We start from the raw sequence: 54429 nt of genomic DNA on the forward strand, positions 1-54429 counted from the left end.
TCGACGAGGGCACCGCGGCCGCCGAGGCGCTGACCCTCGTGCGCCGCGCCGACCGCAAGCGCACGGACCTGCCCGTGGTCGTCGACGACGGCCTGCTGCCGCAGACGCTCGCCGTGCTGCACACGCGCGCCGAGGCCGTGGGCCTGCCGCTCGTCGAGGCCGACCTGCGCCAGGGACTGCCCGAGGGCGAGTTCAGCGGCGTGATCATCGCCTACCAGCGCGCCGACGGGACCGTCATCGACCTCGCTCCGGTCATCGACGAGGTCAAGGCGGCGAACGCCCTGGCCGTCGTCGTCACCGACCCGCTCGCCCAGGTGCTGCTGACGTCGCCCGGCAGCCTCGGAGCGGACGTCGTCGTGGGCTCGACCCAGCGCTTCGGCGTCCCGATGTTCTACGGCGGCCCCCACGCCGGGTTCATGGCCGTGCGCGCGGGTCTCGAGCGGCACCTGCCGGGTCGCCTCGTCGGCGTCTCGGTCGACTCCGCCGGTCGACCCGCGTACCGCCTCGCGCTGCAGACCCGCGAGCAGCACATCCGCCGGGAGAAGGCGACGTCGAACATCTGCACCGCGCAGGTGCTGCTGGCGGTCGTCGCCGCGATGTACGCCGTCTACCACGGCGCCGAGGGCCTGCGCGCGATCGCGACCGAGGTCAATCAGCGCGCCACGCGGCTCGCCGCCGGCCTGCGGGCCGCCGGCATCGAGGTGGCCTCGGACCGCTTCTTCGACACCGTGACGGCGGTCGTGCCGGGCCGGGCCGCCGAGGTCGTCGCCGCCGCGCGCGAGTCCCAGATCCACCTGTGGCGCTTCGACGACGACCGCGTCGGCATCGCGGTGTCCGAGCCCACCACCGACGCCCACCTCGCCGCCGTGCTGGCGGCGTTCGGCGCGGGCGACCTGCCCGATGCGGGGGACGCCTCCCTCGAGCCGGCGTGGCTGCGCGAGGACGAGATCCTCACGCACCCGGTCTTCGTCGAGCACCGCAGCGAGACCCAGATGCTGCGCTACCTGCGCCGGCTGAGCGACCGCGACTACGCCCTCGACCGCGGCATGATCCCGCTCGGCAGCTGCACGATGAAGCTCAACTCCACCACCGAGATGGAGCCCATCAGCTGGCCCGGCTTCGCCGACCTGCACCCGTTCGTGCCGGCACAGGACGCCGCCGGCATGATCGAGCTCGTCGAGACGCTCGAGTCCTGGCTCGCGAAGGTCACCGGATACGCGGCCGTCTCCGTGCAACCCAACGCCGGCTCACAGGGCGAGTTCGCGGGCCTGCTGGCGATCCGCGAGTACCACCGCAGCCGCGGCGAAGAGGCGCGCGACGTCTGCCTCATCCCCAGCTCCGCCCACGGCACGAACGCGGCCTCGGCGGTCATGGCCGGCATGCGCGTCGTGATCGTCAAGGCCACCGACGGCGGCGAGGTCGACCTCGACGACCTGCGTGCCCAGTGCGAGGCCCACGCCGACGACCTCGCGGCGATCATGGTGACCTACCCGTCCACCCACGGCGTCTACGAGCACGGCATCAGCGAGCTGTGCGACATCGTGCACAAGCACGGCGGCCAGGTGTACGTCGACGGCGCCAACCTCAACGCGCTGCTCGGCCACGCCCGCCCCGGCGAGTTCGGCGGCGACGTCTCGCACCTCAACCTGCACAAGACGTTCTGCATCCCGCACGGCGGTGGCGGCCCGGGCGTCGGCCCGGTCGCGGTCGGCGAGCACCTGGTGCCGTTCCTGCCGAAGCACCCGTTCCACCCCGACGCCGAGCGCCGGCAGTCCGCTGGCACGATCAGCGCCGCCCCGTACGGCTCGGCCGGCATCCTGCCGATCCCGTTCGCGTACGTGGCCATGATGGGCGCCGACGGCCTCACGGACGCCACGTCCGTGGCCGTGCTCGCGGCCAACTACGTCGCGGCTCGCCTCGGCGACGCGTTCCCCGTGCTCTACGCGGGCGACCACGGCCTCGTGGCGCACGAGTGCATCCTCGACCTGCGCGAGATCACCAAGACCGCGGGCCTGTCGATCGACGACGTCGCCAAGCGCCTCATCGACTACGGCTTCCACGCCCCGACGATGAGCTTCCCGGTGGCCGGCACGCTCATGGTCGAGCCCACCGAGTCCGAGGACCTCGCCGAGCTCGACCGCTTCTGCGAGGCGATGCTGGCGATCCGCTCGGAGATCGACCGCGTCGCGGCGGGGGAGTACGACGAGAAGGACAACCCGCTCACCAGCGCGCCCCATGCCGCGCACGAGCTGGTCGACTGGACCCACCCGTACCCCGTGGCCGAGGGCGTGTTCCCCGCCGGCAGCACGCAGGACAAGTACTGGCCACCGGTGGGGCGCATCGACAACGCCTACGGCGACCGGAACCTGGTCTGCTCCTGCCCGCCGGTGGAGGCGTTCGCCTGATCGGTCCACCACCGCACGACCTGATCGACGACCGGACGGGGGTGCTTGGCCCACAGCACGTGGTGGGTCGAGCCTCCCTCCGGCACGGCGTCGCGGGTGTACTCCCAGCGCGTCAGTGCCGCGGGCTCGACCAGCGTGCGCTCGAAGCGCTCCGACGCGGCGGCGATCGAGAAGCCGTCGCCCTCGAGGTGCACGGCCAGCGTGGGCAGCGTGATGCGGCGCTGCACGGGGTACGGCGGGCGTCCGGTGCGCACGACGTGCGCCCACTCGATCATCAGCGTGCGCGCGCCCGGGCCGCCGAACCACGGCTTCGGCACGTGACCGCGCACGAGGCCCACCAGCGGCATGCTGAGCGCCATCGCGGCCAGCGGCAGGCCGATGCGCGGGTAGTGCCGATAGTGGGGGAGCGAGACGCCCACCAGCACGAGACCGTCGGCCGGACGCGGGCCGATCTGGATCGCGCCGCCGAGCTGGCCGCCGAGGCTGTGGCCGAACAGCACGACGGGTCGGCCCGGGTGCTCCTCGCGGGCGGCGTCGATCGCGGCCTGCGTGTCGGCGATCTCGTCGGCGTACGACCAGTCGTGCCGGCGCGAGGCCCGCGGCAGGTCGCGCTCGAAGCCGCGCCGCGGCAGTGCCCGGGCGGTCCACCCCCGCTCCTCGAACGCGGCCACGAGCGGGCCGTAGAACGACGAGGGGACCGCCATCGCGGGGGAGATCAGGATGACCGGGGTGCTCACCGGACCATCCTGCCAGCGTGAAAGACTCTCGACTGACATGCCTGACGCCCTGGTCTACCTGACCTCCGCCGCCGCCCTCGCCGCCGCCGTGTTCGCGGGGTGGCACACGGCGAGGTCGTACCGCTTCAGCAACCCGCTGTTCTACGCGATCGCGGTCGTCGAGGTGCTCCTCGTCGTCGTCCTCGTGTGGGGGATCGTGGCCGTCGCCGGCACCGACCGCGACCTCGAGAAGGGGCTGTACCTGTCGTACCTGGTCACCACCGTCCTCATCCCGCCGGCATCCGTGCTGTGGGGGATCGGCGACAAGACCCGGTGGGGCACCGGCGTGGTGGCCGTGGCGCTGTTCACGGTGTCGGTCATGCTGATCCGGACGCACCAGATCTGGCAGGGACATGGCTGAGCACCACACCGACACCCAGCACGGCTTCGGACGCGCCCTCGTGGCGGTCTACGCCGTCTTCACCGTCGCGGCCACGGCGCGCTCGGTCTACCAGCTCGTGACGAAGGCCGACGAGGCCCCGGTCGCCTATGCCCTGTCCGCGCTCGCCGGCGTCGTCTACGGCATCGCCACGTGGGCGCTGGCCACCGGCAACCGCCGTGTCGCGGGCGCCGCGATCGCCTTCGAGCTCGTGGGCGTCCTGGGCGTCGGACTGCTGAGCATCCTCGACGGCGCGCTGTTCCCCGACGAGACGGTGTGGTCGGGCTTCGGCGCCGGCTACGGCTACGTGCCGCTCGTGCTGCCGTTCGTCGGCCTGTGGTGGCTGCGCCGGACCCGGAGCACGTGAGAGCCCCGTGCGCTCATACCGCCCGGGGCTGATCCCATTCAAACCCGGCTCCGGCCGGGATCGCGGTAGCGACACGGGTCCATGAGCGAGCGCCAGCGAGCGAGCCATTCAACACGACGAGTCGCGCCACCGACCTACTCTGCTTCACCTCGGGCGGTGGCGCGATGAGCGACAGAGCGTACGAGTTCCGATCGGTGTGGGACGTCGCGGAGCCCCCGGACCGCCTGTGGCGCACGCTCGAGCAGTTCCTCGAGCAGGACGACCCGCTGCCGTGGTGGAACGCCGTCACGGTCACGGGGCACCACGGCGAGGAGATCGACCTCGTCGCCCGCAGCGCCTTCGGCTACCGGCTGCGCTTCACGGTGTACGACCTCGACCTGCAGCCGACCACGTCGATGCGCTTCCGCTCGCGCGGCGACCTGGAGGGCTCGGCCGCGCTGGACTTCGCGGCGGGGAGCCCGGGCCGGACCGACCTGACGATCGACTGGCACGTGGACGCCACGGCACCGTGGATGCGCCGCTCGGAGCGTCTTCTGCGCCCGCTGTTCGAGCTGGCGCACGACCTCGTCATGAGGTCGGGGGAGCGGCGGCTGAACCGGTGGTTGCGGCAGCGAGGCTGACCACGTCGCCGATCACCGTGATGGCCGGCGCCTTCGCGTGCGCGGCGGCGTCGGCGATCGTGCCGAGCGTGGCGATCGTCGTGCGCTGGTCGGGCGCGAAGCCGCGCTCGATCACGGCCGCGGGCGTGTGCGGGTCGTGACCGGCTGCGATGAGCTCCTCGGCGGTGCTGCGCAGGCGCTTGACGCCCATGAGCATCACGAGCGTGTGGTCGCCACGGCGCGGGAGCTCGCCCAGCTCCTCGTGGCCCGTGATGACCGAGAAGCCACGCGCGACGCCACGGTGGGTGACGGGGATGCCCGCGTTGGCCGCGACGGCGATGGCCGACGTGACGCCCGGGACGACCTCGACCTCGACGCCCGCCTCGCGGCAGGCCAGCAGTTCCTCGCCACCGCGACCGAACACGTAGGGGTCGCCGCCCTTGAGGCGGACCACCACCTTGCCCTGCTGCGCCCGCTCGACGAGCAGCGCGTTGATCTGCTCCTGGGGGATCGGGTGGTGATCGGGCTGCTTGCCGACGTCGATGACCTCGACGTCGGGCGCGAGCTCGGCAAGCACCGACTGGGGCGCCAGCCGGTCGAACACGACGACGTCGGCCTCGGCCAGCAGCCGGCGTCCGCGCGCCGTGAGGAGGCCTGGGTCGCCCGGACCGCCGCCGACGAGGGCGACGAGCCCGCGCGCATGGGTGCGGTGGCGCAGCGGCAGGTCGCCCGTCTGCAGCGCGGTGGCCACGGCGTCGCGCAGGGCGGAGGCCCGGCCGGCGTCGCCGCCACCGCTGACGGCGATCGTGACGTCGTCCACGCGCGCGACCGCCGGGGTCCACGCCGTGGCGCGCTCGGGGTCGCCGCCCTTCAGGCAGAAGATCTGTCCGGCCTCCGCGTCGTGCGCGACGAGATCGTCGACCGGCGGGACGTCGGTGGCCGTCTGCACGAGCCACGCCCCGTCGAGGTCACCCGTGCGGTAGGGGCGCTCGTGCCACGTGATCGAGCCGCGGCCGATGGCCGAGGCGAGGGAGTCCGAGACGGCGGGGGAGACGACGTGCACGTCGGCGCCCGCCTCGAGCAGGGCGAAGGCCCGGCGCGTGGCGACGTGACCACCGCCGACGACGACCACGCGGCGACCTTCGAGGCGCAGTCCGAGGGGGAAGGTGCTCACGTGTGCAGGCCGCACTCCGACTTGTCGAGCCCGGCCCAGCGGCCGGCCCGGGGATCCTCGCCCGGGGCGACGCGGCGCGTGCACGGCGCGCAGCCGATCGACGGGTAGCCGTCGTTCAGCAGCGGGTTGAGGATCACGTCGTGCTCGTTCGCGTAGTCGATGAGCTGGTCGAAGGTCCAGTCCGCTAGCGGGTTGATCTTCACCAGCCCGTTCTTCTCGTCCCACGTGACGAACGGCGTGTCGGCACGCAGCGGGCTGTCGTCGCGCCGCACGCCGGTGATCCAGGCCTCGTAGCCGCCGAGCGTCTCGGTGAGCGGCTCGACCTTGCGCAGCTGGCAGCACAGCGCGGGATCGCGCTCGTAGAGGCGCTCGCCGTACTGCGCGTCCTGCTCGGCCACGCTCTGGCGCGGCTTCACGTCGACGATCGTCAGCTGCATCGACGACTCGACCGCGTCACGCGTGCCCACGGTCTCGGCGAAGTGGTAGCCGGTCTCGAGGAAGAGCGTGTCCACCCAGGGGAGGTGGCGCGCCACGACGTGGGGCAGGACGGCGTCGGCCATCGAGCACGCGACGGCGGTCAGGTGACCGAACTCCTGGGCCACCCACGCGAGCAGCTCGTCGGTCTGTCCGTCGGAGAACCGGTTGGCCGCCGAGGCCGCCAGGGCCTTCAGCTCCTCGCGCGAACGGGGCTCTCGGACCGGCCGCGCCGCGAGATGAACGCGACGCTCGCGGTCGTGGGCCAGCTGGCGTTCTCGCCGTTGTGCCAAGCTCAAAGTGCTCACCCCCTTGACATTACGTTCGGGCGCGCGGAAACTTCCACGCCGTCCAGAATGCGAACATCGCGAAGTAGCGGCAGGGTGGAGTCGAACCGAACGAAGGGAGTCACCCCATGTGGGACACCATCTTGTGGATTGCTGCAGTGATCATCGGAATCTTCGGCATCATCCGCCTCGTCCAGCGCGACTTCGTGATGGGCGCCGTGCTCATCGTCATCGCCCTGCTGGTCGGGCCGGGCGGCGTCAGCCTCTTCACGTAAGAGACTGCGCCTAGGGTGGCGAACATGGTTCGCTACTTCGACATTCATCCCGTCGACCCGCAGCAGCGCACCGTCGATCAGACGGTCGCGCTGTTGCGGGGAGGCGGGTTGATTGCTTATCCCACCGATTCGGGCTACGCGCTCGGAGCCCAGGTCGGCAACGCCGACGCCATCGCCCGCATCCGCGACATCCGCGGCCTCGACGACAAGCACCACTTCACGCTGGTGTGCCGCGACTTCGCCCAGCTGGGGCAGTTCGTCCACGTGGACAACGCCGTCTTCCGCGCCGTGAAGGCCGCGACACCCGGCCCCTACACCTTCATCCTCCCCGGCACGCCCGAGGTCCCCAAGCGCCTCCTGCAGGCCAAGAAGAAGACCGTGGGCGTGCGCATCTCCACGCACCGGATCGTGCGGGCCCTCGTCGAGGAGCTCGGCGAGCCGATCCTGTCGTCCACGCTGATCCTGCCCGGCGAGACCGAGCCGATGACGCAGGCGTGGCAGATCGGCGAGGAGCTCGGCGACCGCGTGGACGCGATCGTGGACTCCGGCGAGGAGATCATCGCCGAGCCCACCACCGTGGTCGACCTCTCCGAGGGCTACGCCGAGGTCACCCGCGTCGGCGCAGGCGATCCCACGCCCTTCGAATAGCACCCGGAGGCGCGGCGTCCGCCGGTCCGGCCTCGGCCAGCCGTCGGGCGCGGGCGGCCCGACGCTCGTGCCACGCGGCGACCTCGACCTCGATGTCGCGCAGCGGCGTGACCACCGGGGGACCGCCCTGGAGCTGGCGGCGGGCCGCGACGATCCGGCGGTTGAACTCCGCCACGGCCTCGCGCACGACGCGCTCGGACCTGAGGCCGTCGAGCACGTCGGGCAGCACCGCGTCGTCCTTGCGGAGCTGGAGCGCCTCGGGCAGGACCCCCGTGATGTTCTCGCGCTCGATGAACTGGCGCAGCCACCAGTCGGGGTCGGCAGCGGTGTCGATGTGCGGCAGCGGCTTGCCGGCGAGCGGGAGGTCGTCGAACTCGCCACGGGCGATCGCGGCGCGGACCTGATGGTCGACCCACAGCGCCTGGTCCTCGGGCCGGCGGGCGCGGGGAGTCGCCTCCTCGGCCTCGTCGCCCGTGGAAGCGGCGTCCGGTTCCAGTCGGTACCGGGCGGCGCGGCGGCGGGCGTCGTCGCTCATCGGCTCAGCGGGGGTTCCTGATCCCCAGCACCTGGTGCGACGTGCACGCCATCACCAGCGCGATGATCCAGCCGACGACGGTCCAGCCGAGCAGCAGGTTGAGCCAGAAGATCGCGCCGGTGTTGGACTTCCCGCGCGTCGCGGCGATCGCCCACGGCAGCATGTAGCCGGCCGTGGCGATCGCGATGATCCAGCCGAAGACGGTCTGGAACGGCCGCCCGCGCTTGTCGGTGATGATGTCGTTCACGGTTCCAGCCTACGGCTGGACGGCGAGGCGCACCCGGACTCGATCGCCCTCCTCGCAGCCCTCGGCCACGCGGACGGCCTTCTTCACCGGCAGGATGAACGAGCCGAGCTCCTTGCTCGGGAACACCGAGGTGCTCCACGTGCTGGAGCCGATCGTGACCTCGACCCTCACCGAGCCGAACCCCGCCTTCTGCGGGGTGCGGTCGTCGATGTCGTCGGTGACGTCCTCGGGCAGCGTGAGGAAGTGCCAGGTCCCGTCCTCGCGCCAGCGCCACACCGTGGCCTCGAACTCGTACACGAGCCGAGCATGGCCGATGCCGGCTCAGAACGCGAACAGCGCGATCGGATCGGTGGTGGGCGCCTGCGCGTTCGGCTCGGTCTCCACCGTCACGCCCGCGGCCGATGCCGTGCTGGCGTCGCCCTCGAGCAGGAGGGTGTTGTCCGGGCCCTGCGGCATCGTGCCCGCGTTGACCATCTCGTCGCCCTGCTGCAGCCAGATCACGTAGGAGTGGCCCTCGGGGGCGTCGGGCATGTCGTGCGTGACGATGACCGCCTTGCGCTCGGCGGACGACCGCACCACGGTGGCGCGAGCGCCGTCGTCGAAGGTCTGCGTCACGCGCTCGGCCTGCGGGTCCTGCAGGACCCGATCGGCGGCCGTCAGCGTCTGCGAGGCCGTGTCGTCCTTCCACGGCTGGGTGGCCGCGAGGCCGATCCCGCCGGCGAGCACCACGGCGGACGCGGCGGCGACCAGCAGGGTGCGCGGGTCGAAGCGGCGGCGTCGGGGGGCAGCGACGGGCTGGGGCGGCAGCTGGCGGACCTCGCTGATCGAGGCCAGCACCGACGCACGCAGCGCCGGAGGCGGCTCCTCGGCGCTCAGGTCGGACATGATCGCCGCCGTCTCGCGCAGGCTGGCGACCTCTTCCTGGCAGGCCTCGCAGCCGGCCAGGTGTCGCTCGAAGCTCTCGCGCTCGGCATCCGTGACGGCGTCGAGAGCGTAGGCGCCGGAGAGGGCATGCACGTCACTCATCGGTCTGCTCCCATCGTGTCCCGGAGTCGGATGAGGCCGTCGCGGATGCGGGACTTGGCCGTGCCGACCGGCACGTCCAGCATCGAGGCGACCTCGGTGTGCGTACAACCGCGGAAGTAGGCCAGGTCGATGGCCTCCCTCTGCGTCTCGGTGAGGCCGGCCAGGGCCCGGCGGACGCGCTGGGCGTCCAACCGGGCCTCGACCGTCTCACTCGTCGAATCATGCTCCACCGTGACGTCCCGCAGGACGTGCTGGGTGTCGCGTGCCGTCGCGGCCTCGGCGCTGCGCACCCGGTCGACCGCACGGCGGTGGGCGATCGTCATGAGCCAGCTCAGGGCCGATCCCTTGGCGGGATCGAACCGCGCCGCCTGCCGCCACACCTCGAGGAAGACCTCTTGGGTGACCTCCTCGCTCTGCGCCCGATCGCGGACGATCCGCCGGACGAGGCCGTGGATGCGCGCCGACGTCTGGTCGTAGAGCGTGGCGAACGCGGCCTCGTCGCCGCGTCCGCAGCGCCTCAGCGTGTCGCCGAGGGCCTCGGGCGGCGAGTCCTCGCCGCCCGAGGGCACGGCATGCAGGTGGTTCACGACAGTGGCCTCAATCGTTCACGGGGTCAGGGCATCAGCACGGAGTCGATGACGTAGACCTTGGCGTTCGCGGTGTCGACGTTGCCGCAGACGACGGCGGCGTCGCCGACCGTGAACTCCTCGCCCGACCCTTCCACGGTGATCGTGTCACCTGCGAGCGTCTCGTGCTCGCCGGCGAGCTGGTCCGGCGTCATCTTGCCCTCGACGACGTGGTGCGTCAGCACCTTCGTCAGCTGATCCTTGTCGGCCAGCAGGGCGTTCAGGTCGTCGGCCGGGATCTTGGCGAAGGCGTCGTCGGTGGGCGCGAAGACGGTGAGGGCCTCGGCGCTGTTGAGGGTGTCCACGAGGTCGGCGGCCGTGACGGCCTTGACCAGCGTGGTCAGCAGCGGGTTGTTCGAGGCGGCCGTGGCGACCGGGTCGTCGGCCATGCCCTCGACGGAGCCCTCGCCCTCGGTCGGCACGCCGGCGCAGCCGGGACCGAACGGGCCGCTGGCCTCGTCCATCATGTCCTCGGAGGCCGAGGCGGAGGGGCTGGACTCGCTGTTGCTGCTCATCGAGTCGTCGTCGCCACTGTCGCTGCCACAGGCGGCCAGTCCGAAGCACATGACGACGGCGGCGGCTGCGGCGGCGGTACGGCGGGGGAGCAAGCGGTTCATGATCGTGCCTCTCGGGTCGGTGACGAAGTTGACAGTGATTCGGCGCGGTCGGCCGTGCGGATGGGTCGAATCATGTGACGCGCACCACAATCTGCTGCAGACCGCTGGAACCGTCGGGAAAAGGCGTCGCGCGCTCCTCGGTCTGGTACTCGCCGTCGGAGGCCTGGGCCCGCACCGTGAGTGTGTGACGGCCCGGCTCGGCGTCCCACAGCAGGTACCACTGGCGCCAGTAGTCGACGCCGCCGTCGGGACCGAACTCGGCCCGCTGCCAGTCGCCGTCGTCGACGCTCACCTCGACCGCCGCGACACCGCGGCCCTGCGCCCAGGCGACGCCCCCCACGACGATCCGGCCGGCCTGGACCTCCTTCAGCGCAGCGGGCGTGTCGATGCGCGAGGAGATCTTGATCGGGCCGTCGATGGCCCAGTCGCGCTTGGTCCAGTACGCCTCGCGCTCCTCGTAGGTGGTGAGGGTGAGCCTCGTCAGCCACTTGGTGGCGCCGACGTAGCCGTACAGGCCGGGCGTCACGAGGCGGGCGGGGAAGCCGTGGTCACGGGGGAGCGGCTCACCGTTCAGCGCGACGGCGACGATCATGTCGCGGCCGTCCTGCGCGGCGGCCAGGGGCGTGCTGATGGTGAAGCCGTCGACGGCGGTGCTCAGGATCTGGTCGGCGCCCGAGCGCACGCCCGCGCGCTCGAGCAGGTCCGAGACCCGGACGCCCAGCCAGCGGCCGGCACCCACGTACGGCCCGCCGACCTCGTTCGAGACGCAGGTCAGCGTGATGTCGCACTCGATCAGCGGGAGGGCGAGCAGCTCGTCGAAGGTCAGCTCGTAGGGCCGGTCGACCATCCCGTCGATCCGCAGCGTCCAGCTCTCGTGGTCCACGACGGGGGTCGTCAGGTTGATGTCCACGCGGTAGAAGTCGTCGCGATCGGTCTGGAACGGCGTGATCCCGCGGTAGGTCGCCTCCAGGCCGCGCGGCAGCGGCGGGAGCGGGCGCAGGGCACGGGGGAGCGCGATGTTCGTGACGTCGCGGGCCCGGGCCACGAGCCACTGGCCGGCGGTCCCTGCGACGAGCGCGGCGCCGACGATCACGCCCGAGCGCACGAGCAGTCGTCGCCGTCCGGGTCCGTCCACGGGCTCCTCGTCCTGAGGGGTCAGCCAGCGCAGGGCCGCGAGTGCCGCGACGCCCGTCGCCAGGGCGGGGAGCACGTCGATCGGCCGCGCGGCGGGCCGGGCGAGCGCCGCCCAGCCGGCCGCCGCGACGAGCAGCACCACGACCGCGGCGCCCACGGGGAGGGAGCGCCGCGCCAGGACGCCCCCGACCGCGGCCAGGAGCAGCGTCGCGACGAGCACCGTCCCCAGCAGGACCGGCTTGTCAGCCGTCCCCAGCCGCTCGATGGCGGCCTGCTTGAGCGCCGTGGGGGTCCGGTCGATCACGGCGCTGCCGACGGCCAGGACGGGCGAGGCGGCCGGTGCGACGATCGCGCCCACCAAGTGCCCGGCGGCGAGTCCGGCGAGGGCCGAGACGAGTCCGGCGAGGGCGCCGCGGGCGGCTTCGTGGCGATTCATGGGAGGGGTTCGTCGCCGACGGCCGAGCGGATGGGTCCGAACATGAGAGCCGTCTCACGTTGCGTTCACCTCGGGCTCACCTCGGCTCGCCACGATGGGGGACACCACGAACCGAACGAAGGAGCGCACGATGAAGACCAAGCCTCTCGCCCTCGCCCTGGTCGGCGGCGTCCTGCTGGCAGGCCTGCCCGCGGCGGCGCATGCGGACGACGATGACGACCGCGACCGCACCATCAACCGCACGGGTGACTACACGGTGAAGAAGGGGCGCGAGATCGACGGCAACATCACGATCCGCAAGGGGAACCTCGTCATCAACGGCGATGTCGACGGCAACGTCACCGTCCGCCACGGCAACATCGTGATCCGCGGCGACGTGGACGGCAACGTCCGCCAGCTGGGTCGCGGCTCGGTCACCGTCACGCGCTCCGGCTCGGTGGACGGCAACATCGTCGAGCGCGACCACGGCAACCTCACCGTCAGTGGTGACGTGGACGGCACGGTCACCGAGCTGCACCGCGGCCACGTCCGCGTCTACCGCGCCGCCGAGATCGACGGCAGCGTCCGCGAGCGCGGTGTCGGCCACCTGCTCGTCTGGCGCGGCGCCGATGTCGAGGGCTCGCTCAGCGAGGGCGGCCCGGGTCGCCTCGTCCGCCGCTGACCGCTCCCCGGGGACGGATCCTCACATCAGGATCCGTCACCCGGAGGCCGGCTTGAGGCGCGCCGCGGGCAGCCATCCGGTGTGCACGACGCCGTCGGGCGAGGCCCAGGTGCACAGCGCCTCCCAGCCCTTCACGACCGGCCGCCACTCGACCAGCACGCCCGGGTAGACCGCCGGGGCGTGCTGCACGGTGGAGAGGTTGACCCACACGTGCTGCGGCCGGATGCGCGGCGGGGGAGTCACGGCCGGGGGATCCAGCGCCGACAGGTGGTCGCCGTACCTCCGGTTGTGACCCATGGGACCACTGTAGAACGGGTGTTCGACGTTCGGCCGGTTCGGCCCGGATCAACGGTTGATGTGGCGGGCCCAGGCGAAGCAGAACAGCCCGAAGGCCACGAAGCCGGCGCCCACCAACCCCGTGAGGACGGGACCGAAGGGCTGGTCCAGCACGGTGCGCAGCGCCTCGTCGATGCCGCCGGACTTGTCGGGCTCGTGGGTGACCGCCGCATAGCCGAAGAGCGCGGCGACGCCGAGGACCGCGGCACCCTTGGCGACGTAGCCGACCTTGCCGAGCCACACGTAGGCCGAGCCCACGCGTCCGCTGGCGCCCCCGACCTCGATGTCCTTGAGGAAGCGCTCGGTGAGGCCCTTGTAGACCAGGTAGACGCCCACGGCGGCGATGCCGAGGGCCACCAGGCCGACCAGCACCTGGCCACCGGGCAGGTCCATGAGCTCAGCGCTGAACGACGTCGTCCCGTCCTGACCGGAGGAGCTCGAGCCGGTGACCACTTTGAACGCCGTCGCGGCGATCGCGCCGTAGAGGATGACCTTGCCCAGGCTGATCAGCCGCTTCCGGAGGCGCTTCGCGCCGTCGTCGCGGCGGTGGCCGACGGCGGCCTCGATGGCCTGCCAGACCGCGAGCATCACCATGCCGATGCCGACGGCCCACACGATGGGACCGCCGAACGGCTGCTGCGCGAGCTCGCGGACCGCGCCACCGCTGTCCGCCTCGCCGCCGCTGTCGCCGAACGCGAGCCGGATGGCCAGCCAGCCCATCACCAGGTGGACCACGCCGAACGCGACCAGGCCGATGCGGGCCACCTGGTCGAGAGCCGGATGGTCGTCGACCGCGCGTGCCGCGGACTTCGCCGAACGTGTCGCCATGAGGCCGAGCCTAGGGCGTTCGTGACCACCCGGCCCGGCGAGGACGGGGGAGGGAAGGCAGGCTCCCACTAGTCGCCGAGGATCCGCCGAACGAGCGTCGCGACGAGGGCGTCGACGTCAGCCTGCTCGTCGAGCGGGACGGTCAGCCGGTCGAGCACCAGGCCGTCGATCGCGTAGTGGAACAGGGCGATGTCCGCGGCGTCGCCGGGCAGTCCCATCGACGCGTTGAACTCGACGTCGGCGGCCAGTCCTCCCCGTCGCCACTCGGCGAGCGCCGCGGCGACGTGCGGCCGGCGCGTGGCCTCCAGGCGCAGCTCGAACAGGGCGATCGTGGAGTCCGGGTCGGACGTCAGCCGATGCACGATGTCGCGCAGGTAGTCGGTGAAGAGGTCGACACCGGGGGAGCGCCGCGCGAGCTCGGCATGCACGGCGGGGTCCGGGGTGAGCCGCTCGCCGATGCGCGCGAGGATCGCGTCGATGATCTCCTCACGCGAGGAGAAGTAGTTCGAGGCCGTGCCCTTCGGGACGCCGGCCTCGTCGTCGATCGCCCGGTGGGTGAGGCCTCGGGAGCCCTGCCGAGCGAGGACGCGCACGGCGGCGTCGGCGAGCCGGACGCGGCGCTCGGGATTGCGGACCATGGCAGCAGGGTATCGCAATCACGACATCTGTCGTGATACGTTCCCGATCACAACATCTGTAGTGAATGGAGAAGGTCATGCGCGAGCTCGTCTACTACGTCGCCGTCTCGATCGACGGTCTCATCGCGGAGCCCGACGGTGCGTTCGGCGCCTTTCCCGTCACGGGCGACCATGCCGCGGTCCTGACCAGCGACTTCGCGGACGCCGTGCCGACGCAGTTCCTGGACGGGCTCGGCATCGAGCCGCCACGGACGCGGTTCGACACGGTGATCCAGGGGAGCAGGAGCTACCGCATCGCTCTCGACGAGGGCGTCGAGCGGCCGTACGCCCACCTGCGCGAGTTCGTGGCGACCCGATCGGGCGACCCGGCTCCGGACGGCGTCACCTACACGGCCGACGCCGTGGCGACCGTGCGCGAGCTCAAGCAGGAGGACGGCCTGGGCATCTACCTGTGCGGCGGTGGCGAGCTGGCCGGATCGCTGCTGCCGGAGATCGACCGCCTGATCCTCAAGCGGTATCCGATCGTCCTGGGCGCCGGCATCGGGCTGTTCGGCTCGACCGAGGCGTCGATCCTGCCGTTCGAGCTCGTGAACACGCGGCGATTCGGCTCCGGGCTCGTCATCGAGGAGTACACGCGAGCACGGTGAGGCATCGGGGCTCAGGGGAGCCCCTCTCGGCGCGCCCGTCGTACGTAATTGACATAATGTGCATTATCGGACAATGGCGGAGGCGGGCCGAGAGGGGCGTCAGGCCGGGATCTCCAGGATCGTCTCGAGGCCGTCCTCCTCGTCCCACTGCTCGCCGACCTCGACGAAGCCGTACTGGTCGAGCAGCGCACGCGACGGCCGGTTGTCCGGGCTGACGGTGGCGCGCACGACGGCGACGCGTGGATCGCCTCGGGCGACGTCCAGCATGATCTCCAGCGCCGCCCGTGCGTGGCCGAGGCGTCGACGGTCCGGATCGATCCGGTACCCGAGCTCGACCATGCCGCGCTCGTCCGGCGCGCCGTGGAAGCCCGCCAGGCCGACGACGGCGCCGGTGCGCTGGTCGACCACCAGCCGCGTGACCCAGACGTGATCGGCGGGCGTCCGCGCGATCTGGTCGGCACGCAGCGCCCACAGCCAGCGGCAGTCCGGACCTCCGATGTACGTCGTGAGTTTGATGCCGGACAGCCGCTCGGCCGACTCGAGGTCACCGCATCCCAGCGCCCGCAGCACGTCGCGCGGCACCCGGACCAGACTCAGGTCGTGGGAGGCACCCTCGACCGACGTCCACGGTTGCTCGGTGCAGCCCACCGGCCGATGATGCCTCACGCGGTCGTCGCGGACCACAGGTGGCCGTCGGGATCGGCGAACGTGCCCGTGTAGCCCCACGGCTGCTGTCCCGCCTCGACGACGATCTCCGCGCCGGCGGCACGGGCACGCTCCAGCAGCGCGTCCACCTCGGCCGTCGACGACGCGGCCAGCGTGAGGACGCACTCGTGGTGTCCCGCCGGCGTCAGCGCTCGCCCGCCGATCGCCCAGCCGAAGCCGCCCGTCGGCACCAGCATCACGCTGAGGCCGTCCGACAGGCGGAGCTGCAGCGGCTCGGGCACCCCGTCCTCGGCGGGCTCGCCCGGGGCCTCGAGCCCCAGGACGTCGCGGTAGAAGTCACGTGACGTGCGGCGGTCCGCGATCGGCAGTCCGACGACGACGCTGTGGGCACTCATGCGTACTAGCGTGGGTGGATGAGCAGCCAATGGGAAGCCCTGGTCATCGACGCGAACGATCCTGAGCGCCTCGCCCGGTTCTGGAGCGCGCTGCTGGACCGTGAGATCACCGGCACGGACGACGACGGCGTCATCACGCTCGCGGCAGTCGACGGCGCCGGCTTCGCGATCGACATCGAGCCGACACGGCATCCCAAGACGCTCCCCAACCGGATGCACTTCGACCTCACCAGCGAGTCCGCCGACGCGCAGGAGGCCACCGTGGCACGGGCGCTCGAGCTCGGCGCGAGTCACCTCGACGTCGGTCAGGGGGCCGACGCCGAGCACGTCGTCCTGCAGGACCCGGAGGGCAACGAGTTCTGCGTCATCGAGCCCGGCAACAGGTTCCTGGCGGGCTGCGGCACGATCGGCGCGCTCTCGTGCGACGGCACGCGTGAGGTCGGCCTGTTCTGGCAGCAGGCGCTCGACTGGCCGCTCGTGTGGGACCAGGACGAGGAGACCGCGATCCAGTCGCCGCACGGGGGCACGAAGGTGACCTGGGGCGGTCCTCCCCTGATCGAGAAGCCCGCCAAGAACCGCTGGCACTTCGACCTGCGGCCGCGTGGCGACCAGGCCGAGGAGGTCGCCCGGCTCGAGGCGCTCGGCGCGACCCGCACGGACATCGGTCAGGGTCAGGTCAGCTGGGTCGTCATGCGCGACCCGGACGGGAACGAGTTCTGCGTGCTCTCGGGTCGCTGATCAGGCGGGCTTGACCCACCGGCTCCACTCCCCTTGCGGCGCGTACCCGGCGGACCGCCACAGCGCCGCTCCGGCCTCGTTGTCGTCGAGGACCATCGCGTCGAACCGCGTGGCGCCGAGGGACCGGAGCCGGTCCTCGGCGTGCCCGAGCAGTCGCCGGGCGAGCCCTCGCCCCCGCGCCTCGGGAGCCACGGCCAGCCGGTAGAGGTGCGCTCGCCAGCCGTCCCAGCCGGCGATCACCGATCCCACGATCCGCCCCTGCAGCACCGCGACCAGGATCGCGGCGGGGTCGCGCCCGACGAGGGCCTCGACCAAGGCCGCCGAGTCCTGCGGGCGGGCGGCGTTCTCGGCCGAGCCCTCCCAGAACTCCATCAGCGCGCCGACGTCGCCGGCACCTGCGTGGCGGACGGTGACGTCGCCGTCGATCACCCGCAGCGGGTGCTCGGCGAAGGTGGGCGGCTCGAACCCGTCCACGTGCGCGAGCACCGTGGCGTCGTCGAGCCAGTAGTCGTCGGGTCCCTCGTCGTGTCGCCCCCGCACACGCTCGAGCGCGACGTCACGATCGACCGGGAGGTACACGGTCTCGGCCGTCACGCCGAGGTCCGCGACCACGGCACGGTACCGATCCCGCAGCCCGCGCGTGGCGAAGGAGTAGTCGAGCACCACGTCCTCCCCCGCGTTGACCGTGGACGCGAGGCGACCGAGCAGCTCCGACTCGATCTGCGCCAGCAGCTCGCGCGGTGCCGGGAGCGAGGTGACGTCGTGCCGCCACGTCTCGACGTCGAAGCACAGCCGCGTCCAGCCCGACTCCTCCAGCCGCCTCGCGACGGTGGACTTCCCGGACCCCGACGGTCCGCACATGAGGATCACGGCCACGAGCGAGGCGTCCTGTCTGGAGGGGCATGACGAAGGGAAGGGCGATCGCCCTTCCCTCTTCAACGTATATCGCGGAGGGGGGCTTGCCACAAGCCCCCCGGGCGGGTCCAGAATCGTCCGCCATGGCAGCCATGTTCGCTCTCCGCCCGCACCTCGCCGACACGTCCCACCCCGCTCTGGTCCAGCAGGACGAGCGCCATCTCCGTCTGGTCGCGGCCCGCCTGGACGAGGCCCGGCGCGACGCCGCCGCGGACCTCGCCGAAGCACGGCGGCGTCCGGCGGGATCCGGCCAGCGCGCCCTGGACCGCGACCAGGACGTCCACCGGCTGGAGTCACGCCTGCGGCTCCTGCGGCGGTACGGCCTCGACCTGTGCCTGGGACGGATCGTCGGCGAGGACGGGACGATCACGTACATCGGCCGGCTGGGGCTGTCCGACGGACGCGGTGGCCGGCTGCTCGTGGACTGGCGCTCCCCCGCGGCCGCACCGTTCTTCGCCGGGACGGTCGCGCAATCCCTCGGCGTGAGCAGTCGACGGCGCTACCGCTGGGCGGACGGTCGGGTCGTCGACTTCTGGGACGAGGTCCTCTCCCCCACCGCACCGACGGACGGCCTCGCCCTGGACGACGACTCCGCCTTCCTGGCGGGACTGGCGGGCCGCAGGACCACCGCGATGCGCGACGTCCTCGGCACGATCGCAGCCGACCAGGACGCGATCATCCGGGCGGACAGTCGCGGAGCGCTCGTCGTCGACGGCGGACCCGGCACCGGGAAGACCGTGGTGGCGCTGCACCGTGCCGCCTACCTCCTTCACACCGACCCGAGGCTCGCGCCCGGTCACGGCAGCATCCTCTTCGTCGGCCCGCACCACCCGTACCTGGCCTACGTGGCCGACGTCCTGCCGAGCCTGGGCGAGGACGGCGTCCTCACGTGCACGCCGGACGACCTCGTGCCCGAGGCCGGCGAGGCACGTCGGGAGACCGACCCCAGGGTGGCCGCGCTCAAGGCGAGCCTGACCCTGGTGCACGCGGTCGACGCGGCGGTCGCGGTGTACGAGGAGCCGCCGACGATCGACAGCGAGGTCGAGACCCCGTGGGGCGACGTGGTGCTCACGGCACGCGACTGGGCCGAGGCGTTCGCGGCGCCCGGCCCCCACGTGCCGCACAACGAGGCACGGTCGCTGGTGTGGGAGGCGCTGGCCGAGATCGCCCGCGACCGTCTGGCCGACGACGTCGATCCGGACGACGTCAGAGCCGTGCTGCAGCAGACCGAGCACGTGGTCGACGCACTCGAGCGGTCGTGGGTGATCCTCGAGCCCACCGACGTCGTCGCGGACCTGTGGGCCGTTCCGGCGTACCTCCGTCGGTGCGCACCCTCGCTCACGCCCGACGAGGTCGGACTGCTGCGCCGTGAGGAGTCGGCGGGCTGGACGGACGCCGACCTGCCCCTGCTGGACGCGGCGCGGCATCGACTCGGTGACCCGTCGCACGAGCGCCGGGCACGCGAGCGCATCACCACCGTCACCGAGCAACGAGCCGGGATGGACCGCGTCGTCGACGACCTGCTCGCGGCCATGGAGCACGACGACGGTGAGGGACTGTGGACCTCCCTGCGCCAGGAGGGCCTGCGCGACGCGCTCGTCGACGAGGACGTGGTCCCGAGTCGCGAGGTCGACGTCCTGGCCGGACCGTTCGCCCACGTCGTGGTCGACGAGGCGCAGGAGCTCACCGATGCCCAGTGGGCCATGCTCGTCCGGCGATGCCCCTCGCGCAGTCTCACGGTCGTCGGCGACCGCGCCCAGGCTCGCCGCGGCTTCCCGGAGTCGTGGTCCGAGCGGCTCGCCCGCGTGGGCGTCGGGACGGTGCGCGAGGCCGCGCTCTCGGTCAACTACCGGACGCCACGTGAGGTGATGGCCGAGGCGCGGCCGCTGATCCGCGCGGCGATCCCGGGAGCGAACGTCCCGGACTCCGTCCGCGCCAGCGGGCGCCCCGTGCGGCGCGTCCCGGTCACGGAGGTCGACGCGGTCGTCGACCGCTGGCTGTCCGAGCACGAGGAAGGGACGGTCTGCGTCATCGGCGACCCGGGCCGCTCCGCGACGGATCGCGTCCGCTCCCTCCCACCCGTGCTCACGAAGGGTCTCGAGTTCGACCTCGTGGTGCTGGTCGATCCGGCGGGCTGGGGTGACGACGTGGCGGCGGCGGTCGATCGCTACGTGGCGATGACGCGCACCACCGACGAGCTCGTCATCGCCGAGTGAGGCCGCGTCAGTCCTCGGAGCGCAGGCGGAGCACGGCGGCCAGTCCGGCGAGCACCACCACGACCGCCCCGTAGACCAGCGCGGTCTGCGACAGTCCGATCCAGCCGACGGCGAAGCCGGCGATGACGGCCGGGATGCCGAACGCGACGTAGCTCGCGACGAACACGGCGGCGAAGAGCTCGCCCCGGCGCTCGGGCGGCGCGAGCGGGGTGATCGAGCGCATGATGCCCATGAAGGCCGCGCCGAATCCCGTGCCCGCGAACACGGTGGCCGCCAGGAACCACGGGAGGCTGTCCGCGGCGAGCGCGACCAGCGTCAGCGCGGTGCCGACGGCGAGGGTGGTGGTGCCGTAGAGGGTGATCCGGCGGCTGCTCCAGCGACGCGCGACGAAGCACATCACCGCGCCGGCGCCGTTGAGCGTGGTCACCACGAGACCCTGAGCCACGTGGCTCTCTCCCCCGAGCTCCTGCGCGATCAGCGGCGCGCCGAGCGACAAATAGAAGCCGCTCGTGGCCCAGCCGGCGATCACCGCGGGCACGGCGCGGTAGAAGGCGGCACGCGCCTGCGGCGGGACGCCGATCCGGGGCCGCAGCGACGCCAGCGCGCCCGGACGGCGCGTGGAGGTCTCCGGCGCCGCCCACACGACCACCGCCATGACGACGAGCAGCACCGCCAGCGAGCCGAACACGGCCGTCAGCGGCTCGGCCCCGGCGTGGTCGAGCGCCAGTCCGGAGACGAGCCCGCCCGCCGCCAGTCCGGCGAAGGGCGTGACGGAGTTCGCGATCGCGCCGCTGCCCGGACGGCTCGGAGGCTCGAGGTCCACGATCGCCGCGGACATCGACGGCATCAGCAGCCCGGCGCCGAACCCCTGCACGACCCGGGCGACGATCAGCACCGTCACGCTCTCGGCGTGCCAGAACGAGACCATGCTGCCCGCGAGCACGAGCAGACCGAGCGCGATGACCGGCCGGCGACCGAGATGGTCCGAGAGCGATCCCGCGACCAACAGCGTGGCCAGCATCGACAACGCGTAGACGGCGAAGATCAGCGTCATCGCGGCGGACGAGAACCCGATCCGCTCCTGCAGCACGGGATAGAACGGCGACGGGGCACTCGCGCCGATCATGAAGATCGTCAGGGCCACCAGGACGACGACGAAGCCGGTGGCACGACGGACGCCGGACCGGGTGGCCACGGCGGTCATCATGCGCTGAGTGTAGGTCACGTCACATCCGCCCCGGAGGGCCCACCACTCCCCTGCGCCGCCGCTCAGGAGCCGACGTAGGCGGCGAGGTGCTCCCCTGTGAGCGTCGACTTCGCGGCCACGAGGTCGGCCGGGGTGCCCTCGAAGACGATCCGGCCGCCGTCGTGACCCGCGCCGGGCCCGAGGTCGATGATCCAGTCGGCGTGTGCCATGACGGCCTGGTGGTGCTCGATCACGATGACCGACTTCCCCGAGTCGACCAGACGGTCGAGCAGGCCGAGCAGCTGCTCGACGTCGGCCAGGTGCAGGCCGGAGGTGGGCTCGTCGAGGACGTAGGTGCCGCCCTTCTCCCCCATGTGCGTGGCCAGCTTGATGCGCTGGCGCTCGCCTCCGGACAGGGTGGACAGCGGCTGGCCGAGCGTCAGGTAGCCCAGGCCGACGTCCTCCAGCCGCGCCAGGATCTTCGCGGCGGCCGCGACGTTGACACCCTCCTTGCCGAAGAACGCGTGCGCCTCGGCCACGGGCATCGCGAGCACCTCGCTGATGTCGCGCTCGCCGAGCTCGTACTCGAGCACCGCGTCGGCGAAGCGGCGTCCCTCGCAGACCTCGCAGGGCGACTCCATCGTGGCGAGGATGCCGAGATCGGTGAAGACGACGCCGACGCCGTTGCAGTTGGGGCAGGCGCCCTCGGAGTTGGCCGAGAACAGCGCGGGCTTGACCCCGTTCTCCTTCGCGAAGGCCTTGCGGATGGGGTCGAGCAGACCGGTGTAGGTGGCCGGGTTGCTGCGCCGCGAGCCGCGGATCGCACCTTGGTCGATCGCGACGACGTCGTCGTTCCTCGCGACGGACCCGTGGATCAGCGAGCTCTTGCCCGAGCCGGCGACGCCGGTGACGACGACGAGGACCCCGAGGGGGATGTCGACGTCGACGTCCTGCAGGTTGTGCGCGTCGGCTCCCCGGACCTCGAGCCGACCTGTGGGCGTGCGCACGGCGTCCTTGATGGAGGCGCGGTCGTCGAGGTGGCGGCCGGTGATCGTGTCGCTGGCGCGCAGGCCCTCGACCGTGCCCTCGAACATGATCTGCCCGCCGCCGCTTCCGGCGCGGGGACCGAGGTCGACGACGTGGTCGGCGATCGCGATGGCCTCGGGCTTGTGCTCGACGACGAGCACGGTGTTGCCCTTGTCGCGCAGCTGCAGCAGCAGACCGTTCATCCGGTCGATGTCGTGCGGGTGCAGGCCGACCGTGGGCTCGTCGAAGACGTACGTGACGTCGGTGAGCGAGGAGCCGAGGTGGCGGATCATCTTCGTGCGCTGCGCCTCGCCGCCCGAGAGCGTGCCCGCCGGCCGGTCGAGCGACAGGTAGCCCAGGCCGATGTCCACGAAGGACTCGAGCGTCTGCGCGAGCACGGCCAGCAGCGGGGCCACGGACGGCTCGTCGAGGTCGCGCACCCACGCGGCGAGGTCGGTGATCTGCATGGCGCAGGCGTCGGCGATGGAGATGCCCTTGATCTTCGAGGACCGTGCGCCCTCGTTGAGCCGCGTGCCGTCGCACTCGGGACAGGTCTGGAACGTGATGGCCCGGTCGACGAAGGCGCGGATGTGCGGCTGCATCGCCTCGCGGTCCTTGGACAGCATCGACTTCTGGATCTTCGGGACGATCCCCTCGTAGGTGATGTTGATCCCGTCGACCTTGATCTTGGTGGGCTCCTTGTAGAGCAGTGCGTCGAGCTGCTTCTTCGTGAAGTCCTTGATCGGCTTGTCGGCCGGGAAGAAGTCGCCGTTGCGGAAGATCCGGCCGTACCAGCCGTCCATCGAGTAGCCCGGGATCGTGAGGGCGCCGTCCTCGAGGGACTTCGTCTCGTCGTAGAGGGCGGTGAGGTCGAAGTCGGACACCGCTCCCCTGCCCTCGCACCGCGGGCACATGCCGCCGGTGACCGAGAACTCGCGGCGCTCCTTGACCGTGCGCCCGCCCGTCTCGAACGAGACCGCGCCGGCGCCGCTGATCGACGCCACGTTGAAGGAGAAGGCCTGGGGCGAGCCGACGTGCGGCTCGCCCAGCCGGCTGAACAGGATGCGCAGCATGGCGTTGGCGTCCGTGGCGGTGCCGACGGTCGAGCGCGGGTCGGCGCCCATCCGCTCCTGGTCGACGAGGATCGCGGTGGTGAGGCCGTCCAGGACGTCGACCTCGGGCCGCGCCATCGTGGGCATGAAGCCCTGCACGAAGGAGCTGTACGTCTCGTTGATGAGCCGCTGCGACTCGGCGGCGATCGTGCCGAACACGAGCGAGCTCTTGCCCGACCCCGAGACGCCGGTGAACACCGTGAGCCGCCGCTTGGGCAGCTCGACGCTGACGTCCTTGAGGTTGTTGACACGGGCTCCGTGCACGCGGATCAGGTCATGGCTGTCGGCCGGATGGCTCACGCGGAAGTTCCTCCCCAGATGGTTCTCGAACGATAGCGCCGGCACTAGCGTGGTCGGAACCACTGACACTTCGGCTCGGTGAGAAAAACTTCGCGGGGGCTGTCGATCCGCTCCCGTCCCGTTCGACGTCATGGTGAGGGCGCACGAGGCGCCCACCCGAGAGGACCTGATCATGAAGAAGTACATGCTCATCATGCGCACCACCGACGAGGCGCTGGCCGCCTCGAAGGAGGTCGACTTCGAGGAGATCATCAACCGGATGGGCGCCTACAACGAGGCGCTCATGGACGCCGGCGTGATGGCGGGCGGCGACGGCCTGACCGATCCGTCGGAGGGCTTCGTCGTCGACTTCTCGGCCGAGGAGCCGATCGTCACCGACGGGCCCTACGGCGAGACCCACGAGCTGTTCAACGGCTTCTGGGTGCTGCAGGTGGCCTCGCGCGAGGAGGCGGTCGAGTGGGCCAAGCGCTGCCCGCTGGGCCCGGGCTCGAAGCTCGAGGTGCGCCGGATCACCGACGAGTCCGACTTCGAGGACTACGCCAACAACGAGTACGTGCAGAAGGAGGCCGGCTGGCGCGAGCAGCTCGGCACCGTCTGATGGACGACCTGACCGCGACCCTCGATGCCGTCTGGCGCATCGAGGGTCCGCGGGTCGTGGCGACGCTCGCCCGCATGACGGGCGACCTGTCCGAGGCCGAGGACCTCGCCCAGGACGCGGTCGCCGAGGCGCTGCGGGTGTGGCCCGAGTCGGGCGTCCCCCGCAACGCGGGGGCGTGGCTGACCACGGTGGCGAAGCGCCGCGCGATCGACGGCTGGCGCCGGCGCGAGGCCCTCGACGAGCGGCATCGGACGATCGCCCACCGGCTCGAGCAGGAGGACGACCTGGCGTGGGAGCCGATCGAGGACGACCTGCTGCGACTGGTCTTCACCGCCTGTCACCCCGTGCTGGCGCGCGAGGCGCAGGTGGCCCTCACACTGCGCGTGGTCGCCGGTCTCTCCACGACCGAGATCGCCCGACTGCTGGTCACCTCGGTGCCCGCGGTCCAGCAGCGGATCGTCCGCGCGAAGCGCACCCTCGCCGAGGCGCACGTGCCGTTCGAGGTCCCCGACCACACCGAGTGGGCGACGCGGCTCGCCGCCGTCCTCACCGTCACCTACCTGCTCTTCACCGAGGGCTACGCCCCCAGCGGCGGCGACCGGTGGGTGCGCCGCGACCTCGCGCACGAGGCGCTGCGGCTCGGTCGCGTCCTGGCGCGCCTGCTCCCCCGCGAGCCCGAGGTGCACGGGCTGGTCGCGCTCATGGAGCTGCAGTCCTCGCGGTTCGCGGCACGCACCGACCGTCGCGGCGAGCCGGTCACCCTGGCCGACCAGGACCGGCGACTGTGGGACCGCGGCCAGATCGCGCGAGGACTCACGGCGCTGGAGCAGGTGGACGCCCTCGGTCGCGGTCGCGGCCCGTACGCCCTCCAGGCCTCCATCGCCGCCTGTCACGCCACCGCCCCGTCGTTCGATCGCACGGACTGGGAGCGGATCCTCGTCCTCTACGACGCGCTGTCCGCGCTCATCCCGGGTCCGGTCGTGCGGCTCAACCGCGCCGCGGCCCTGTCGATGACCGAGGACGGACTCGAGCCGGCACTGGAGGAGATCGACCGCATCGCCGCGGACGGCGGACTCGGCCGCAGCCACCTCGTGGCCAGCACGCGCGCCGACGTGCTCAGGCGGCTCGGGCGCACGGCCGAGGCGCGGGGCGAGTTCCTCGCGGCCGCCGAGCTCGCGGGGAACGAGCTGGAGCGGGCCTGGCTCGAGCAGCGCGCCGCCGAGCTCTCCCCCTCCTGAAGTCGGTCAGTCGCGATCCATGACGGTGCAGAGGCAGGCCTTGTTGCCCTCGGCGTCCTCCAGCACCACGAACGACGGCGACTCCGAGTCGTCGAAGATCCGGCCGCCGGCGGCGACCCCGGCCTCGATCCGGGCGGGCAGCTGGCCCACCGGGATCCAGACGTCGAGGTGGAAGCACATCGGCGGAACCTCGGTGCGCGACTCGGTCGGCTGGAACCACAGCAGCGGCACCTGCCCCGTGGGGTCGGTGACCTCGTCGTTCGCGTAGGCCCCCGGGTCGCCGGTCAGCACCGCGGCCCAGAAGGGGCCGATGGCGTCCTTGTCCACGGCGTTCAGGGCGATCTCCACCGTGGTCAGGCGGCTCGGGTCGGCCTCGAGCGACCGCTCGGCCGCGAGGTCGCTGATGGTGCGAGCGAGCTCGAGGTCGCGCTCGGTGATGCCGCCCGAGTCGTGGCTGAGCAGCTGGATGTCCACGTGCGTGTAGGTCAGCTTCACGTCGGGGTGGTGATTCGCGGCCTCTGCCGCCGCACCGATGTCGACGACGAACTCCAGGCCCGTGGCGAAGTCCCCCGTGCGGTACCGGGTGTGCAGGCTGTGGACGAGGGGGCGCCAGTCGTCCAGGCCCGCGGCGATGATCGTCGGGACGTCGAGCGTGCTCATGAGCCCAGCATCGACCGCGCCCGCGATCAGCGCCAGCCCAGCGCGGGCGCGACGTGGGTCAGCAGGCTCTCGAGGACGTGGGCGTTGTAGTCGACGCCCAGCTGGTTCGGCACCGTGAGCAGCAGGGTGTCCGCCGCCGCGATCGCCTCGTCCTCGGCGAGCTCCTGGGCCAGCACGTCGGGCTCGGCGGCGTAGGTGCGACCGAACCGCGCCGAGCCACCCTCGAGGAAGCCCACCTGGTCGGTGCTGCGCGACTCGTGGCCGAAGTAGGCGCGGTCGAGGTCGGAGACGATCGGGAAGATGCTGCGGCTCACCGACACGCGCGGCTCGCGCTCGTGGCCGGCCTCCTTCCACGCATCGCGGAAGCGCTGGATCTGCTCGGCCTGCAGCTGATGGAACGGCACACCGGTGTCCTCGGTCAGCAGCGTCGAGCTCATGAGGTTCATCCCCTGCTCCGCGGTCCACTCGGCGGTGGCGCGCGAGCCGGCACCCCACCAGATGCGGTCGCGCAGACCCTCGGAGTGGGGCTCGATGCGCAGCTTGCCCGGCGGGTTCGGGAACATCGGCCTCGGGTTCGGCTCGGCGAAGCCCTCGCCCTTGAGCACCTCCAGCAGCACCTGCGTGTGGCCACGGGCCATGTCGGCGTCGCTCATGCCCTCGGGCGGCTCGAACCCGAAGTAGCGGTAGCCGGAGATGACCTGCTCCGGTGATCCGCGGCTGATCCCCAGCTGCAGCCTGCCACCGGAGATGAGGTCGGCCGCCGCGGCGTTCTCGGCGAAGGAGAGGGGGTTCTCGTACCGCATGTCGATCACACCGGTGCCGATCTCGATGCGTGACGTGCGCGCGCCGACGGCGGCCAGCAGCGGGAACGGCGAGGCCAGCTGGCGGGCGAAGTGGTGCACGCGGAAGTAGGCGCCGTCGGCTCCCAGCTCCTCGGCCGCGACCGCGAGGTCGATGGACTGCAGCAGCGTGTCCGACGCGCTCCGCGTGGCCGACTGCGGCGAGTCGGACCAGTGCCCGAAGGACAGGAAGCCGATGTTCTTCATGTCTGCGTCAACGCCTCGCGCCGCGAATCATTCCGACACCACGAGCAGGTCGCCCACCTCGCAGTCGAGCGCGTCGCAGATCGCCGTGAGCGTCGTGAAGCGGATCGCCCGAGCGCGGTCGTTCTTCAGCACCGACAGGTTCACCACGGTGACGCCGACGATCTCGGCCAGCCGCGTGAGCGTCATCCCCCGCGCGGCGAGCAGCTCGTCGAGCCGGCAGTGCACCCGGTGCTCGTCGTCCTCCGGCGGCATCAGACCAGCCCCTCGGCGTCGCGCTGCATCCGCTCCCCCGCGTGGAACGCGGCGGCGATGCAGCCCACGACGATCGCGACGAACAGGTACTGCAGGGGCAAGGTCGTCGACAGCGCGAATCCCTCGCCGTCCTCGGCGAGACGGGCCAGCGCGGAGTTGCCGGCGAACGTCCTCCCCACGAGGTCGGCCACCCAGCCGACGAGGATCAGCATCGAGATCGACGTCAGCAGCCGCGTGTTGGTCCGGCTGAAGAACTCCCCGGTCATCAGGTGACGGCACAGCCAGGCGACGCAGACCATGATCGCCACGATCGCCAGCGCGGGCACGATGACGCCGGCGAGGGCCGCCAGCCAGCTCACGATCGGCAGGTCCGGGACCGTCACGGTGGCGCGGTCGATCTCGGCCGAGACCGTCCCGACGCCCTCGATCGTGATCGGCTGGGTGGTCGGGTCGAACTGCACCTCCACGGGAACGTCCTGGTTCGGGAGGATCTCCACGACCCGCCGCGCGGCGGTCACGACCGTGGCCACGCTCACGATGGCGGACAGGACGATGACGAGCCACTGGTCCGAGCGGGTGGCGGTGCCGAGAGGTGCCTTCATGGGAACTCCGTTCCATATCGTTTCTCGATGTTATCGAAACACGATATGTGATGCCGGTCAAGGTCCTCTCCCCCGGGTGCCGCGCCTGCCAGACTGACGCCATGGCCGTCACCCGTCTCGTCGCCACGACCGACGCGGACGCCCTGGCGGGGGTCCTGCGCCACAACCGCGAGGCCTGGGCCGGCCTCGAGCCGAGGCGGCCGGAGGTCTACTTCACCACCAAGGGCCAGCGCGCGATCATCCAGGACGCGCTGCGCCGCTACGAGGAGGGCGTCTCCTTCCCGCGAGTGATCCTCGGCCCCGACGACTCCGTGGTCGGCCGGATCAACCTCAACGAGATCGTCCGCGGCCCGTCGATGAAGGGCGTCCTCGGCTACTACGTCGACGAGGCGCACCAGGGCCGCGGGCTGGCCAGCACGGCCGTGGACGAGATCGTCCAGCTCGCCTTCGTGCGCCTCGGACTGCACCGGATCGAGGCCGGCACCCGCGTCGACAACGTCTCCAGCCAGCGCGTGCTGGAGAAGAACGGCTTCACGCGGTTCGGCGTCGCGCGCGACTACCTGCGGCTCGCCGGGACCTGGCACGACCACGTGCTCTACGAGCGGATCGCCGGCGACTGACCTAGCGTCGTGGCCATGAAGACGATCGCCCGCCTCCTGCTCGGCGCCGTGCTCGCGTTCGCGGGCGTCGGTCACCTGACGTTCGCCCGCGACGAGTTCGACGCGCAGGTGCCGAACAGCATCCCGCTCGACGAGGACCTCGTCGTGGTGGTGTCGGGCATCGTCGAGATCGCCCTCGGCGCGGCCCTCATGGCGATCCCGCGTCACCGCCGTGTGATCGGCCTCGTCGCCGCGGCCTTCTTCGTCGCGGTGTTTCCCGGGAACGTCTCGCAGTACGTCAACGGCGTCGACGCGTTCACGCTGAACAGCGACCGCGCTCGGCTGATCCGGCTGTTCTTCCAGCCCGTGCTCGTGATCTGGGCGCTGTGGTCGACCGATGCCCTGGAGCTGGTCAGAGAACGCCGGCGACGCGGAACTGCACGCTGATCCTGGGACCGACCGGGCGCGCGGTCTTGAGGATCGCGTGCTCCCACGTGCGCTGGCAGCTGCCGCCCATGACCGAGAGGTCGCCGTGCCCGAGGCTGAAGCCGGTCTGCGGGCCACCACCGGCCGGCCTCAGGCTCAGCCGCCGCTCGGCGCCCAGCGACAGGATCGCGACCATCGTGTCCTCGGTGCGGCTGCGGCCGATGCGGTCGCCGTGCCAGGCCACCGAGTCGTTGCCGTCGCGGTAGTAGCACAGGCCCGCGGTGACGAACGGCTCGCCGAGCTCGTCCGCGTAGTGCGCCGACAGCGCGTCGCGCGCCTCCTCCAGGGCGGGGTGCGGCAGCGGACGACGAGGGCCGTAGAAGCACAGCAGCCGCGGCACGTCGACGACGCGCTCGTACATCTCGCGGCGCTCCTCGCGCCACGGCACCTCGGTGCGCAGGGTCTCGAACAGCTCGTCCGAGCCGCTCACCCAGCCGGGCAGCGTGTCGACCCACGCCCCGTGCGACAGCTCGTGACGCTGCACGCGGTCGAGCGGGCCGACACGGACGCCTGCGTCACCGTCGAGGAGCGAGCCCTGGAACCACATGGCCCCACGTTACGCCGCTTTGCCGAACGTGCGTTCGAACCGGCCCCGGCGTGTCACGCGTGGACGGCGTCCCAGAAGGCGTCGAGGTGCTCCGGCGGCTCCGGCGAGCCCATCCCCTGGCGCGTCAGCAGGACGCCACCGACGCCCGACACGGGGTCGACCCACAGGCTGGTTCCCGTGCCGCCGTCCCAGCCGAAGCGGCCGGGGTGCGAGCCCGGGTGGCGCGCGTCGAGGTCGATGCCGACGCCCAGGCCCCAGGTGTGGTTCGGCTCCAGGAACTCGTGAGCCATCGCCGAGGCGGCCTCGCCCACCGCGTCGGTGGTGAGGGCGGCGAACGAGCTCGCCGAGATCACGGGACCGCGCGGACCGCGTCCACCGCGCAGCAGCATCTGCACGAATCGCGCCAGGTCGGCCGCCGTCGAGAGCAGGCCCGTGGCGCCCGAGCGGAAGACAGGCACGTTCATCAGGCGCGGGTCGCCCCACGGGGCGACCTCGACGAACTCGCCCCGCCGGTTCGGGAACCACGAGGACGGCACGCGGTCGACCTCGGTGAGCTCCACCGTGTAGCCGGTGTCGTGCATGTCGAGGGGGTCCAGCACCTTCTCGCGCAGCACGAGGTCGAGGCGGCGGCGCGTCGCCCGCTCGATCAGCACCGCCAGCACGTCGTAGGAGAACTGGTAGAGCCAGCCCTCCCCCGGCTGGTGCGCCATCGGCAGCGAGCCCGCGAGCTCGGCCCACCGGTCGGGTCGCAGCACGGGCGGCTGCCACGCCGAGGCCAGCTCGAGCCGCTGGTACTCGCCCAGCAGCGGATCGTCCGGTCCCGCCGTCATGTCCCAGCCCAGCCCCGAGCCCATCGCCAGGACGTCGCGCAGGGTGGTCGGTCGCGCGGCGGGCACGGTGTCGTCGAGCGGCCCACCGCGGGTGCGGAGCACGCGGCGGTCGGCGAACTCGGGCAGCCACCGTTCCATCGGGGCGTCGAGCTCGAGCAGGCCCTCGTCGACGAGTCGCAGCGCGAGGACCGCGACGATCGGCTTGGTGATCGAGGCGATCCGGAAGATGGTGTCGGGGCCCAGCGGCCGCGCGGAGCCGATCTCCACCTGTTGACGCGGGCCGCGGACGGTGGCCCAGACGGCGCCGGACACGGCCATCCTCGAGGCCACGTCGCGCATCGTCCGCGACACGTCGGGGGCCGACACCGCGGGCCTCAGGCGTCCACGACGCCGGTGCGCGGCGTGATGACGGGCTCGCTGGACCAGGGGAAGTTGATCCACTGGTCGGTGCGGCGCCACGCGTAGTCGGGCGTCAGCAGCGTGCGGGGCTTCTCGTAGATGACCGCCGAGCGCACCGCGCCGGCGTGCTCGGAGCACACCCGGACCACGAGCTCGAGCGTCTTGCCGCTGTCGGCGACGTCGTCCACGACGAGCACCGACAGGTCGTCGAGCTCGGCGAGGTCGAGGAACGGCGGCAGCAGGGTGGGCTCGTCGCGCGTCGTGCCGACGCCCGTGTAGAACTCGACGTTCATCGTGAAGAGGTGCTTGCAGTCCAGCGCGTACGCGACCGATCCGGCGGGGATCAGGCCGCCGCGGGCGATGCCGAGCACGATGTCGGGCTCGAAGCCCGAGTCGGCCACGGCCTGGGCGAGCTCGCGGACCGCCACGCCGTAGGTGTCCCAGGTGAGGATCTCGCGCTCGTGGTCCATGCGCCCATCGTGGCACGATGACGACCATGGAGGTCACCCGCTTCGGGCACGCCGCCGTCCTCGTCGAGGCCGCCGGGACCCGCATCCTGATCGATCCGGGCGCGTTCAGCGCGCCCGCCACCTTCGCCCTCACCGGCCTCGACGCGATCGTCGTGACCCACCAGCACGCCGACCACCTCGACCGCGACCGGATCGGCTCGCTCGTCGAGACCAACCCCGGCGCCCGGCTGCTGGCCGAGCCCGAGACGGCGGCCACCCTCGACGACTGGGAGCGCACCGGCCCGGACCTGACGTTCGAGGTCGGAGGGCTGACCGTGACCGGCGTCGGCTCGCGTCACGCCGAGATCCTCCCGGCGCTCCCCCGCGTCGGCAACGTCGGTGTCCTCGTCACCGCCGACGGCGAGCCCACCCTGTTCCACCCCGGCGACACCTACGAGTACCGGCCGGACGGCGTCGACATCCTCGCGCTCCCGCTCTCCGCCCCGTGGGCGAAGGTCAGCGAGACCGTGGAGTTCGTGCAGGCCGTCGCGCCGCGCACCGCGTTCCCGATCCACGACTGCACGATCTCCGAGGTCGCGTACGGGATCTACTGGACCCACGTGGAGGGCCACGGCGGCGTCGACGACCTCCAGCGACTCCCCCAGGACGGCGTCCTCGCCCTCTGATCGCGAGGCGGGCTCGACGGTGGCGACACTCACAGGGCGCAGACTGGCTTTATCTCACAACTGATATACGCTGGAGTTCATGACCCAGAGCGACTCCTACCTCGCCCGGATCGGCACCCTGATCCGCGACGCGCGTCAGCACTCCGGCCTCACCCAGGCCCAGCTGGCCACCGAGCTCAAGACCAGCCAGAGCGCCATCAACCGCATCGAGAAGGGCCAGCAGAACCTCACGCTGGACACCCTCGCGCGGATCGGATCGGCCCTCGACTCCGAGCTCGTGAGCGTGGCCCCCGCGGCCGGCCCGAGCCACCTGCGCGTCAAGGGCGGCACCACGCTCTCGGGCAGCATCGACGTCAAGTCCAGCAAGAACGCCGGGGTCGCGCTGCTGTGCGCCGCGCTGCTGAACACCGGCACCACCGTGCTGCGCAAGGTCGCCCGCATCGAGGAGGTCAACCGCCTGCTCGAGGTGCTGGAGTCGATCGGCGTCCGCACCACGTGGCTCAACGAGCAGAACGACCTCGAGCTCGTCGTCCCCGAGCGCCTCGACCTGGCGAAGATGGACGCCGAGGCCGCCCGCCGCACCCGCAGCATCATCATGTTCCTCGGCCCCCTCATGCACCGCGTCGACACCTTCGACCTGCCCTACGCCGGCGGCTGCGACCTCGGCACCCGCACCGTCGAGCCGCACATGACGGCCCTGCGTCCCTTCGGCCTCAAGGTCGTCGCCACCGACGGCAGCTATCACGCCTCCGCCGCCCGCGGCGTCGCGCCCGAGCGCCCCATCGTGCTGACCGAGCGCGGCGACACCGTCACCGAGAACGCCCTGCTGGCCGCCGCCCGCCACGACGGCGTCACTGTCATCCGCAACGCCAGCCCGAACTACATGGTCCAGGACCTGTGCTTCTTCCTGGAGCGCCTCGGCGTCCGGATCGAGGGCATCGGCACCACCACGCTGCGCGTCACCGGCAAGCAGGACATCCGCGGCGACGTCGACTACGCGCCCAGCGAGGACCCGATCGAGGCGATGAGCCTCATCACCGCCGCCATCGTCACCAGCTCGCAGATCACCGTGCGCCGCGTCCCGATCGAGTTCATGGAGATCGAGCTCGCGCTGCTCGAGGAGATGGGCTTCCGCTACGAGCGCTCCGAGGAGTACCTCGCCGAGAACGGCCACACGCGCCTGGTCGACATCACGACGCACCCGTCCACGCTGCGGGCGCCGATCGACAAGATCCACCCGATGCCGTTCCCCGGACTCAACATCGACAACCTGCCGTTCTTCGCCGTCATCGCGGCGCAGGCCGAGGGCCAGACGATGCTGCACGACTGGGTCTACGAGAACCGCGCGATCTACCTCACCGAGCTCAACAAGCTCGGCGCGCAGGTCAAGCTGCTCGACCCGCACCGCGTCCTGATCGAGGGACCCACGCACTGGAGCGGCGCCGAGCTGGTCTGCCCGCCCGCGCTGCGGCCCGCCGTGGTCATCCTCATCGCGATGCTCGCGGCGAAGGGCACGTCGGTGCTGCGCAGCGTCTACGTCATCAACCGCGGCTACGAGGACCTGGCCCTGCGCCTCAACGCGCTCGGCGCCGAGATCGAGACGTTCCGCGACATCTGACGCGTTCGACCGACCTGCGCCACCGCCCGTTCGCGGTGGCCTAGGTTGGTCGCGTGAGGACACCGCCGTACCTCGAGCCCGCCCCGCCGATCGCGTTCGCGCACCGGGGTGGCGCCACCGTCGAGGCCAACCTCGGGATCGAGAACTCGCTCGCCGCGTTCACCCATGCCTACGAGCTGGGCTACCGGTACATGGAGACCGACGTGCGCTGCAGCCGCGACGGCGTCGTGTACGCGTGCCACGACGCCAAGCTCGACCGGCTGCTGGGACGGGACGCCGCGATCGCCGACCTGGACTCCGCCGAGATCGACGAGGCCCTGCTCGGCGACCGCGAGCCGATCGTGCGGCTCCAGACGCTGGTCGAGGCCCTGCCCGAGGCGCGCTGGAACATCGACGTGAAGGCCGACGACTCGGTCGACGCCACGACCGACCTCGTGGAGCGGCTCGGCATCCTCGACCGGATCTGCCTGGCCTCCTTCTCGCACGCGCGGCTCGTCCGGATGCGCGCTCGACTCCCCCGGGTGGTCACCTCGGCCTCGTCCCGCGAGGTCGCCCAGATGGTGCTGACCGGTCGCGTCCCGGCGGCCCCGCTGATCTTCCAGGTGCCCGTCCGGCACGGCCGCGCCCGCGTCATGACGCCGCGCTTCCTGCGGCGGGCCCACCGCGCCGGCAAGCACGTGCACGTCTGGACCGTCGACGAGCCCGCCGAGATGCACCGTCTCGCCGAGCTCGGCGTCGACGGGATCATGACCGACCGCACCGACCTGCTCAAGCAGGTGCTGCAGGAGCGCGGCCAGTGGACGGAGGCCCGATGAGCGAGGAGGTCGTCGCCACCCGCCGCGACCGCGGCCGCGTGGTCGCGTGGGGGCTGTGGGACTGGGGCTCCGCGGCGTTCAACGCCGTCATCGTCACCTTCATCTTCTCGGTCTACCTCGTCGAGGGTGTCGGCGACGACGTCCCCGGGCCGTTCCGCGCCAGCACGTGGCTGGGCCTGTCGAGCGCGGCCGGAGCCGTGCTCATCGCGATCATCGCGCCGGCGCTCGGCCGCCGCACCGACGCGGGCGGTGCCCGCAAGAAGAGCCTGTTCTGGCTCACGATGGCGGTCGTCGTCATCACGGCGTCGCTGTTCTTCGTCGAGAACGACTGGCACTTCCTGTGGCTCGGTCTCACCCTGATGGCCGCCGGCTCGGTGATCTTCGAGCTCACCCAGGTCCCGTACTTCGCGATGCTGCGCCAGGTCTCCACGCCCGACGACGTCGGCCGCGTGTCCGGCTTCGGCTGGGCGATGGGCTACTTCGGCGGCATCGTGCTGCTGCTGATCTGCTACTTCGGCTTCGTGGCCGGCGACGGTGACACCCGCGGCTTCCTCGGCGTTCCGTCCGAGAACGGGATGAACATCCGCCTCATCGCGCTGCTGGCGGCCGTCTGGTTCCTGGTCTTCGCGATCCCGCTGTTCTTGAAGGTCCCCGAGCTTCCGGCCACGGCCAACGCGGACGCCCCGAAGGTCAGCATCGCCGACTCCTACCGCGGCATCTGGAACGACGTCACCACGATGTGGCGCGAGGACCGCGACACCCTGAAGTTCCTCATCGCGAGTGCGTTCTTCCGCGACGGGCTCGCCGGCGTCTTCGCCTACGGCGCCGTCCTGGCCGTCTCGGTCTACTCCATCCGCGAGGACGACGTGATCCTGTTCGGCGTCGCCGCCAACGTGATCTCGGCCGCCGGCGCCCTGCTGGCCGGCCGCTACGACGACAGGATCGGCCCGCGTGCCGTGATCGTGTTCTCGCTCGCCTCGATGCTGGTCTGCGGCCTCGTGCTGCTGTTCGTCGACGGGCCGCGGATGTTCTGGATCTTCGGCCTGGGCCTGTGCCTGTTCGTCGGGCCCGCCCAGTCGGCCTCGCGCACCTACCTCACGCGCATCACCACGCCCGGCCGCGAGGGACAGAACTTTGGCCTCTACGCCATGACCGGCCGCGCCGTGTCGTTCATGGCGCCCCTGTTCTTCGCCATCAGCATCTGGGCCGGCAACCTCCTGCTCGACACCGAGACCGATCGCTGGGGAATCGCCGGGATCATGGTGGTTCTGGGCTTCGGCCTGCTGCTGCTCCTGCGCGTGCCGGCGCACGTCGAGGACCGTGCGCGTCATCACAGCGCCGAGGGCTGAAAGGTCGCTCTCAGGGGAATCTCACGGATCTGTCGTACGTTGGAATGGACGGACACCACCAGAAGGGGGACCGACCATGGCAGAACGAGCCTTGCGCGGAGCGCGGCTGGGAGCCCAGAGCTTCGAGGACGAGCGCGGAGTCGAGATGGCACCGCGTCAGCAGATCGAATACGTGTGCGCCGACGGCCACACGTTCACGGTGACGATGTCGGACGAGGCCGAGGTTCCGGCCGAGTGGGAAGACCCGAAGACCGGCCAGATGGGCCGCCGCGTCGGCGGCGCCGAGCCGGACGCCAAGGAGGAGAAGCCGGTGCGCACGCACTGGGACATGCTCCTGGAGCGTCGCTCCGAGGAGGAGCTCGAGGAGATCCTCACCGAGCGGCTGGAGATGCTGCGCGGTGGCGAGATCGGCCCGCCGCACCTGCACCGCAAGAGCAAGTCCCGGAAGAAGTCCGTCAGCGCCTGAACGGATTCATCCGCAAGAGGCCCCACACGGTCACCCGTGTGAGGGCCTCTTTCACGATGTCGAGGCTCATCTTCGACTGACCGTGCACCCGCTCGACGAAGGTGACGGGCACCTCGGCCACCTCGAGCCCCGCCAGGCGGGTCTGCCGGGTCATGTCGATCTGGAAGCAGTAGCCCTGCGACTCGACGGCCGCAAGATCGATCGCCTCGAGCGTCTCGCGACGGAAGGCGCGAAAGCCGGCGGTGGCGTCCTTGACGCCGAGGTTCAGCATGAGCCGGGCGTACAGCGACGCCCCGCGCGACAGCGCCTCGCGCCGCTTGGGCCAGTTGACGACCGAGCCGCCGGGCACCCAGCGCGAGCCGAGCGTCAGCGGGACGCCGGTACGCGCCGAGTCGAGCAGCCGCCCGAGGTCCTCCGGCCGATGCGATCCGTCGGCGTCCATCTCCACGAGCACGTCGTAGTCGCGCTCGAGACCCCAGGCGAAGCCGGCCTTGTAGGCGGCGCCGAGGCCCTCCTTGCCCTCGCGGTGCAGGACGTGGATGCGCGGGTCGGCCTCGGCCAGCTTGTCGGCGATGTCGCCCGTGCCGTCGGGCGAGTTGTCGTCCGCGACGAGGATCTCGACCTCGGGCTGCTCCGTCAGGACGCTGTCGGTGATCCAGCCGACGTTGTCAGCCTCGTTGTAGGTCGGGATGATGACCAGCGTCTTCACGGCCGCTCCTTCGTAACTGGCGTTTACCGAGGACCCATCCTGCCACGGACATGACGTAGATCACCATGGTCCACCACGATCCGTAGCGCGTGGCGGGCGTGGTGCCCTCGGCCGCCTGCACGTCGGCGATGACGGTGGCGGGCTCCTTCTCCGGGGCGCGACCCACGACGTGCCCCTCCGGGTCCACGATCCCCGAGATGCCGTTGGTGGACGCGACCGCGACCCACCGCCCGGTCTCGATGGCCCGCAGCCGCGAGATCGCCCACTGCTGCTGCGGCTGCACGCCCTGGCCGAAGTCCATGAAGCTGGCGTTGCTGGTCTGCACGGCGAGCATCTCGGCGCCGAGATCGACCGCACCGTGCACCGCGCCGTCGTACGCGATGTCCCAGCAGATCGTCAGGCCGATCGTCAGCCCGTCGAGGGTCATCGCGCCGGGCTCGTCGCCGGCCAGGATGTCGCGCGGGATGTCGCGGTCGAACCGCGGCACGAGCGAGCCGAGCTGCTCGCGGAACGGCACGTACTCGCCGTACGGCACGGGGTACTGCTTGAGGTAGACGTCCTGCTTCGGCCCGTTCTCGTCGACCAGGACCGACGCGTTGTACGCGGTGTCGGGGCTGGGACCGTCGAGGATCGCCCCCACGAGGATCGGCGCGCCGACCTCACGCGAGAGCCGGGTGACCTCGTCGCGCGCGTACGCGTTGGTCAGCACGTCGAGATCGGAGCCGTTCTCGGGCCAGATCACGGCGTCGACCGGCCGGTCGATCCGCTCGGTCTCGGCCACGTGGAGGCGGAAGATCTCGGCCCGGGGCCACTGCAGGAACGGACCCGGGGTGTTGCCCTGGACCACGGCGACGGTCCTCGTCGCTCCCCCGTCGGCGATGCCGACCGGCAGCAGCAGCCCGATCGACGGGATCGCGACGGCGACGGCCAGCACGAGCACGCGGCGCTGCGTGACCGCCACGACCAGCAGGCCCGCCGTGAGCGCCATGAGGAACGAGGTCGCGGGCAGCGCGACCAGGCGCACCCAGCCCTCGAAGCGGGCGTCGATCGCGGTGTGCGCCAGCCGTCCCCACGGGAACCCGGTGAGGGGGAAGCTGCCGCGGAGCTGCTCGCCCGCGGTCCAGACCGCGGCCGCCCACAGGGGCCACCAGGAAGCTTGGACGGCGGCCCGCAGCACCCACGTGATCAGCGAGATCAGCAGGGCCTCGATCGCGACGAGCGCCACCCATGCCCACGGGTCGACCGCGTTCATCCACCAGATGAGCGGGCCCATGAACGCGAGCCCGAAGACGAGTCCCACGAGCAGCACCCGTCGGACGGGCGCGTCACGCAGCGTGCGGACGACGAAGAGGTAGCCCGCGACGGCCAGCAGCATGACGCCCGGCAGGGCGAGCGGCTCGAACGCGGCCGCGGAGACGACGCCGAGCAGCGCCGCCGCGAGGACCTGTCTCACAGCCGGACGAGATGACGCGGCGTGTTGTTGAGGACCTCGACGCCATCCTCGGTGCACACGACGATGTCCTCGATGCGGGCTCCCCACTGGCCCTCGACGTAGATTCCCGGCTCGATCGAGAACGCCATGCCCGGCTCGAGCTCGAGGTCGTTGCCCTCGACGATGTAGGGCTCCTCGTGCGTCTCCTGGCCGATGCCGTGACCGGTGCGGTGGATGAAGCGGTCGCCGTAGCCGGCGTCGGCGATGATCCGGCGGCCGACCGCGTCGACGGACTCGGCCGTGACGCCCGGCCTGGCGTACTCGAGCTGGGCCTGCTGGGCGCGCTGCAGGACCTCGAGCATCGCCAGGTAGCCCGGGTCGGGCTCGCCGCCGGCGACGTAGTTGCGGGTGGAGTCCGAGCAGTAGCCCGCGGCGTTGGTGCCGCCGATGTCGACGACGACCGGCTCGCCCGCGCCGATGACCCGGTCGGAGACCTCGTGGTGCGGCGAGGCGCCGTTGGGCCCGGAGCCGACGATCACGAAGTCGACCTGCTCGTGGCCCTCCTCGACGATCGCGCGGGCGATGTCGGCGCCGACCTCGCGCTCGGTGCGGCCGGGACGCAGCCACTCCCCCATGCGCGCGTGCACGCGGTCGATCGCCGCGCCGGCGTCGCGCAGGGCGTCGACCTCCGCGGGCTCCTTCACCGTGCGCAGCGCCGACACGAGCTGACCGCCGAGCACGAAGCCGGCCTCGGGCATGGCCTCCTGCAGCGCGAACACCCGTGACGCCCACATCTGGTCGTCGACCGCCACCACCGAGGCGCTGCCGATCAGCTCGGCGACGAGCGCGAACGGGTCGTCGAGCTCGGACCACGTGACGATGGGCATCGTCACCCCCGCGGCCTCGGCCGCGGCACGCTCGAGGCCAGGCACGACGAGGTGCGATCCCCGCTGGGTCACGACGAGACACGTCAGCCGTTCCAGGGGCTTGGCGGCGTAGCCGGTCAGGTAGCGCAGGTCGGCCCCCGGGGTCACGAGAAGGGCGTCGATGCCGTTCTGTCCGGCGAGGAGTCGGGCGCGGTCGAGGCGTTCAGTCACAGCGAAAGGCTATCTGGCGCTCCCGACGAACCTGTGTGACCGTAGGCACTATCTGCACCACCCAACGGATCGGGGGATCCATGAAGAAGGCAGTCATCGCCGCATCGGCGGCAATCCTCACCGCAGGACTCGTCACCGCGTCACCCGCGGTCGCGAAGTCCGGCCCGACGGCACCGAAGGGTCAGGCCACCAAGCTGACCAAGGCGGTCACCGTCAACGGCATCCTGAAGCACCTGCGCCAGTTCCAGGCCATCGCGAACGCGAACGGCGGGAACCGGGCGTCCGGCCTCCCCGGCTACGACGCCTCGGTCGAGTACGTGGCGCGCGAGCTCAAGAAGTCCGGGTACAAGGTCACGGTCCAGGAGTTCACGTTCCCGTTCTTCCAGGAGCTCACTCCCGCCACGCTCACCGTCGGCGGCGAGGAGATCGAGAACGCGGTGTTCACGTACTCCGCGAGCGGCAGCGTCACGGGCCCGATCATCCCCACGAACGACGTCCAGATCCCGCCGGGTCCCGAGGCCGGGAGCAGCAACTCCGGCTGTGAGCCTGCCGACTTCGCGCCGGCGCCCGCCGAGGACGCGATCGCGCTCGTCCAGCGCGGCACCTGCGACTTCGCCGTGAAGGTCGACAACGCGGTGGCCGCCGGCTACGACGCGGTGCTCGTCTTCAACGAGGGCCAGCCCGGACGCACCGATGTGGTCGCCGGCACGCTCGGCGCCCCGAAGTCCGTGCCGGTGTCGGGCATCAGCTACGAGCAGGGCGCGGAGTTCGTCGCGGCCGGCACGCCCACGGGCACGCTGACCACCGACGTCGAGTCCGACCTCGAGCGCACGACCTACAACGTGCTCGCGGACGTTCCGGCGTCCGAGCTCAAGAAGATCAAGAACAAGGACCAGGTCGTCGTCGTGGGCGCCCACCTCGACAGCGTTCCCGAGGGTCCCGGCATCAACGACAACGGGTCCGGCTCGGCCGGCATCCTCGAGATCGCCCGGCAGCTGAGCAGCACGGGGCTCTACAAGAACCTCCAGCGCCCGGTCCGCTTCGCCTTCTGGGGCGCGGAGGAGCTGAGCCTGCTCGGCTCGGAGCACTACGTGGCCAACCTGTCCGAGGACGAGCTGTCGCGGATCTACGCCAACCTGAACTTCGACATGATCGGCTCGCCGAACTACGCGCGGTTCGTGTACGACGGTGACGGCTCCGACGGTGACCCCGGTCCCGCCGGCTCGGGCGAGATCGAGCAGGTCTTCACGGACTGGTTCGACAGCCAGGGACTGGCCAGTGAGCCGACGGCCTTCGACGGCCGCTCGGACTACGGTCCGTTCATCGAGGTCGGCATCCCGGCCGGCGGCCTGTTCACCGGCGCCGAGGGCGTGAAGACGCCCGAGCAGGTGGCGCTGTACGGCGGCACGGCCGGCGTGGCGTACGACCCGTGCTACCACCAGGCCTGCGACGACATGACGAACCTCAGCGTCAAGGCCCTGCACGAGATGGGCGACGCCGCGGCCTTCGCGGTGGCCACCCTGACGTTCTCCAAGAAGGGCCTCTACCCCGACGGCAGTCGCAAGGCCGCCCGGGGCAAGGCCCAGGCGAAGGGGAAGGCGCACGTCCACCACCAGGACGGTCACCTCAAGACCCGCTGACAACTGAGTCGATCAGGCTCCCGCACCGCCCCGAGCGTGCCATCATGCGTGCATGTTCCTCTTCGGGTCGGTCGGGAGCCTGATCGTTCTCGCCCTCTGGGTCTTCTGCCTCGTCGACGTCATCACCTCCGACGAGTACGCCGTGCGGCATCTGCCCAAGACCCTGTGGCTCATCGTCGTGATCCTGCTCCCGCTCGTCGGATCGCTCGCCTGGCTGGCCGTCGGACGGCCCGCCACGACCACGCGCGACCTGCCCTACAAGGGCAACACCTCGGCCTCGGTCGCGGCCTCGCGCTTCCCCGAGTACGACCGTCCCGGTCGCCACGTCCCGGCCGACCCCGAGGCCGACGAGGCGTTCCTGAGGAGCCTGCGCGAGCGGGCCGAGGAGCAGCGCCGGGCCTATCGTGAGCAGCAACGATCCCGAGACGCCCAGGAGGGCGAACCCACCCCATGAGCTCTTCGCGACTGCTCCTGCTCGACACCGCCAGCCTGTACTTCCGCGCCTTCTACGGCGTTCCCGACTCGATCAAGGCCGCCGACGGCCGCCCCGTGAACGCCGTGCGCGGCATCCTCGACTTCCTCGCCACGCTCCAGGACCGCTACGATCCCGCCGCCGTCGTCGCGGCGTGGGACGACGACTGGCGTCCGGCGTGGCGCGTCGAGCTGCTCGACACCTACAAGACGCACCGGCTCGCCGATCCCGAGGCGGGCACCGAGGAGACGCCCGACCTGCTCTCGCACCAGGTGCCGCTCATCGCCGAGGCGCTGACCCTCGCCGGCGCCACCGTGGTGGGCGCCCCGGAGGCAGAGGCCGACGACGTGATCGGCACGCTGGTCCACCGCTGGGAGACCGGCATCGACGTCGTCACCGGCGACCGCGACCTGTTCCAGCTGGTCGACGACGAGCGCGACGTCCGCGTGCTCTACACGGCACGGGGCGTCAGCAAGCACGACGTGGTGGACGCGGCGTGGGTTCGCGAGAAGTACGGGATCGAGCCGCACCAGTACGTCGACTTCGCCGTGATGCGCGGCGACGCGTCGGACGGCCTGCCGGGCGTCCCGGGCATCGGCGACAAGACCGCCGCGACGCTGCTGAACGAGTACGCCGACCTCGACGGCATCCGGGCCGCGGCGGCCGATCCGTCGTCCTCGCTGCGGCCGCGGATCCGCCAGTCGCTGCTGGACAGCTCGGACTACATCGAGGCGGCGGTGCGCGTGGTCACCGTGCGCCCCGACCTCGACCTGGCCGACCCCGTGACCGGGGTGATCGACGAGCCCGCCCTGCGCGCGTTCGGCGAGCAGTGGAACGTCGCGGGTCCCGTCGACCGGCTGCTCCAGTCCGTCACGACGTGACGCTGGAGTAGGCCACCACGCCCGTCCGCAGCTCGTCGAGCGCCGCGCGCGCGGTGTCGCGCAGCGGGCCGGCACCGGCGGCGTCGGCGATCTGCGCGACCGTGTCGATCAGCTGCTTCATGGCGCGCACGAAGTCGCCCGCGGCCATGTCGGCCGAGCCGAGCACGAGGTCGAGGCTCGTGCCCTCGCACCACATCCAGACCGCGTACGCGAAGCCGAAGTCGGGCTTGCGCAGGAACGACAGCCGGTGGTCGCGCTCCAGCTGGTCGAGCTGGAGCCACAGCAGGCCCATCGACTCGGCCGCCTGAGCCACCGCCTTCGTCGGGAACCGCGCCGGTGGCGCCTCGTCGGAGTTGCGGGCCTCGTAGGTGAGGCCGCTGGCGACGGCCGCGAACTCCGACGGGGACAGTCCGCCCCACACGTCGTGGCGCAGCGACTCGCTCACCACGAGGTCGGACTCGCCGTAGATCCGCTGGAGGTGGCGGCCCTCGGGCGTGACCTCGTCGCCGTCGAGGTACCCGAGCGTGTCCAGCACCTCGCACACGCGGTCGAACTGGCGGGCGACGGTGTTGGTGCGCTGCTCCACGCGGCGTCGCATGCTGTCGGTCTCGCGCTCGAGCTTGAACGCGCGCTCGGCCCACCGTGCGTGCGACTCCCGGTCGGGACACGCATGGCAGGGGTGGTCGCGCAGCTCGCGCCGCAGCTCGGTGATCCGCGGATCCTCCGCGGTCGGTCCGTCGCGGTAGGCCGTCGGGTACTCCGCCAGGTGGCCGGCGCGGTTCCGCAGCGAGGAGGCCAGGTCGCGCCGCGACTGCGCGTCGCGGGGATTGAACGACTTGGGGATGCGCATCTGCATGAGCGAGTCGACCGGCGTCGGGAAGTCCACGACGGCCAGCCGCCGGGCGTGACGGTTGGCGGTCAGCACCATCGGGCGTGGGCCCTCGCGGTTGCCGGTGTCGGGATCGAGCACGACGGCGAGTCCGGAGAACTTCCCGGCAGGCACATTGATGACGTCGCCGCGCTTGAGCCGGGTGAGCGACTCGAGCGCCTCCTCGCGCTTCGCGGCACGGCGGGACTTGGAGCCGGCCGACTCGAGGTCGCTGAGCCGGCGACGCAGCCGCATGTACTCCATGAAGTCGCCGAGCTCGCAGTGCACGGACTCGCGGTAGCCCTCGATCGCCTCGTCGGCCTTGCGGACCTTGCGGGCGAGACCCACCACGGCGCGGTCGGCCTGGAACTGCGCGAACGACTGCTCCAGCAGCTCGCGGGCGCGCTCGCGTCCCACCTGGTGCACGAGGTTGACCGCCATGTTGTACGAGGGACGGAACGACGAGTTCAGCGGATACGTGCGCGTGGAGGCCAGGCCGGCGACGTGCCGCGCGTCCAGTCCCGGCTGCCACAGCACGACGCCGTGACCCTCGACGTCGATCCCGCGGCGGCCGGCGCGGCCGGTGAGCTGGGTGTACTCCCCCGGCGTGACGTCGACGTGGTTCTCGCCGTTCCACTTCGTGAGGCGGTCGACGACGACCGAGCGGGCCGGCATGTTGATGCCGAGAGCCAGCGTCTCGGTGGCGAAGACCACCTTCACGAGCCCGGCGCTGAAGAGGTCCTCGACGCACTCCTTGAACGTGGGCAGCATGCCGGCGTGGTGCGCCGCGATGCCGCGGCCGATGCCCTCGCGGAACTCGTGGAAGCCCAGCACGGCCAGGTCGTCGTCCGGCAGGTGCGCGCACGCGGCGTCGACGTGCTCGTGGATCGCCTCGCGCTCCTCCTGCGTGGTCAGGATCAAGCGGGCCGCCAGGCACTGCTCCACGGCGGCGGCGCAGCCCGCCCGGCTGAAGATGAAGACGATGGCCGGCAGCATGCCCTCGGACTCCAGCTTGAGGACGATGTCGATGCGGTCGGGCGTGCGGTGGCGGCTGCGGGGACGCTTGCCGCCCTTCGCGGGGCGCCGCGAGCGGTTCTTGGCGAAGGCACGGTTCCACTGGGCGTCGTCGCGGGCCATCTGCTCCAGCGTGTGGTTGACCTCGGTCGAGTTCGGCTCGAACAGGTCGAACATCTTGCGGCCGACGAGCACGTGCTGGTGCAGGGGCACGGGCCGGCGCTCCTCCACGATCGTCTCGGTCGCGCCGCGCACCTCGTGCAGCCAGGCGCCGAACTCCTCGACGTTGGACACGGTGGCCGACAGCGACACGATCGAGACCGACGGCGGGAGGCCGATGATGACCTCCTCCCAGACCGCACCGCGGAAGCGGTCGGCGAGGTAGTGCACCTCGTCCATCACCACGTGCCCGAGGTTGTTCAGCGTGGAGGAGCCCGCGTAGATCATGTTGCGCAGGACCTCGGTGGTCATGACGACGATCGGCGCCTCGCCGTTGATCGTGTTGTCACCGGTCAGCAGGCCGACGTTCTCGGGGCCGTACCGGTCCGCGAAGTCGCTGAACTTCTGGTTCGACAGCGCCTTGATCGGCGTGGTGTAGAAGCACTTGCGGCCCGTGGCCAGCGACAGGTGCACCGCGAACTCGCCGACGAGGGTCTTGCCCGACCCGGTGGGGGCCGCGACGAGCACGCCGTGGCCGTCCTCGAGCGCCTCGCAGGCGCGCACCTGGAAGTCGTCCAGCCCGAACGGGTAGAGGTCTCGGAAGGCCGCGACGTGCGGGTGCTTCTGGTCCTTGCGGAATCGGGCGTACTGCTCGGCCGGGGTGGACATGCCTCCAGCCTACGGAGGCTCAGTCGTCGAGGCCCCTCGGAGCGTCCAGTGTCGACGCCTCGTCGTCGTCGAGCGACCGCGCCGTCCGCCCCCGCTTGCGGTCCGTGACGCGCGCGATGATCTCCGAGATGAAGTACAGGAAGCTCATCGGGATGGCCAGGAACAGGAACGTCACGGGGTCCACGGTGGGCGTCGCGATGGCCGCGAAGAAGAAGATGCCGACGATGATCCACGGCCGGGCGTGGATCAGCTGGGCGCCGCTGACCGCGCCCATGCGGTTGAGGATCACCACCACGACGGGGATCTGCGCGCCCACGCCGAACAGCAGGATCATCCGGGTGGCGAAGCTCAGGTAGTCGGCGCCGTTCAGCAGGTTGGTCCAGCCCTCGGGCGCGAAGCCGACGAGGAGCTCGATGGCCTTCGGGAACGTCCAGTAGCCGATCCAGGCGCCGCCGAGGAACAGCGGCACGCAGGTGGCGGTCAGCAGCAGCGCGGCCCGCTTCTCGTGGCGGTGCAGCGCCGGCAGGACGAACGCCCAGATCTGCCACATCCAGATCGGGCTCGACAGCACGAGACCGGCGACGACGCTGGTCTTGAGCTGGAACTGGAACGCGCCACCGATGCCGGTGACGACGAGCTCGGTGTCGATCCCCTCCTGCTCGAGGGCGGGACGGACCTGCTCGTACGGGGCGGTGAGCCAGTCGAGGATCTCGGGATAGAAGTACCAGGCGACCACGACGCCGAGGACGATCGCGGCGAGCGCCTTCATGAGGCGCGAGCGCAGCTCGGCCAGGTGGTCCATCAGCGGCATCTCGCCGCCGGGGCCGGGCTTGCGCCCGGCCCGACCGAATCCGAGGGCCACCCGGGTCAGCGGGTGGGGTCGTCGCGGCGGTCGGTGGCGGCCGGGTCGGTGGTGCGCTCGATGGAGCGAGGCGCGTCGCCGGCCTGCTTCTCCTCCTGCTCGCTCTCACGCAGCTCGGACTTGAAGATGCGCAGCGCACGGCCGGAGCCGCGGGCGAGTTCGGGGAGCTTGCGACCGCCGAACAACAGAATCACGATCCCCAGGATGATGAGGATCTCGGTGGCGCCGAGGTTGGGCATGGTCAAACTCCTTGGTCGGGACTTCCTTCATCGTACGCGGCCAGTGCTGACCGGGCGGAGCCCCTCACGTCGTCCGCGACGCCACCCGGCTCGACCACGCGCATCCGTCCGCCGGCCCGCATCACGACACGCCGCAGCCACGTGGGATCGCTGCCGAACAGGCGGGCCCGGACCGATCCGTCGGGCCGCTCCTCGACCACGTCCATCCGGTACTGGTCGAACAGCCACTCCGCGTCGGGCGCGATCTCCACGAGCACCGAGGGCGTGTCGGGGCCCTGCGGGAACAGGTCCTCCAGCCGCGTGCGCTCGTCGGCGTCGGTGGTCACCGGTGCCTCGAGGACCGTGGCCGCGACGATCCGGTCGACGCGGAAGAGGCGGTCGGCCTCGACCTTGTGGCACCAGGCCGAGAGGTAGCGGTGACCGTCCTGCGTGAACGCGCGGTGCGGGTCGACGACTCGTTCGGTCTGCTCGTCGCGCGTCTCGGTGGCGTAGACCATGTGGAGCTGTCGCTTGCCCGCGAGCGCCTCGGCCAGGGCCGTCTGGACGGCCGGGTCGACGTCGGGCAGCAGGACGTCGACGGGCGTGTCCACGGGCGTCCCGGCGGCCTCGCCGAGCTTGGCCAGCGCCGAGTCGATCACGGCGGCCTGGTCGCCGGCGGCGGACTGGCGCAGGGTGCGCAGCGCCACCATCAGCGCGGCGGCCTCGCTGCGCGAGATGCGCAGCGGCCGCGCCATGAACTCGGCGTCGCGGATGTAGACCACGCCCTCGTCCTGCAGCGCCGTGACGTCGAAGTCGATGAGCTCGCCGTGGTACTCGCCCCAGCCGGTGAGCATCATGATCTCCAGCTCACGCTGGGCCTGGGCCGGCTTGATCTTGAACTCGCGGGCGAGGTCGGCCAGCGGGATGCCCTGGTTGCTCTGCAGGTACGGGACCATCGCCAGCATCCGCACGACCTGCTTCAGCGACGGGTTCATGCGTGCACCTCCGCGACGGCGCGCAGCCGGTCGATCACGGCGTCGCGCAGCGCGGGCGGCGACACGACGACGGCGTCGGGTCCGTAGGACGCGATCTCGGCGGCGAGGTCCGCCACGACGGCGAACGCGACCTCGACCTCGTCGGTGGCCTCGTCGATCCGATCGATGCGCACGGCGTGACGGCGCAGCGACTGGCCGCGACCCGCGGTGACCCGCAGCACCGCGGACTCGTCGGGGACCGGCGGCTGGAGGGCGCGCGCGACCTTCTTCATGTTGACCTCGTCGGGCACCTCGTACTCCCCCGGCTCGCCGTCGGGCTTCACGTCGCCGACGATGCGCGAGAGCCGGAACAGGCGCGGACCGTCGCGGTCACGGTCGAAGCCGCCGACGTACCAGTGCTCGCGGAACGAGGTCATGCTCCACGGCTCGAGATGGCGCACCGAGGTCTCACCCCCGGGACGGCGGTACTCGAACGCGATCGGCATCCGGCGACCCGTGGCGTCGAAGACCGCGTCGAAGGCGGGCTCCTCGGCGCGCAGCCGCGCCTCGGTCATGCGCAGCACCGAGGGGTCGAAGTCGTTGCCGATCGCCTTGAGCTTCGCCAGCGCCGTGGTGGACTCGGCGGCCATGCCGGCGTGGTCCCACAGCTGGCCCGCCAGTCCGATCACGGCGGCCTCCTCGACCGTGAGGTCGATCTGGGGCAGCTCCACCTCCGCGCGCAGCAGCCGGTAGCCGGTGACGCCGCCGAGCGCGTCGAACGTGCCCGTCTCGATCTCGAGGCCGAGGTCGCGCAGCTCCTGCTTGTCGCGCTCGAACTTGCGCTCGAACGCCACGTCGGTGTCCTCGCGGTACTCCGCGATGGAGGAGCGGATCTGCTCCTTCGTCAGGTACTGGCTGGTGGCCAAGAGGGTGAAGACGAGGTTCATCAACCGTTCGGTCTTCCGCTGGGCCATGAGCGACAGACTAGCTGGCGTCGAGCAGGTCGACCGCGAAGATCAGCGGCCCGTCGGGCTGGCCGTTCTTCTTGGCGTCCTTGCCGTACGCGTCCTCGGACGAGCACGTGACCACGATGCGGCTGCCGAGCGTGTGACCGGGGATCTGGTCGCTCCAGCACGGGATGGCCGAGCCCTCGGCGATCGAGATCTGACGTGGGCCGGTGGCCCAGGAGGCGTCGAAGACCTCGCCGTCGGGGTACTGCTGGCCGACGTACTGGACGCTGAGGACGGCGCCCTTCTCGACCTTCTCGCCCTTGCCCTTGATGAGGACGGCGGAGCTGGACTTGCTGACCTCGTCCGCCGTCTTCTTCGTCTTGGCGAACTTCTCGGGGTGCTTGTCCTTGTCGTAGGTCAGCTTGGGCAGCGTGGCCGGGGCCTTCTGCGCCGTGCCGCTGGCCTCGGTGGGCACCTTGGAGACGAGGTCGAACAGGAAGACCATCGTGTCGTCCTTCTCCAGGCCCAGCGACTCCGCGCTCTGCAGCAGCGAGACGCCGTCCTTGGCGGGCACCGACACCAGCACGCGCGAGCCGATGTCCTGGCCGACGAGACCCTTGTAGAAGCCCGGCAGCGCCGTCTTCTCGTTGAGCGTGAGCGTCATCGGCGACTCGTTCTCGTAGGAGTTGTCGAACTCCTTGCCGGTGCGGCCGTTGATCGCGATGTAGTTGATCTTGATGGTGTCACCGTCGGCGACCTCGTCGCCGCCACCCTCGGAGACGACACGCGACTCGGTCTTCTCGGTGGTGTAGTCGGCCTCGACCTTCACCTTCGGGGTACTGCCCTTGGAGACCTCGATCCCGTCGAGGTCGTTGCCCCCGCCGCAGCCGGCGAGGACGAGGGATGCAGTGGCCATGGCGACCACGAGAGCAGTACGACGCACGGTGATGTTCCTCCTGGGGATCGATGCCGTGGCCACACTAACGGCTGATCCCAAGGATCGACTGAGAGATCACATCGAGTCGATGAGGCGCTGCACCCGGTCGTCCTGCGACCGGAACGGGTCCTTGCACAGGACCGTGCGCTGGGCCTGGTCGTTCAGCTTCAGGTGGACCCAGTCGACCGTGAAGTCGCGCCGGCGCTCCTGCGCCCGGGCGATGAAGTCGCCGCGCAGCCGCGCGCGCGTGGTCTGCGGCGGCACCGACTTGGCCGTGAAGACGTCGAGGTCCTTCGTGACGCGCGCGACCGACCCCTTGCTCTCGAGCAGGTAGAACAGGCCGCGGTCGCGGCGGATGTCGTGGTAGGCCAGGTCGAGCTGCGCGATCCGCGGATCGGCCCACGAGAGGCCGCGCTGCGTGCGGTAGCGGTCGAGCAGCCGGTACTTGATGACCCAGTCGATCTCGCGCTCGACGAGGGTGAGGTCCTCGCTCTCGACGGCCTTGAGCGTGCGCTCCCACAGGTCCATCGTGCGATCGATCGTGGGCGAGTGGAGGCCGTTGCGGTCGATGTACTCGGCAGCCTTGGCGAAGTACTCGGCCTGGATCTCCAGCGCGGACAGCTCGCGGCCGTTGGCCAGCTGGACCTTGCGGCGGCCGGTCATGTCGTGCGAGATCTCGCGGATGGCCCGGATCGGGTTCTCGAGCGTGAGGTCGCGCATCGTGACGCCGCTCTCGATCATCCGCAGCACCAGGTCGGTGGTGGCGACCTTGAGCATCGTCGTGGTCTCGCTCATGTTCGAGTCGCCCACGATGACGTGCAGCCGGCGGAAGCGCTCGGCGTCGGCGTGCGGCTCGTCGCGCGTGTTGATGATCGGACGCGAGCGCGTCGTGGCGCTCGAGACGCCCTCCCAGATGTGCTCGGCGCGCTGGCTGACGCTGAAGACCGTGCCGCGCGGGGTCTGCTGGACCTTGCCCGCGCCGCAGATGATCTGGCGCGAGACCAGGAACGGGATCAGGACGTCGGCCAGCCGGCTGAACTCGCCGCCGCGGCTGACGAGGTAGTTCTCGTGGCAGCCGTAGGAGTTGCCGGCGGAGTCGGTGTTGTTCTTGAACAGGTAGATGTCGCCCTCGACGCCGTCCTCCGCGAGGCGCTGCTGCGCGTCGAGCATGAGGCCCTCGAGGATCCGCTCCCCCGCCCTGTCGTGGGTGACGAGGTCGACGATGTCGTCGCACTCGGGCGTGGCGTACTCGGGGTGGCTGCCCACGTCGAGGTAGAGCCGGGCGCCGTTGCGCAGGAACACGTTGCTGCTGCGGCCCCACGAGACGACGCGTCGGAACAGGTAGCGGGCGACCTCGTCGGGCGACAGGCGGCGCTGTCCGTGGAACGAGCAGGTGACGCCGTACTCGTTCTCGATCCCGAAGATCCGCCGGTCCATGCCGCCAGCCTAGACCCGCATGCCGCACGCGCACGGCATCTCGACGGGCCGTCCCGATCCGTGACGCGCGTGTGACCCGTCTCACATTGGGGACTTCCCAACCGGCGGCCGGAGGCGCAGGATGGCAAGAGTCCGTCCACGGGGGCACGGACACCGGACCCGGGTCCGGTCGGGGAGGAGCAGCATGACCACTCATCGAACTCGTCGCGCGGCTGGGCTCTGGCTCATCGGCGCGTCGACGCTGGCATTGACGGCGACCGGGCTCGCGCTCGGCTCGGGCACCACGGCGGGGGCCGCTCCCCCGCCGGCCGGCGATGCGGCCGCCCGGCCGCTGCCGGGCTACATCAACTACGTCGCACCCCGCGCGGAGGAGTCGTCCGGCACCGACCAGGCACTGCGCGTCAACGGCAGGCGCGTCGCGAAGGGCAAGGCCCAGCAGCAGCAGCGCATGCTCGAGCGCGCGAAGCAGGTCGACCGCAAGCACAGCCAGGGCAACCCGGTCGCGGCGCGCCAGCTGGCGCGCGTGGAGGCCGAGTCGCTGCGCACCGGGAAGAGCCCCAAGGAGGTGCGCGACCAGCGGTTCAAGAAGGCCAGGTCCACGCAGCAGGCGCGCCTGCTGACGATCCTCGTGGAGTTCAACGAGCAGGCGAACGACGACTTCACCGGCCAGTACGTCCCCGATGGCTACGGCGCCGAGACGTGCGTGCCCGGCACCGTGCAGAACGGGCCGACGCACAACCAGATCCCGAACCCGGCGAACAGCGACCTGCCCGACAACAACTCGATGTGGGTCAAGGACTTCTCGCCGGCGCACTACAACGCGATGCTCTACTCCAAGAAGGGCATCACCCAGCGCGTCCGCCCGGACCTGCGCGGTCCCGACGGCCGCCGCGGCATCGACATCTCCGGGTACACGATGAAGAACATGTACGAGGAGATGTCCAAGGGCGCCTACACCGTGGGCGGCACCGCCACCCCGTGGGTGACCGTGGACCACTCCGAGGCCTACTACGGCGCCACGGTCTGCCACCAGGACGAGAACGGCGAGTGGGTCTACGGCGCCGTCCAGGACATGCAGGGCCACCCGGACAACCCGCTGGGCCCCGGCCAGCTGCCGATCGACGCGGTCGCGGCGCTGGCGGAGGCGCAGCCGAACTTCCCATGGGCCGACTACGACCTGGAGGACCAGGGCGACGTCGACGGTGACGGCAACCTCCTCGAGCCCGACGGCATCATCGACCACGTGGTCCTCGTGCACGCCGGCGAGGACAAGTCCGGTGGCGGCGGCGCCGAGGGCCCGTACGCGATCTGGGCGCACTCGTCGGCCGTGGCCGGCGGGGCCCCCGTGCCGGGGACGAACCTGCGGCTGTCGAACTACATCGTGCAGCCCGAGGACTCCGGCGTCGGCGTCTTCGCCCACGAGTACGGGCACGACCTCGGCCTGCCGGACCTCTACGACACGGCCAGCGGCGGCGACTCCGACGTCGACTTCTGGGACCTCATGTCGTCCGGCTCGCACTCCGGCCCCATCTTCCAGTCGATGCCGACGCACATGGGCATCTGGGACAAGTGGGTGCTGGGCTGGGCCGACCCGCTCGAGATCAATCCGGGCGACCGGTCGCGCACGGTCAAGGTGGGCCAGACCAGCCGCACGCCGAAGGGCACCGAGGACGGCATCAAGATCAACCTGCCGGACAAGGTCGTCACCCGGGCCGAGCCGCACAGCGGCGAGAACATGTGGTGGGGCAACAACGACCAGAACTGGGCGATGAACTCGCTGTCCCGCTCGATCGAGGTGCCCGACGCGGCCGACGCGCGGTTCTGGATGTGGAACAACTACGTCATCGAGCAGGACTGGGACTTCGGCTTCGTCGAGGTCTCGACCGACGGCGGCGCCACGTGGACCCCGCAGAAGGTCTACGACGAGAGTGGCACCGAGGTCACGACCCCGGACGACTACCCCGACCCGAACGGCAACCTGACCACGTTCGGCAACCGGCGGTACGGCCTGACGGGGACCTCCGGCGGCTGGCGCCACGACTACGTCGACCTGAGCGCCTGGGCCGGCCAGACGATCCAGGTCAGGCTGATGCAGTCCACCGACGCGGCGTTCACCGAGCGCGGCTGGTTCGCCGACGACTTCTCGGTCACCGGCGGCGGGGCGACCACGTTCACCGATGACGTCGAGGGCGGGGCCAACGGCTGGACCGCGACGATCGACTCGTGGGTGGCGGGCGAGGCCCGCGGCGCCGGCTGGGTCATCGACAGCGGCACCACGTCGAACGCCCAGTACTACCTGGTGGAGTGGCGCAACCTCGACGGCTTCGACAAGGGCCTGAAGTACGCCTACGACACGACGTACCAGAAGCTCGGCGAGGACGGTGCGTGGAAGGTCGAGAAGATCCGCTACAACGCGCCCGGCGCGCTGGTCTGGTACCGCGACACGTCGTACGGCGATGCCAACCACGTCCTCAACAACCTCACGTCCCTGCCGAGTGAGGGCGCCAAGGGCGGCCTGCTGATCGTCGACAGCCACTTCGACCCGCTCCGGCGGACCGGGGCGAACGCGGCCAACGACACCAGCACGCTGAAGAACCTGCCGTCGAGGCCGCAGTCGTCGAACGCGGCGTTCAACCTCTTCGGCACGTACGCCTTCCGCGAGTGCACGACGAAGCCGGACTTCACGGGCGAGGCGTGCAACCGCTTCGGGGCGCAGCGGGCAGTGCGGTCGTTCACCGACGACCGCGGCTGGTACCCGGGCATCGAGGTGCGGGGCGACAGCCTCTTCTACCGCGACGCCGACGCCTCGACCGTGGTCCCGTCGGTGGGCAACGCGCCCTACAGCACCCGCGTGGTGGACGAGAACGGCAACCCGCGCACCGACCTCTACGGCACGGACGTGGGCCTGGTGACCCCGCTCGGATCCGGCAACCCCGCGGACGACGGGGTCGGGTTCGGCACCGGCGTGAAGGTGGAGAAGGCCTTCAAGGGCAATCTGGCGGCACTGCTGAGGATCACTCCTCCGACCGTGCCGTGACGCAGACGAGCGGGCGGGTGGGCCTGGCCCATCCGCCCGCTCCTCGCGTGCAGCTGCGAGAGGATCAGCCGAGGAGCTCGGCGACCTGCGCCAGACCGAGCCGCTTGAACTTGCGCGGCTGGCTGCGGGTGCGGTCGAGCACCGCGACCTCGAGGTCGGCCGGGGCGATCGTGCGCGCGGGCTCGGCGTCGTTGCCCAGGGCCGTCCGGGCCAGGCGCAGGGCCTCCGCCAGCGGCAGGTCCGCTTGGTAGTGCGTGCTGAGGTACTCCTCGACCTTGTCGCTCTGGCCGCCCATCACGCCGTAGCCCGGCACGTCGGCGACCGAGCCGTCGTAGGTCAGGCGGTAGATCTGGTCGGCGGAGGGCTTCGAGCCGACCTCGGCGACGAAGATCTCGACCTCGTAGGGCTTCTCTCCGCCGCTGGAGAAGATCGTGCCCAGCGTCTGCGCGTACGCGTTGGCCAGGCCGCGGCCGGTGACGTCGCTGCGGTCGTAGGAGTAGCCGCGCATGTCGGCCAGGCGGACGCCGGCGATGCGCAGGTTCTCGAACTCGTTGTAACGACCCACGGCGGCGAAGCCGATGCGGTCGTAGATCTCGCTGATCTTGTGCAGCGCACGCGAGGGGTTCTCGGCGACGAAGACGATGCCGTCGGCGTAGCGGACGACCGCGACGCTGCGGCCCCGGGCGATGCCCTTGCGGGCGAAGTCCGCCCGGTCCTTCATCAGCTGCTCGGGCGAGACGTAGAAGGGGGTGGTCATGGCGCTC

The 54429-nt window shown here is 71.2% G+C and carries 59 protein-coding genes (1 of these 59 cut by a window edge); 23 read left to right on the forward strand and 36 right to left on the reverse strand.

From position 1 onward, the window contains the following. A protein-coding gene (gene gcvP, locus O3S82_RS08840; RefSeq protein ID WP_269302220.1) for an aminomethyl-transferring glycine dehydrogenase crosses the window boundary here: on the forward strand, nucleotides 1–2405 show its 3' portion. 448 nt of this gene lie to the left of the window's left edge; only the last 2405 of its 2853 coding nucleotides appear in the window; the start codon falls outside the window, past its left edge; it ends in the stop codon at nucleotides 2403–2405. Here the strand turns inward: gcvP and O3S82_RS08845 are convergent. Further along, a complete protein-coding gene (locus O3S82_RS08845) occupies nucleotides 2351–3142 on the reverse strand; it encodes an alpha/beta fold hydrolase (RefSeq protein ID WP_269302222.1) in 792 nt (263 codons plus the stop codon). The genes gcvP and O3S82_RS08845 overlap by 55 nt on opposite strands. Nucleotides 3143–3179: 37 nt before the next feature. On the opposite strand from O3S82_RS08845, the gene O3S82_RS08850 reads away from it, so the two are divergent. The 3 genes from O3S82_RS08850 to O3S82_RS08860 all read left to right on the forward strand — a co-directional run bounded on the left by O3S82_RS08850 (nucleotide 3180) and on the right by O3S82_RS08860 (nucleotide 4547). Continuing rightward, nucleotides 3180–3542 carry a hypothetical protein gene (locus tag O3S82_RS08850; RefSeq protein WP_269302224.1) on the forward strand — a complete coding sequence of 121 codons (363 nt, stop codon included), beginning with the start codon at nucleotides 3180–3182 and terminating at the stop codon, nucleotides 3540–3542. Continuing rightward, the gene (locus O3S82_RS08855) at nucleotides 3535–3927 is read left to right on the forward strand and encodes a hypothetical protein (protein WP_269302225.1); all 393 of its coding nucleotides are present in this window, start codon (nucleotides 3535–3537) and stop codon (nucleotides 3925–3927) included. Before O3S82_RS08850 ends, O3S82_RS08855 begins: the two co-directional genes overlap by 8 nt. A gap of 164 nt (nucleotides 3928–4091) precedes the next feature. Then, nucleotides 4092–4547: an SRPBCC family protein gene (locus tag O3S82_RS08860; RefSeq protein WP_179424349.1), complete on the forward strand. Its 456-nt coding sequence runs from the start codon at nucleotides 4092–4094 to the stop codon at nucleotides 4545–4547. Here the strand turns inward: O3S82_RS08860 and cobA are convergent. Further along, a complete protein-coding gene (gene cobA, locus O3S82_RS08865) occupies nucleotides 4495–5700 on the reverse strand; it encodes a uroporphyrinogen-III C-methyltransferase (RefSeq protein ID WP_269302228.1) in 1206 nt (401 codons plus the stop codon). The genes O3S82_RS08860 and cobA overlap by 53 nt on opposite strands. Continuing rightward, nucleotides 5697–6467 carry a phosphoadenylyl-sulfate reductase gene (locus O3S82_RS08870; RefSeq protein ID WP_269302230.1) on the reverse strand — a complete coding sequence of 257 codons (771 nt, stop codon included), beginning with the start codon at nucleotides 6465–6467 and terminating at the stop codon, nucleotides 5697–5699. The genes cobA and O3S82_RS08870 overlap by 4 nt, the downstream gene beginning before the upstream one ends. A 122-nt stretch (nucleotides 6468–6589) precedes the next feature. On the opposite strand from O3S82_RS08870, the gene O3S82_RS08875 reads away from it, so the two are divergent. Together O3S82_RS08875 and O3S82_RS08880 are read left to right on the forward strand one after the other, a co-directional pair. After that, complete coding sequence (locus O3S82_RS08875; RefSeq protein WP_179424347.1) at nucleotides 6590–6736, forward strand: GPGG-motif small membrane protein; 147 nt, start codon at nucleotides 6590–6592, stop codon at nucleotides 6734–6736. Nucleotides 6737–6760: 24 nt separating this feature from the next. Then, nucleotides 6761–7384: an L-threonylcarbamoyladenylate synthase gene (locus O3S82_RS08880; RefSeq protein ID WP_179424346.1), complete on the forward strand. Its 624-nt coding sequence runs from the start codon at nucleotides 6761–6763 to the stop codon at nucleotides 7382–7384. Here the strand turns inward: O3S82_RS08880 and O3S82_RS08885 are convergent. The 7 genes from O3S82_RS08885 to O3S82_RS08915 form a co-directional block, all read right to left on the reverse strand. Next, entirely contained in the window at nucleotides 7344–7919 is a 576-nt protein-coding gene (locus O3S82_RS08885) for a J-domain-containing protein (protein WP_179424345.1), read from the reverse strand. The genes O3S82_RS08880 and O3S82_RS08885 overlap by 41 nt on opposite strands. A gap of 4 nt (nucleotides 7920–7923) precedes the next feature. Further along, complete coding sequence (locus tag O3S82_RS08890) at nucleotides 7924–8166, reverse strand: superinfection immunity protein (protein WP_218845750.1); 243 nt, start codon at nucleotides 8164–8166, stop codon at nucleotides 7924–7926. Between the two features lie 9 nt (nucleotides 8167–8175). Continuing rightward, nucleotides 8176–8463 carry a DUF1905 domain-containing protein gene (locus O3S82_RS08895; RefSeq protein ID WP_269302236.1) on the reverse strand — a complete coding sequence of 96 codons (288 nt, stop codon included), beginning with the start codon at nucleotides 8461–8463 and terminating at the stop codon, nucleotides 8176–8178. Between the two features lie 24 nt (nucleotides 8464–8487). Continuing rightward, complete coding sequence (locus tag O3S82_RS08900; protein WP_269302238.1) at nucleotides 8488–9192, reverse strand: anti-sigma factor; 705 nt, start codon at nucleotides 9190–9192, stop codon at nucleotides 8488–8490. Further along, nucleotides 9189–9779, reverse strand: coding sequence for an ECF RNA polymerase sigma factor SigK (gene sigK, locus O3S82_RS08905; protein WP_179424343.1), 591 nt, complete (start codon nucleotides 9777–9779; stop codon nucleotides 9189–9191). The genes O3S82_RS08900 and sigK overlap by 4 nt, the downstream gene beginning before the upstream one ends. A 26-nt stretch (nucleotides 9780–9805) precedes the next feature. After that, the gene (locus O3S82_RS08910; RefSeq protein ID WP_179424342.1) at nucleotides 9806–10435 is read right to left on the reverse strand and encodes a fasciclin domain-containing protein; all 630 of its coding nucleotides are present in this window, start codon (nucleotides 10433–10435) and stop codon (nucleotides 9806–9808) included. Between the two features lie 70 nt (nucleotides 10436–10505). Beyond that, a complete protein-coding gene (locus O3S82_RS08915; RefSeq protein WP_179424341.1) occupies nucleotides 10506–12005 on the reverse strand; it encodes a molybdopterin-dependent oxidoreductase in 1500 nt (499 codons plus the stop codon). Between the two features lie 130 nt (nucleotides 12006–12135). Here O3S82_RS08915 and O3S82_RS08920 point away from each other — a divergent pair, with 130 nt between their 5' ends. Further along, nucleotides 12136–12666: a polymer-forming cytoskeletal protein gene (locus O3S82_RS08920; protein WP_179424340.1), complete on the forward strand. Its 531-nt coding sequence runs from the start codon at nucleotides 12136–12138 to the stop codon at nucleotides 12664–12666. Between the two features lie 36 nt (nucleotides 12667–12702). Here the strand turns inward: O3S82_RS08920 and O3S82_RS08925 are convergent, their stop codons facing one another. The 3 genes from O3S82_RS08925 to O3S82_RS08935 all read right to left on the reverse strand — a co-directional run bounded on the left by O3S82_RS08925 (nucleotide 12703) and on the right by O3S82_RS08935 (nucleotide 14468). Next, nucleotides 12703–12963: a hypothetical protein gene (locus O3S82_RS08925; protein ID WP_269302242.1), complete on the reverse strand. Its 261-nt coding sequence runs from the start codon at nucleotides 12961–12963 to the stop codon at nucleotides 12703–12705. Nucleotides 12964–13011: 48 nt separating this feature from the next. Next, nucleotides 13012–13830, reverse strand: a complete 819-nt coding sequence (locus O3S82_RS08930) for a DUF1206 domain-containing protein (RefSeq protein WP_269302244.1) — start codon at nucleotides 13828–13830, stop codon at nucleotides 13012–13014. Nucleotides 13831–13898: 68 nt separating this feature from the next. Beyond that, nucleotides 13899–14468, reverse strand: coding sequence for a TetR/AcrR family transcriptional regulator (locus O3S82_RS08935; RefSeq protein WP_179424337.1), 570 nt, complete (start codon nucleotides 14466–14468; stop codon nucleotides 13899–13901). 77 nt (nucleotides 14469–14545) lie between these two features. Between O3S82_RS08935 and O3S82_RS08940 the strand changes: the two genes are divergently transcribed. Beyond that, nucleotides 14546–15115: a dihydrofolate reductase family protein gene (locus O3S82_RS08940; protein WP_269302246.1), complete on the forward strand. Its 570-nt coding sequence runs from the start codon at nucleotides 14546–14548 to the stop codon at nucleotides 15113–15115. A 99-nt stretch (nucleotides 15116–15214) separates the two neighbouring features. Here the strand turns inward: O3S82_RS08940 and O3S82_RS08945 are convergent, their stop codons facing one another. Together O3S82_RS08945 and O3S82_RS08950 are read right to left on the reverse strand one after the other, a co-directional pair. Beyond that, nucleotides 15215–15763: a GNAT family N-acetyltransferase gene (locus O3S82_RS08945; protein WP_269302248.1), complete on the reverse strand. Its 549-nt coding sequence runs from the start codon at nucleotides 15761–15763 to the stop codon at nucleotides 15215–15217. Between the two features lie 14 nt (nucleotides 15764–15777). Further along, the gene (locus tag O3S82_RS08950; protein ID WP_179424335.1) at nucleotides 15778–16176 is read right to left on the reverse strand and encodes a VOC family protein; all 399 of its coding nucleotides are present in this window, start codon (nucleotides 16174–16176) and stop codon (nucleotides 15778–15780) included. An 18-nt stretch (nucleotides 16177–16194) separates the two neighbouring features. On the opposite strand from O3S82_RS08950, the gene O3S82_RS08955 reads away from it, so the two are divergent. After that, a complete protein-coding gene (locus O3S82_RS08955; RefSeq protein WP_179424334.1) occupies nucleotides 16195–16914 on the forward strand; it encodes a VOC family protein in 720 nt (239 codons plus the stop codon). Here the strand turns inward: O3S82_RS08955 and O3S82_RS08960 are convergent, their stop codons facing one another. Continuing rightward, nucleotides 16915–17790: a GNAT family N-acetyltransferase gene (locus O3S82_RS08960; protein ID WP_269302251.1), complete on the reverse strand. Its 876-nt coding sequence runs from the start codon at nucleotides 17788–17790 to the stop codon at nucleotides 16915–16917. Between the two features lie 122 nt (nucleotides 17791–17912). On the opposite strand from O3S82_RS08960, the gene helR reads away from it, so the two are divergent. Further along, nucleotides 17913–20045, forward strand: a complete 2133-nt coding sequence (gene helR / locus O3S82_RS08965; RefSeq protein ID WP_269302253.1) for an RNA polymerase recycling motor ATPase HelR — start codon at nucleotides 17913–17915, stop codon at nucleotides 20043–20045. Between the two features lie 7 nt (nucleotides 20046–20052). Here the strand turns inward: helR and O3S82_RS08970 are convergent, their stop codons facing one another. Both O3S82_RS08970 and O3S82_RS08975 read right to left on the reverse strand, forming a co-directional pair. Beyond that, nucleotides 20053–21252, reverse strand: coding sequence for an MFS transporter (locus O3S82_RS08970; protein ID WP_269302255.1), 1200 nt, complete (start codon nucleotides 21250–21252; stop codon nucleotides 20053–20055). A gap of 62 nt (nucleotides 21253–21314) precedes the next feature. After that, entirely contained in the window at nucleotides 21315–23669 is a 2355-nt protein-coding gene (locus tag O3S82_RS08975; protein WP_269302257.1) for an excinuclease ABC subunit UvrA, read from the reverse strand. Between the two features lie 172 nt (nucleotides 23670–23841). On the opposite strand from O3S82_RS08975, the gene O3S82_RS08980 reads away from it, so the two are divergent. After that, nucleotides 23842–24267 carry a YciI family protein gene (locus O3S82_RS08980; RefSeq protein WP_269302258.1) on the forward strand — a complete coding sequence of 142 codons (426 nt, stop codon included), beginning with the start codon at nucleotides 23842–23844 and terminating at the stop codon, nucleotides 24265–24267. Then, nucleotides 24267–25505 (forward strand): RNA polymerase sigma factor, encoded by a 1239-nt coding sequence (locus O3S82_RS08985; protein ID WP_269302260.1) that lies wholly within the window; start codon nucleotides 24267–24269, stop codon nucleotides 25503–25505. The genes O3S82_RS08980 and O3S82_RS08985 overlap by 1 nt, the downstream gene beginning before the upstream one ends. 6 nt (nucleotides 25506–25511) lie before the next feature. Here O3S82_RS08985 and O3S82_RS08990 read toward each other — a convergent pair whose 3' ends face one another. Genes O3S82_RS08990 through O3S82_RS09005 form a run of 4 tightly spaced genes read right to left on the reverse strand, consistent with a single transcriptional unit; the run spans nucleotide 25512 to nucleotide 28065 of the window. Beyond that, nucleotides 25512–26165, reverse strand: coding sequence for a 4a-hydroxytetrahydrobiopterin dehydratase (locus O3S82_RS08990; protein WP_269302262.1), 654 nt, complete (start codon nucleotides 26163–26165; stop codon nucleotides 25512–25514). A 26-nt stretch (nucleotides 26166–26191) separates the two neighbouring features. Further along, the gene (locus tag O3S82_RS08995; protein WP_269302264.1) at nucleotides 26192–27211 is read right to left on the reverse strand and encodes an LLM class flavin-dependent oxidoreductase; all 1020 of its coding nucleotides are present in this window, start codon (nucleotides 27209–27211) and stop codon (nucleotides 26192–26194) included. Between the two features lie 27 nt (nucleotides 27212–27238). Beyond that, nucleotides 27239–27463: a helix-turn-helix domain-containing protein gene (locus tag O3S82_RS09000; RefSeq protein ID WP_179424327.1), complete on the reverse strand. Its 225-nt coding sequence runs from the start codon at nucleotides 27461–27463 to the stop codon at nucleotides 27239–27241. Continuing rightward, a complete protein-coding gene (locus tag O3S82_RS09005; protein WP_179424326.1) occupies nucleotides 27463–28065 on the reverse strand; it encodes a DUF2975 domain-containing protein in 603 nt (200 codons plus the stop codon). The genes O3S82_RS09000 and O3S82_RS09005 overlap by 1 nt, the downstream gene beginning before the upstream one ends. Before the next feature lie 101 nt (nucleotides 28066–28166). Between O3S82_RS09005 and O3S82_RS09010 the strand changes: the two genes are divergently transcribed. Together O3S82_RS09010 and O3S82_RS09015 are read left to right on the forward strand one after the other, a co-directional pair. After that, nucleotides 28167–28685, forward strand: coding sequence for a GNAT family N-acetyltransferase (locus tag O3S82_RS09010; RefSeq protein WP_269302267.1), 519 nt, complete (start codon nucleotides 28167–28169; stop codon nucleotides 28683–28685). 15 nt (nucleotides 28686–28700) lie between these two features. Then, nucleotides 28701–29111, forward strand: coding sequence for a DoxX family protein (locus O3S82_RS09015; RefSeq protein ID WP_179424324.1), 411 nt, complete (start codon nucleotides 28701–28703; stop codon nucleotides 29109–29111). Here O3S82_RS09015 and O3S82_RS09020 read toward each other — a convergent pair. From O3S82_RS09020 to O3S82_RS09030, 3 genes are read right to left on the reverse strand one after another with little or no spacing between them, the layout of a single operon-like run. After that, nucleotides 29077–29697, reverse strand: a complete 621-nt coding sequence (locus O3S82_RS09020; protein WP_269302270.1) for an alpha-ketoglutarate-dependent dioxygenase AlkB — start codon at nucleotides 29695–29697, stop codon at nucleotides 29077–29079. The genes O3S82_RS09015 and O3S82_RS09020 overlap by 35 nt on opposite strands. A gap of 53 nt (nucleotides 29698–29750) precedes the next feature. Continuing rightward, nucleotides 29751–30857, reverse strand: coding sequence for a serine hydrolase domain-containing protein (locus O3S82_RS09025; protein ID WP_269302273.1), 1107 nt, complete (start codon nucleotides 30855–30857; stop codon nucleotides 29751–29753). A 44-nt stretch (nucleotides 30858–30901) separates the two neighbouring features. Next, the gene (locus O3S82_RS09030; RefSeq protein ID WP_179424321.1) at nucleotides 30902–31396 is read right to left on the reverse strand and encodes a phosphoribosyltransferase; all 495 of its coding nucleotides are present in this window, start codon (nucleotides 31394–31396) and stop codon (nucleotides 30902–30904) included. Between the two features lie 17 nt (nucleotides 31397–31413). On the opposite strand from O3S82_RS09030, the gene O3S82_RS09035 reads away from it, so the two are divergent. The 5 genes from O3S82_RS09035 to O3S82_RS09055 all read left to right on the forward strand — a co-directional run bounded on the left by O3S82_RS09035 (nucleotide 31414) and on the right by O3S82_RS09055 (nucleotide 36309). After that, nucleotides 31414–32061 carry an MBL fold metallo-hydrolase gene (locus O3S82_RS09035; protein ID WP_269302275.1) on the forward strand — a complete coding sequence of 216 codons (648 nt, stop codon included), beginning with the start codon at nucleotides 31414–31416 and terminating at the stop codon, nucleotides 32059–32061. A gap of 79 nt (nucleotides 32062–32140) precedes the next feature. Continuing rightward, on the forward strand, nucleotides 32141–33679 hold the full coding sequence (locus tag O3S82_RS09040) for a UDP-N-acetylglucosamine 1-carboxyvinyltransferase (protein ID WP_179424320.1): 1539 nt from the start codon (nucleotides 32141–32143) through the stop codon (nucleotides 33677–33679). A 53-nt stretch (nucleotides 33680–33732) separates the two neighbouring features. Beyond that, nucleotides 33733–34494, forward strand: a complete 762-nt coding sequence (locus O3S82_RS09045; RefSeq protein WP_269302276.1) for a glycerophosphodiester phosphodiesterase family protein — start codon at nucleotides 33733–33735, stop codon at nucleotides 34492–34494. Further along, nucleotides 34491–35843: an MFS transporter gene (locus tag O3S82_RS09050; protein WP_269302277.1), complete on the forward strand. Its 1353-nt coding sequence runs from the start codon at nucleotides 34491–34493 to the stop codon at nucleotides 35841–35843. The genes O3S82_RS09045 and O3S82_RS09050 overlap by 4 nt, the downstream gene beginning before the upstream one ends. A gap of 76 nt (nucleotides 35844–35919) precedes the next feature. Next, complete coding sequence (locus O3S82_RS09055; RefSeq protein WP_179424317.1) at nucleotides 35920–36309, forward strand: RNA polymerase-binding protein RbpA; 390 nt, start codon at nucleotides 35920–35922, stop codon at nucleotides 36307–36309. Here O3S82_RS09055 and O3S82_RS09060 read toward each other — a convergent pair. Genes O3S82_RS09060 through O3S82_RS09070 form a run of 3 tightly spaced genes read right to left on the reverse strand, consistent with a single transcriptional unit; the run spans nucleotide 36299 to nucleotide 39547 of the window. Then, the gene (locus tag O3S82_RS09060) at nucleotides 36299–37018 is read right to left on the reverse strand and encodes a polyprenol monophosphomannose synthase (protein WP_269302279.1); all 720 of its coding nucleotides are present in this window, start codon (nucleotides 37016–37018) and stop codon (nucleotides 36299–36301) included. The two genes, O3S82_RS09055 and O3S82_RS09060, sit on opposite strands and share 11 nt — an antisense overlap. Then, entirely contained in the window at nucleotides 36978–38471 is a 1494-nt protein-coding gene (gene lnt / locus O3S82_RS09065; RefSeq protein ID WP_269302281.1) for an apolipoprotein N-acyltransferase, read from the reverse strand. The genes O3S82_RS09060 and lnt overlap by 41 nt, the downstream gene beginning before the upstream one ends. After that, a complete protein-coding gene (locus O3S82_RS09070; protein ID WP_179424315.1) occupies nucleotides 38468–39547 on the reverse strand; it encodes a M24 family metallopeptidase in 1080 nt (359 codons plus the stop codon). The genes lnt and O3S82_RS09070 overlap by 4 nt, the downstream gene beginning before the upstream one ends. An 80-nt stretch (nucleotides 39548–39627) precedes the next feature. On the opposite strand from O3S82_RS09070, the gene O3S82_RS09075 reads away from it, so the two are divergent. The 3 genes from O3S82_RS09075 to O3S82_RS09085 are packed head-to-tail and all read left to right on the forward strand — an operon-like array spanning nucleotide 39628 to nucleotide 42540. Further along, a complete protein-coding gene (locus O3S82_RS09075) occupies nucleotides 39628–41187 on the forward strand; it encodes a M28 family metallopeptidase (RefSeq protein WP_269302283.1) in 1560 nt (519 codons plus the stop codon). 52 nt (nucleotides 41188–41239) lie between these two features. Continuing rightward, on the forward strand, nucleotides 41240–41641 hold the full coding sequence (locus tag O3S82_RS09080; protein WP_179424313.1) for a PLD nuclease N-terminal domain-containing protein: 402 nt from the start codon (nucleotides 41240–41242) through the stop codon (nucleotides 41639–41641). Then, on the forward strand, nucleotides 41638–42540 hold the full coding sequence (locus O3S82_RS09085; protein ID WP_269302286.1) for a 5'-3' exonuclease: 903 nt from the start codon (nucleotides 41638–41640) through the stop codon (nucleotides 42538–42540). The genes O3S82_RS09080 and O3S82_RS09085 overlap by 4 nt, the downstream gene beginning before the upstream one ends. Here the strand turns inward: O3S82_RS09085 and O3S82_RS09090 are convergent. From O3S82_RS09090 to pafA, 7 genes are all read right to left on the reverse strand, one after another. Beyond that, the gene (locus O3S82_RS09090; RefSeq protein WP_269302289.1) at nucleotides 42530–45250 is read right to left on the reverse strand and encodes a DEAD/DEAH box helicase; all 2721 of its coding nucleotides are present in this window, start codon (nucleotides 45248–45250) and stop codon (nucleotides 42530–42532) included. The genes O3S82_RS09085 and O3S82_RS09090 overlap by 11 nt on opposite strands. 19 nt (nucleotides 45251–45269) lie before the next feature. Then, nucleotides 45270–46112: a twin-arginine translocase subunit TatC gene (tatC, locus tag O3S82_RS09095; protein ID WP_269302291.1), complete on the reverse strand. Its 843-nt coding sequence runs from the start codon at nucleotides 46110–46112 to the stop codon at nucleotides 45270–45272. Nucleotides 46113–46117: 5 nt separating this feature from the next. Beyond that, nucleotides 46118–46351, reverse strand: a complete 234-nt coding sequence (tatA, locus tag O3S82_RS09100; RefSeq protein ID WP_179424310.1) for a twin-arginine translocase TatA/TatE family subunit — start codon at nucleotides 46349–46351, stop codon at nucleotides 46118–46120. A gap of 2 nt (nucleotides 46352–46353) precedes the next feature. Further along, on the reverse strand, nucleotides 46354–47325 hold the full coding sequence (locus O3S82_RS09105) for a helix-turn-helix transcriptional regulator (RefSeq protein ID WP_179424309.1): 972 nt from the start codon (nucleotides 47323–47325) through the stop codon (nucleotides 46354–46356). Further along, the gene (locus tag O3S82_RS09110) at nucleotides 47322–48278 is read right to left on the reverse strand and encodes a helix-turn-helix transcriptional regulator (protein WP_179424308.1); all 957 of its coding nucleotides are present in this window, start codon (nucleotides 48276–48278) and stop codon (nucleotides 47322–47324) included. The genes O3S82_RS09105 and O3S82_RS09110 overlap by 4 nt, the downstream gene beginning before the upstream one ends. 10 nt (nucleotides 48279–48288) lie before the next feature. Next, on the reverse strand, nucleotides 48289–49170 hold the full coding sequence (locus O3S82_RS09115) for an FKBP-type peptidyl-prolyl cis-trans isomerase (protein ID WP_179424307.1): 882 nt from the start codon (nucleotides 49168–49170) through the stop codon (nucleotides 48289–48291). Between the two features lie 96 nt (nucleotides 49171–49266). Then, nucleotides 49267–50628, reverse strand: coding sequence for a Pup--protein ligase (gene pafA, locus O3S82_RS09120; protein WP_179424306.1), 1362 nt, complete (start codon nucleotides 50626–50628; stop codon nucleotides 49267–49269). Nucleotides 50629–50812: 184 nt separating this feature from the next. Between pafA and O3S82_RS09125 the strand changes: the two genes are divergently transcribed. Further along, nucleotides 50813–53665 carry an immune inhibitor A domain-containing protein gene (locus O3S82_RS09125; RefSeq protein WP_269302296.1) on the forward strand — a complete coding sequence of 951 codons (2853 nt, stop codon included), beginning with the start codon at nucleotides 50813–50815 and terminating at the stop codon, nucleotides 53663–53665. 64 nt (nucleotides 53666–53729) lie between these two features. On the opposite strand, the gene prcA is transcribed toward O3S82_RS09125, so the two are convergent. Then, entirely contained in the window at nucleotides 53730–54422 is a 693-nt protein-coding gene (prcA, locus tag O3S82_RS09130; protein WP_179424304.1) for a proteasome subunit alpha, read from the reverse strand. Nucleotides 54423–54429 lie beyond the last annotated feature (7 nt).

The organism is Aeromicrobium sp. HA (assembly GCF_027171405.1).
Taxonomy (GTDB): domain Bacteria; phylum Actinomycetota; class Actinomycetes; order Propionibacteriales; family Nocardioidaceae; genus Aeromicrobium; species Aeromicrobium tamlense.

Coding starts and splice junctions, on each gene's coding strand:
- O3S82_RS08850 (WP_269302224.1), top strand. CDS start 3,180: ATGCCTGACGCCCTGGTCTACCTGACCTCCGCCGCCGCCCTCGCCGCC.
- O3S82_RS08855 (WP_269302225.1), top strand. CDS start 3,535: ATGGCTGAGCACCACACCGACACCCAGCACGGCTTCGGACGCGCCCTC.
- O3S82_RS08860 (WP_179424349.1), top strand. CDS start 4,092: ATGAGCGACAGAGCGTACGAGTTCCGATCGGTGTGGGACGTCGCGGAG.
- O3S82_RS08875 (WP_179424347.1), top strand. CDS start 6,590: ATGTGGGACACCATCTTGTGGATTGCTGCAGTGATCATCGGAATCTTC.
- O3S82_RS08880 (WP_179424346.1), top strand. CDS start 6,761: ATGGTTCGCTACTTCGACATTCATCCCGTCGACCCGCAGCAGCGCACC.
- O3S82_RS08885 (WP_179424345.1), bottom strand. CDS start 7,919: ATGAGCGACGACGCCCGCCGCCGCGCCGCCCGGTACCGACTGGAACCG.
- O3S82_RS08900 (WP_269302238.1), bottom strand. CDS start 9,192: ATGAGTGACGTGCATGCCCTCTCCGGCGCCTACGCTCTCGACGCCGTC.
- O3S82_RS08910 (WP_179424342.1), bottom strand. CDS start 10,435: ATGAACCGCTTGCTCCCCCGCCGTACCGCCGCCGCAGCCGCCGCCGTC.
- O3S82_RS08915 (WP_179424341.1), bottom strand. CDS start 12,005: ATGAATCGCCACGAAGCCGCCCGCGGCGCCCTCGCCGGACTCGTCTCG.
- O3S82_RS08920 (WP_179424340.1), top strand. CDS start 12,136: ATGAAGACCAAGCCTCTCGCCCTCGCCCTGGTCGGCGGCGTCCTGCTG.
- O3S82_RS08925 (WP_269302242.1), bottom strand. CDS start 12,963: ATGGGTCACAACCGGAGGTACGGCGACCACCTGTCGGCGCTGGATCCC.
- O3S82_RS08930 (WP_269302244.1), bottom strand. CDS start 13,830: ATGGCGACACGTTCGGCGAAGTCCGCGGCACGCGCGGTCGACGACCAT.
- O3S82_RS08935 (WP_179424337.1), bottom strand. CDS start 14,468: ATGGTCCGCAATCCCGAGCGCCGCGTCCGGCTCGCCGACGCCGCCGTG.
- O3S82_RS08940 (WP_269302246.1), top strand. CDS start 14,546: ATGCGCGAGCTCGTCTACTACGTCGCCGTCTCGATCGACGGTCTCATC.
- O3S82_RS08950 (WP_179424335.1), bottom strand. CDS start 16,176: ATGAGTGCCCACAGCGTCGTCGTCGGACTGCCGATCGCGGACCGCCGC.
- O3S82_RS08955 (WP_179424334.1), top strand. CDS start 16,195: ATGAGCAGCCAATGGGAAGCCCTGGTCATCGACGCGAACGATCCTGAG.
- helR (WP_269302253.1), top strand. CDS start 17,913: ATGGCAGCCATGTTCGCTCTCCGCCCGCACCTCGCCGACACGTCCCAC.
- O3S82_RS08970 (WP_269302255.1), bottom strand. CDS start 21,252: ATGATGACCGCCGTGGCCACCCGGTCCGGCGTCCGTCGTGCCACCGGC.
- O3S82_RS08980 (WP_269302258.1), top strand. CDS start 23,842: ATGAAGAAGTACATGCTCATCATGCGCACCACCGACGAGGCGCTGGCC.
- O3S82_RS08985 (WP_269302260.1), top strand. CDS start 24,267: ATGGACGACCTGACCGCGACCCTCGATGCCGTCTGGCGCATCGAGGGT.
- O3S82_RS08990 (WP_269302262.1), bottom strand. CDS start 26,165: ATGAGCACGCTCGACGTCCCGACGATCATCGCCGCGGGCCTGGACGAC.
- O3S82_RS08995 (WP_269302264.1), bottom strand. CDS start 27,211: ATGAAGAACATCGGCTTCCTGTCCTTCGGGCACTGGTCCGACTCGCCG.
- O3S82_RS09000 (WP_179424327.1), bottom strand. CDS start 27,463: ATGCCGCCGGAGGACGACGAGCACCGGGTGCACTGCCGGCTCGACGAG.
- O3S82_RS09005 (WP_179424326.1), bottom strand. CDS start 28,065: ATGAAGGCACCTCTCGGCACCGCCACCCGCTCGGACCAGTGGCTCGTC.
- O3S82_RS09010 (WP_269302267.1), top strand. CDS start 28,167: ATGGCCGTCACCCGTCTCGTCGCCACGACCGACGCGGACGCCCTGGCG.
- O3S82_RS09015 (WP_179424324.1), top strand. CDS start 28,701: ATGAAGACGATCGCCCGCCTCCTGCTCGGCGCCGTGCTCGCGTTCGCG.
- O3S82_RS09020 (WP_269302270.1), bottom strand. CDS start 29,697: ATGTGGTTCCAGGGCTCGCTCCTCGACGGTGACGCAGGCGTCCGTGTC.
- O3S82_RS09030 (WP_179424321.1), bottom strand. CDS start 31,396: ATGGACCACGAGCGCGAGATCCTCACCTGGGACACCTACGGCGTGGCG.
- O3S82_RS09035 (WP_269302275.1), top strand. CDS start 31,414: ATGACGACCATGGAGGTCACCCGCTTCGGGCACGCCGCCGTCCTCGTC.
- O3S82_RS09040 (WP_179424320.1), top strand. CDS start 32,141: ATGACCCAGAGCGACTCCTACCTCGCCCGGATCGGCACCCTGATCCGC.
- O3S82_RS09050 (WP_269302277.1), top strand. CDS start 34,491: ATGAGCGAGGAGGTCGTCGCCACCCGCCGCGACCGCGGCCGCGTGGTC.
- O3S82_RS09055 (WP_179424317.1), top strand. CDS start 35,920: ATGGCAGAACGAGCCTTGCGCGGAGCGCGGCTGGGAGCCCAGAGCTTC.
- O3S82_RS09075 (WP_269302283.1), top strand. CDS start 39,628: ATGAAGAAGGCAGTCATCGCCGCATCGGCGGCAATCCTCACCGCAGGA.
- O3S82_RS09080 (WP_179424313.1), top strand. CDS start 41,240: ATGTTCCTCTTCGGGTCGGTCGGGAGCCTGATCGTTCTCGCCCTCTGG.
- O3S82_RS09085 (WP_269302286.1), top strand. CDS start 41,638: ATGAGCTCTTCGCGACTGCTCCTGCTCGACACCGCCAGCCTGTACTTC.
- O3S82_RS09090 (WP_269302289.1), bottom strand. CDS start 45,250: ATGTCCACCCCGGCCGAGCAGTACGCCCGATTCCGCAAGGACCAGAAG.
- tatA (WP_179424310.1), bottom strand. CDS start 46,351: ATGCCCAACCTCGGCGCCACCGAGATCCTCATCATCCTGGGGATCGTG.
- O3S82_RS09105 (WP_179424309.1), bottom strand. CDS start 47,325: ATGAACCCGTCGCTGAAGCAGGTCGTGCGGATGCTGGCGATGGTCCCG.
- O3S82_RS09110 (WP_179424308.1), bottom strand. CDS start 48,278: ATGGCCCAGCGGAAGACCGAACGGTTGATGAACCTCGTCTTCACCCTC.
- O3S82_RS09115 (WP_179424307.1), bottom strand. CDS start 49,170: ATGGCCACTGCATCCCTCGTCCTCGCCGGCTGCGGCGGGGGCAACGAC.
- pafA (WP_179424306.1), bottom strand. CDS start 50,628: ATGGACCGGCGGATCTTCGGGATCGAGAACGAGTACGGCGTCACCTGC.
- O3S82_RS09125 (WP_269302296.1), top strand. CDS start 50,813: ATGACCACTCATCGAACTCGTCGCGCGGCTGGGCTCTGGCTCATCGGC.
- prcA (WP_179424304.1), bottom strand. CDS start 54,422: ATGACCACCCCCTTCTACGTCTCGCCCGAGCAGCTGATGAAGGACCGG.